Genomic DNA, 51030 nt, shown 5'->3' on the forward strand with positions numbered 1-51030 from the left:
ATAACAAACATTATCTCACAAACATAAGAGCCTTTTAACGCTTATGCAATACCCACTTTTAGTGATATTCAAAAAAATAATTAACCAAAATACTGATGATGTTGTAATTTCTTACGAATGTAACCAATCTTCTGGAGATATTTTTAATAAATTTAATGAACAATATTGCTTTTATTAACCTTAATAAATCATAAGAATACTACTGTAGATTTTAAATAAATTGTTTTTTTAATGATAATTCAAGTCTTATAAGTTCAAATTTATCTCTATCGAGAGGCTTGTTAAGAAAACGAATTACCGATGGAATATTTTCTACACGTTTAAGGTCATCAGGATGTGTAGATGAGGTAATCATTATAATGAAACAATTTCTTCGTATTATTTCTGAGAATTTTATGTATTCCTCAAGAAATTCAAAACCATTCATTCCGGGCATATTAATATCTAGAAAGATGAGTTGAGGGAGTAAATCAGGTGTAGCTTCTAATGAAAGGAGATATTTTAAGGCTTCTGGTGCTGAATCTAGCAAAACAGTTTCTTCAGCAAAATAATACTTTTCAGCCATTCGTTTAGCTATATAACGGTCAGTTGCGTTATCATCTACAACGAGAATTTTTTTAAACGGTGGTGTAGTTGTCTGTTCCATAGGTTAAGTTTATTTACTTGTTTGGAATTTTAATTGCAAAGGTGGTTCCCTGGCCAATTTCAGATTGAACTTTTATGTTTCCATTGAGCTTATTTATTGCTTCTTTTACGATGTATAATCCAAGTCCGGAACCAACAGATTCTTGAGACACTCGATAAAACATATCGAATATTTTTGAGTGTACTTCTTTATGGATGCCAATACCATTATCCTGCACAATGATACTAGTTTCGACATTTGAAGTTACTATTTTGATATTGATAAATGGATTAGAAATTTGTGCGTTTTGATACCGAATTGAATTCGAAATAAGATTATTTAGTATCGTAACTAAGCGATTTTTATCAGAATAAACGGGAGTATCGCCAATGACGTCTACTTTAAAACCTACCCTCCTATTGGTATCTCCCATGAACTTTAAATTTTGAGTTACATCATTAAGAAGTTCATTAAAGTCAATTTTTTCCTTATGAACTTCCATCCTTGAATTTCTCGAATAAACGAGAATATCAGAGATGAAACTATCTAATTTTTTAGCATTTTCTTTTAGCATCTGGAGATGTCCTAGCATTAATTCTTCGGCAGTATCATCTTGAGCAATTTCAATAAGTCCAAGCATAGAGTTTAATGGCGCACGTAAATCATGCGAAGTACTATATACAAAACGATCAAGTTCGTAATTTGCAGTTTTTAGCTCTTGATTCTCAATTTCCCTTTTCCTAAATGTTTGGTCGATATGTGCTTCACTATAATTTTTAAATTGATAAGCCCATAATCCACAAAGACCAAAAATAGTTGTAGCTAGTATTATATGAATTATAAAAGTTTGTAACGACATATAATCTAGCTGAGTAAAGTAAATTTCATTAAAACCTCTGTATTGTAAATAACCAAACAGTGCATGATGAAATATTACAACTAATGTTAAGGGAATTTGGAGTTTCCAGTTTTGATAAGTAATAAGTATTGCACTTGCTACGAATGCTGTAAAATGCATTTCGAACATACCATACATTTGATAAATGTATTGACACATAAAAATACCCAATATCGTACTGAGTACATACTGGTAAAAATCTGAATCTGGCAAAGCCAATTTTGACGAATAATAGGCAACAAGCAACAAACTGCCTACTCCTATTGCTATTTGCCAAGTATCATAATAAAAAGCAAGTAATAAACCGACAATAAAAAAACTGAAAAGAAAATAATTAATCAGGTTATCAGATTTTCTTTTTATTGCCAAAAGGAATTCTTGAATATGTATCGACTGTTCTATATCATCTATTTTCTGCTTCATACTATTTTTGCGATTTGGTAGTTCACATTTAAACATTTTAAGGCAAAGGCAAATAGGTTTAAAAAGTGTATGAAAAGGAGTTTAATCCCTTAAAATTAATATATCTTCCTCTCGTATGTCAATTTTATGTAGGTTAAAGGAAGTGATATGCTATAATGTTGATAAAAAGATTCAACTTAAGAACGGAATAAAATAACTATTTTACTTCAAGCTTTTGCAAGTGAGTTTGCTGAGAATAAGTTTATAAAGCGATGAACTACATAAACTTTAGCTAATTTATGAAAAAAAATAACAAAGTAAGATTTTGTTTGTTATAATATACTCGGAAATTATGATTAATTAACAGAGTGTATTCTACTTTAAATTTTTGATTTTTTAAAATTAATTAAGCAAATAGCACATTTACTATTTGAATTTAAATTATCCCAGAGATTCTTTATTTTACAGAAAGATAAAATAAAAACTTAAATTAATCTTATAAAAAAACTCCAGATTTCTCTGGAGTTTTTGTTTTAGTCTGTGGGAAGATTAGAAGTATTTAATCAACTTCCAGAATAACTTATATTTCTTTTGTCAACCTGTCTAATTCTTTTAATAAAGTAGGGAATCTAAATTCCCCAGCCATACTTTCAACTTTTGTAAATGCATCGTCTAAATCAATACCGATTGAAGTAATAAAAAGCGGTTTTTTACTATCGCCTCTAAATAAGCTTTTTTTATCTTTATTTAATGATGCAAAATTAGTTTTAGCCACGCCAATTATTGGAATTTTCTGATTTAATTTTTCGTACAAATGTCCTCCTAAACCATTTTTCTTATCATCATCCAGATAAATATATCCATCAACAATAATAGCATCAATATTCTCCAGATTCATCTTTTGCAAAAGACTTAAAATACAAGGTAATTCTCTTCGATAAAATTCTCCTGGAATATAATCTTCAATATTATCAATTATTTCTGAATGTACTTTATAATCTTTGCTATGATCCCATTGATTAAATTCAATACAGACGGTTTTGGCTTTACCGTCAAAATAATAAGTGTCAAATGCCAAAAGCACAAAATTTTCTATCATAATCCTATTGGTTTCATTGTATCACTCGTACTTAATGTGTACGGTAATATTGGATAAACAAAATTTAAATTGTTATTTTCCTGTCCTCTTAAAGTATAAAATTCTTTTTTCTGATTCTCATCAGCTAATGTTAATAATTCTCCATCAGATAAATATGGTAAGTTATCTTTAAAATGTACAAATGTTTTTGATTTTCTAAAAGTAATTCCAAGCCATTTATTGTCTGATTCAAATTTCTTTTTACTTAGAGTAGATTCTAGTATAATTTTATGAAGAAACTTTTCATTAGTAGCTAAAGAAAACAAGACAATAGAATTATGAGTTAGCGAAATTTCGAATTCTTCATTATTGACTTTGTCTTTAATTTTTAGTTTACGGATATTCTTTTCTATTAGTTTATCAGGATTTTCATAACATGAAAACAAACCAATAAAAGAGCCCGCTTCTAAATCTAAAGATTGGTCAGAATGATAATTCATTTTAGAATAGTTACAGTCGTAAATTTCTATAAGTGCATTATTGAAATCTACCAATTGCAAATTTTCGATAGATTGATTTTGTATTGCAATATTTAGAGACGCTATAATTTGATGATGTTCATTAGAAAAATTATGAGGCGGAATATTGTAAATACTGGTTGTTCTTACGATTGGAATATTCTGATTATCTAATATATTAACTAGATTATTCCCAATTCTGCCCTTAGTAATAGTTTCAAAATTTACCGAATTTGATAATTCCTCGAATACATTTTTTTCAATGGGCAATGTAATTTTATAAAAGCCTAAGTTGTTCATTATTTATTGCCTGATTAAAATATTGGTCTTTCGTAATCACCAGAGTTCATACTAAAATGAATTTTTCCATACTCTATTTTCTTTTCACTCATGTTTTCTTCGTAATATGAATTTCTTAGGTCAATCATTGTATCCGAAGTCATTTCTTCAAGTTTAATAAGAGTGTTGTTTTCCTTAATATACGTTTGGTCATTTACATAAACAGCTTCTAGATTTGAACAACGGGCAACATATCCCATTCTAATAGGAATTTGATCTACATTTAGAACAGAAGGCTTAATTTCATGAGTATATAATCTATTGGTTGAAAGAGGTATTAAAAAAGCCGAATTTGGATACAGAGTGACACTGAATTCCTTTTCTAAAGATGCATCAGATACAGTATTTTTTAATTTAAAATGAAGTCTTGTTAGTCCGCTTGATTTCTTGTAAAACCAATCGTATCTATTTTCCTTTGATTGTGTCAAGTGGTTAAAATTAGAATTATCATAAAAAGTACAGAAAGCAATAATACCATCTTTAGACATATCCTTGGTTTTGTCAGAATGTGCTTTTATTTTAGATTTAACCTCTTTTGCATTGATATCACTTTTTATTTTATTCTCATAAATTTGAGCTAGAACATGATTAACTTTTATTTCTTGCTCAAAAGTATATTTAATTGCCTTATTTAAAGTATTTATAATAATTTGATCCGTCTTTCTAAAATTGTCTGTTGGCCCAGTAAAATTGCTTGAACATCTTAAAAGATTAAAATGAAGTAGTTCTGAATCATCTTTTTTTTCTTTTACAATCTCAGTTAAATAAATACCTTTTCTCAATGCTTTAGAATCTTTGTTTGATTCTGTCAATTCCTGAAATAAATGCTCAGATTTGATTGCATTAAAATAATCACTGTCACCAAACATATTTTGATAATAGATTCCAGCATTACTTATAAGAAGCGGAACTTCACCGAATGTTATAAATTGTAGATTATTATCTTTATAATCCTGGTAATTTCTAGATAATTCTTTGATTAAAAGAAAATTATGGTTATTATTTTTAAGTTGCTCAATATCTCCGCAGACATAAATCATTTTGTCATCTAATGAAGTTTTAATTTCAGAAAAATCATTTACTACAGTTCCACAGAATTTTTCAATCAGGTAGTTAAGTTCAGAGCTTGCGCTTGTATTTTTTTCTAAAACAATAAGAATGTTTTTGTCTTTAGTGATTCTGTTTTCAAAAGGTAATGTCATCATAGTTTATGCGTTTTCTTCCTTAGTTTAAGTCGTATATCGGCGTTTCATGTGCTAATATATGACTAATTTTATTACATAAATAAATATTGCAGATAGTAGTTTATCTTTTTTGCATTTATAAATAGTACGAATCATTATAGATAAGAAGAATTTATTTTAACAACAAAAAACTCCAGAGAAATCTGGAGTTTTTTGTTGCAGTATCGGGAAGCATTGAAGCGACAAGTTATTATTCTATTTATACTTACTCAAATCTAGATTAAGAATATCCCCTACTCTGCTAAACTCTTCATTAATCTTTGCATTTAAGATTATTTGTTCATTTTTTATTGGATGATTAAAAATTAACTGATGTGCATGAAGCATCATTCCTTTTAGGTCATAATTCTCCAGCCATAATTTGTTTTGTTTATTACAACCATGTGGTCGGCTTCCTAAAATGGGATGAAAAATATGTTTAAAATGTTTTCGTAATTGGTGCATACGTCCAGTTTCAGGAATTGCTTCTACCAAACAATATCGTGACGTAGGTTTATTATTAAATTCTAAGGCAACTTCGGCTTTTTGCAAACGATGAAAATATGTTATTGCATTTTGTTTAATGTCATCATCATTAATTAAATCATAATCAATCGTTAGTTCCTCGGGTGACCAACCACGCAAAATTGCTAAATATTTTTTTTGGACTTCACGTGTGGCGAAACGATCATTCATAATTCTCAAAACTTCTTTGTCCAACGCAAATAACAAAACACCAGATGTTTTGCGGTCTAATCGATGAATAGGATAAACGTGTTGTCCTCCTATTTGATTTCTCAATTCCTGAATAGCATAAACTTTTGCATCACGGGCATAAAATGATTTATGAACCAGCAAACCGTTTGGTTTATTAATTGCTATAATATATTCGTCTTGGTAAAGAATTTCTAACATTCGGCAAAAGTAAAGGACATTTCGATTGAAATCTCTTTTATTACTTATTTATTTCTATACTTTTCTTTTTTTTAGATTGAAAAAGAAAAGATTACCATTACAAAAACTGTTATTAATCAATTCAATTTCCTCAAATGGTAAAAACTTAAACCTTTTATTAGAGGATTTTAAACGAAATCTAACTCTTTTGATTAGAAGTTTATTATCACTCTTCATGTTAACATCTAAAACATGGTTCTTACGAAGCTGTTTACGAACGATTTTATCTATCTTAAAAGGTAATAATTGTAATAAAAATATTTTTATATTCGTATAAAAAAAAACTATCTCTAGCACCAGAACGCTACCGATAATTATACTAAACGAAACGACCAAAAACAACTTATGAAAAAAAATATTGTATTCCTTTTGCTTCTTATTAGCACTTATAGCTTTTCTCAAAACATAAATAAAGAAAAATCGTCACAAGCAGAAATCAAAGCTTTCATTCTTACCGAAACGAAAGAAGGTGGGGAATTAGATTTTTTCACAAAAATTAAAGGAATCGAATATAATGGATCACAAGTAAAACCTGGACTTATTATGACAAATATAGAAATGGCATTATATAGATGGGGCAAAGCAAATTCTGATCTTGGAGTTGAAAATATTGAAAGTACATTATTAATATTCGAAGAATTTAAAGGCAAAGAATTAAGCCGGAGAGAAAAAGAATTAATTCCTATGGGTTATAGAAACGACTTAATTAAATAACCCGCTCTACGAAGAATTCTTGCAAAAGAACAGTTTGCTGGGGCTGCTATGCGAATGTTCCCTGACTTTGTAACCGTAATCTAAATCAAGAAGGAAAATATATGCTTTTTATTTTGCTGCATCCAATAATTTTTTTTTTGTTAATAGCAGTAGCAAAACCACAGAAATTTACATTCTCACAAGTACACCAAAATATACAACAGGTAAAAAGCCTTTTTCATGGATTGTAATGAATAATCAATATATTTGGTTTTTAGTAAAGTATAACGTTTGTTATTCTTATCAATTTAAAATCGGGTGATTTTGTATAATTTATACATACGTGCAAGTTAGTCTTCAGTTTAGTAAACGTAAAAAATATCATGAAATTATACACACATCTACTCTATTTTCTTCTACTTGCTTTAATAAGCTGTAATGAAAATAGAAGCTCAAACGCTGAAGAATCCATTGAAAAGTTAACGAATAAATTTCCGGAATTAAAAATCAATGAAAAAAAATTTGGAAGTAAATTTGAACTAATTAAAAGTATAAACATTGTAAAATCAAATTTCGAAATTCAACTTTATTCCGAACCAGATTCAATAGAAAACAAACAACAAATAATTGTACTAATCTACTCTAAAAAAGAATATGCTTCAATTCCTTTCTTCAATAATAGGTATAAGGATTATTGGGAATTTCCTTTTGATAAGCCTTTAAAAAATGTCCAAAAAATCAACTCAACTTTTAGAACAGAATTAAACAATGCTTTGCGTATTTTTCCTGATCCTAAAAACCCTAGAAAAGATAGATTTTTAAAGCATGAAGTGGTAAATGAAATGTTACGATCATTGTTAGTTTGTAAAAATTTAGAAGAAAAAGATAGCTTATTAATTTATAAAAGAATATGTCCAAATTCAGATATTCCAAATGAAATTTCTGACTCCGCTTTTGTAAGGCTACGGAAAAATTATGAAAAAATGAGAAGAGAGTGGCATCCAGAGAATTTCATAATAAATTATAATTGTTATTTCGATGAAAAAAACGGAAGAATATATCAATTAAACTATGACGAAAAAAACAAAATTTACAAAGTTAAATCCTATAGACAAGATTGGGGTTTTACTCCTTTAAGTTTATAAAAAACCCTTGCCATTTATTTTAAAAAATATGAAACATTTCTTTTTAATCCTAATAACCATTACAATTCTGTCTTGTAATGATAAGAAAGCTCCTTACACGGATGGAGAAAAAGAGCACATGGAATTACATAAAGAAATGGAGAAGGTCGATAGGGAATATCAAAAGTTTCATAGCCTTTTAGTGCAGCTTTATACTGATGGAGAAAACGATCCTAGAAAAGTGCTTTTAGAGATAGACAATTTAATTGCTCTCAATAAGAAAGAAAAAGACAAATATAAGTCTCAAATTAAGTCTAATATCAACGAAGATCTTTACAGTCTTAAAGCTGAATTATATTATAAACTTGGCAAATACAATGAATCAATTAAAGAGTTAAATAATAACGAATATAAATCTGGTGATGTAGCAGCTGCTTATGCAGCAAATTATATCAAATTAAAAGATCATAAAAAAGCAAAATCATTTATTGATAGTATAGGAATAGGTTACTATATTTATGATTATGCTCTGGCAAATTATTATGAATGTGTCGGAAATAAAACCGAAGCGTTAAAAATATATAAAAAAATACAAGAAGATAAAACAATAAAGCATTATGCTTATTACAAATTAGCAGTAAATAGGCTTGATAAACTCCAGAAAAATAATGCAAAACTTCTAGATGAAATTTATTACCCTACTCAAAACCCAAATTTTGAAATAGCAGATTCTGACAATGAGAATAGAACCAAAATTTTCAATTTAATGCAGGACCTTCCGGAAAATCAAGAATGGGCTGGAACAAGTATTATAGAATCACCACAAATTAATGATAAGAATTATTACTGGGTTAGAGTTACAAATAAAGACAAGGAAGAATTCAATTATTATATTTACCAAGAAACTTTTGAGATAAAATTTTTTAATCCTAAAACTAAAAAATTATTGTCGCTCGAAGAATGGAGAAAAGAAAATAAAAACTAATCTTCCCTACTCTCCGAAGAGTTCTTATGGAAAGCTGTTCAAATATCTCCTGACTTCACACCCATAACCTAAATCAAGATAAAAAGGATATGCTTTTTAGTAATTTTGTTTGCAAAAAATTCTGAAATAGCAATTTTATAAAAACTAATACAAACAAAAAAAGCTCCAGATTTCTCTGAAGCTTTTTCATTTTAGTAGCGGGAACAGGACTCGAACCTGTGACCTTCGGGTTATGAGCCCGACGAGCTGCCTACTGCTCTATCCCGCGTTGTTTCGGGTGCAAAGATACATAGTCTTTACGGTTAAACAATACAAAAAATGAATTATTTTTAAATAAAAACAAACACCATTCTTAACCTATTGTAATTCAGATAATTTTTAAATTTAATTTATATAACAAAGCCCGATTCTTTATTGAATCAGGCTTTGTTATTTTAAGTAACAGATAAACTCTCTTTTTTAAACTTAATATGTTAAGACAGTTATTAAGTTATAAAAACATACTTAATAAAAAACCCGAAGCAATCGTAACCGCAATGGTAACAAGTCCTGGTAGCATAAAACTATGATTCACTACATACTTCCCTATACGAGTTGTGCCTGTACGGTCAAAGTCCATGGCAGCAACTAATGTAGGATAACCTGGTAGTATAAAATCAGCATTTACAGCTGGGAACATCGCAATAAGATGCGGTTGTCCAATTCCTAAAGACAATCCTATTGGCATCATAATTCTAGTTGTAGCAGCCTGACTAAATGTTAATGCCCCCATGATTACCAATGCAAAAGTAAAAGTAAACGGATACTCTGATGTTATCTCTCTAAAGGTACTTTCTATTAAAGCTTGATTTGCTCCCATAAATGTAGCACTCATCCATACTACACCAAGCACTGATACAACTGCAGTAGCCATCGAGGTAAATAAACTCATTTTTGATACTAATGCAGGAGGTGTTTTGGTAATAATCATTATTAATGCCGAAGCCGATAATGTTATCATAATTATTAATCCCGTAAGATTAACAACACCATCTGCTCCTACTGCAAATCCTGCAGCTCCTGCTCCTACATTAGGAAGAAATTGAGGAAAAGCTCCAAAAAGAATGATGATAAATATAGCTAGACCAAAGATAAAAACTGCCGTTTTTGCTCCCGGTTTTAACTCTCTATTAGACTCTGATGTTTTATCTATACTCTCGGCAAATTCTGGATCTTTCATTTTTTCGATAAATTCAGAATCTTCACTAAGTTCCTTTCCTTTTTTCCAAACTGAAATAACACCCGCTATAATACCTATCATGCAAGCAGGAATACATACTTTCATTATATCTACAACTGCTGTAGAGTACGCTAGTATAGCCGCTAATGAAGCTGTTGCAGCACTCATCGGACTGCCCGTAAGTGCCATATGAGATGCAATAACAGATATACTCAACGGTCGTTCTGGGCGTATTCTTTTCTTAGCAGAAACTTCGGCTATAATAGGAAGTAATGAATACACAATATGTGCAGTTCCAGCAAAAAGGCACAAAAAGTAAACTGTAAATGGTGCTATAAAAGTAATATGCTTCGGATTACGTCGAATAATTTTCTCGGCAATACTTACCAAATAATCCAAACCTCCAGCTGCCTGTAATGTAGCAGCTGTGGTTACAATGGCTAAAATGATAAGAAGTACCGCTATAGGAGGATCAGCAGGTCGCATATGAAAAAACAGGACAAAAATAAGCAGTCCTATCATTCCCATAACTCCCAAACCTATCCCTTTAAGCCGTGACCCAATAAGGATCATGGCCATAAGTATAGCGAATTGTACTAATATCATGAAGTAATGAATTTAGGATTAATAAGGTTGTCTATAGAGTAAATCTCATCCCATTTTTCTTGGGTAATCAATTTTCTTTCGTTTACTACAATATCATGTATTGATTTACCTGTTTTAAGTGCTTCTTTGGCAATACTTGCCGAAGATTCATATCCCAAAATTGGATTAAGCTGTGTTACAATACCAATACTATTCATCACTAAATCTTTAGCATGTTCCGCATTTGCCGTGATTCCTACAATACATTTATCTTTTAATGTATTACAAGCTTTAGCAAGATATTCTAATGATGTAAATAAAGCAAAGCCAATTACAGGTTCCATTACGTTTAATTGTAATTGTCCTGCTTCTGCTGCCATAGTAACTGTTAAATCGGCTCCAATAACATAAAAACAAGTTTGATTTACAACTTCAGGAATAACTGGATTTACTTTTCCTGGCATAATAGAAGAACCTGGCTGAAGCGCAGGTAAGTTTATTTCGTTAAAACCACAACGAGGTCCGCTGCTTAATAAACGAAGATCATTACAAACCTTACTTAATTTTATTGCACTTCTTTTTAAAGTTCCGCTTAGCTCTACAAAAGCTCCCGGATCATAAGTAGCTTCAAATAAATCACCAGCTAGTGTAACTGGAACTCCACTTACTTCTGCAAGGTATTGTACACAAAGTTCTGGGTAGCCTTCTGGTGCATTTACTTTACTACCAATAGCAGTTGCTCCCATATTTACTTCTGTAATCAATAATTCTGATTGGCGCAAACGTTGCACATCTTCTCCTATTGTTGTTGCAAAAGCATTAAACTCCTGCCCTAAAGTCATTGGTACAGCATCTTGTAACTGCGTGCGTCCCATTTTTATGATATTAGAAAACTCTTTTCCTTTTTGAAAGAATGAATCCTGCAATTGAGTTAAAGCATCTGTGAAAGCATCTATTTTAAGATAAATTGCAATTCTAAAAGCAGATGGATAAGCATCATTTGTACTTTGTGAAAGGTTTACATCGTTATTTGGGTGAAGAAATTCATATTCTCCTTTTTTATGTCCTAAATATTCTAATCCTAAGTTAGCAATTACCTCATTAGCATTCATATTTGTAGATGTTCCAGCTCCACCCTGAATAAGGTCGCTAATAAACTGATCTGCAAACTCCCCAGCTATTAATCTATCACAAGCATAAATAATAGCTTCGGCTTTTTTAGCATCTAATACTCCAAGGTCTCTATTGGCCATTGCAGCAGCTTTTTTTACATATCCAAAAGCTTTAATAAACAAAGGCTCTGATCCGATTGGAATTCCTGTTATATCAAAATTTTCTTTGGCACGTACTGTCTGTACTCCATAATAACAATTGTTTGGTATTTCTTTTTCTCCAAGAAAATCATGTTCTGTACGAAAGTTGCTCATAATGTATTGTATTAAATTATTAAAAGGTAATTAAAAACGGAAGAAATAATCTTGCAGTTCTTTTTTGTTTTTTGATTTTGTAAGTCCAAGCATCAATAATATTCTTGCTTTTTGCGGACTAAGATTATCTGATACTACTGTACCAAGTTCATTGTCATTTGTTTCTCCATCAAGCACTACTCTACCTTCTAGACAACGACTTGCGCGACATACTGCTATATTTGCTTTAGTAGCTTTTTTAATAGCATCGGTAAAAGCTTTAGAGAAATTTCCGTTTCCAACACCCGCTATTACAATACCATTTACTTTTTGTTTTACTAAGTAATCTATATAATCCGGAGATGCATCGGCATACATATATACAATTTCTACTTTAGGTAGTTTTGTTTTTTTGTTCACCTCAAAAGGAGCTGCATTGGCAGTTTCTCTTACAGATGATTTATAATATTCTACACGACCATCATAAACTTCTCCTAGCGGTCCTGAATCTGGAGATCTAAATGCATTTACTTTGGTTGTACTTGTTTTAGTAACTTCTCTAGAATCAAATATAGATTCATTAAAAGACACTAATACTCCACGTCCTTTACTTTTAGGATCTGCAGCTACAGTAATAGCATCAAATAAATTTTTAGGTCCATCGGCGCTAATAGCCGTTGCAGGGCGCATAGAACCTGTAATTACAACAGGCAATTCATGTGGTAAAACCAAATCAAGAAAATAAGCTGTTTCTTCCTGAGTATCGGTTCCGTGAGTAATAACGATACCATCGGCTTCGTTTTTACTAACTATTTCGTTAATACGGATGGCAAGTTTTCTCCATATTTCAAGACTCATATCCTGACTACCTACAGATGATATTTGCTCTCCACTAATATCCGCAATAGCATTTACACTAGGAATGCTACCTATAAGATCAGATACAGGGATTTTACCTGCTGTATATCCTGCTCTATCCGAAGATTTTCCTTCACCTGCAATAGTTCCGCCAGTGGCAAGAATAATGATTCTGGGTTTTTGTTGTCCAAAAGCCATAGATGTTGCAATACACAACAAAAATACGAGTACTAATTTTTTCATTTTTTAAATATTTATTTGGTTAATCATATTATTAGAAATTAAATAACATTCCGAAATTGATACGAACAGCATTAGCACCTTGCGTATTTCCGTCTGCATATTGCAATTGTTTGTACCCTACTTGTGGTTCAAGAGCAATTGTCAGAAAATCAAAGAAGTCATACGATGCATTAAGCGTAAACTGATAATTTGTCATTCGGTCCCAACCAGCTAGTGTACCTGCTCCATCATAAAAATGATTATAAGAAGCCATTACCATCGAGTGAAACTTTTTATTAAAGAAACGTTCATACGAAACAAAACCTGCATGTACAGGTAATAAATCTAGTTTTCCTGAAAAATCTGCTCTGGCAAAACCATCAAGACCAGATCCTCCTACGGCTAAAAAATAATCACTAATTCCTTTACCAATTGTCCATTGCGCTTGAAGGTTATTTACTAAACCTGATTTTTTTCTAAAAAATATACTTGTCATAGCAGTAACACCACCACCGCTTTGAGAATCAAAATCAAACTCTGTTTTTCCAGCTGCTATATCCTCAGAGTCATAAGCGATACTGCGATAAAGACCTGATAATTTCATAAAACCTCCATTATCAAAAGCATATCGTATACCTGCCACAGCATCGGGAGCTCTAGAGGGAGCGTAATCTACACCGTGAGTTGGGCTTAAAGTGTAATCATACAAACGTCGTGGCTCCATATACTCTGCAGAAAGCATAAACGATGTATGACCGTTTTCTTTAAAAAGACCTGTATAACGTACCTGAATCCTACGAGAGAGTACCATACCTGTTGGGCCGTCCCAATCTAATAATGGCGCAGGCCATAATGATGAATCTCCAAAATTTGACCAAGTTTGTCCTACTGTCCAATGATCGTATTGAATATAAGCATGGCGTAGTCTAAACTGGGAGGTATTATTAGCACCTTCAAAATCAGCTTCTAACATTGACTTTAGTTCTTTACCATTATTTAATTGTATCGTACTTACAAAACGCAATTGCGACTGTCTCATATCCATACTAAAAGCAGGAATATCTAAGCCCGAAACATCATTTTTATGAATAAGAAAAGAACTATTGCCCGCAAGGCTTCCTTTAATATCATAAATTCCATTTAATTTAAGTCTTCCTATAAGTCTGGCTGTAACTTTAGGTTTTCCGTTTAAAGTATCCTTAGATTCTACTGCCATTAATTGGGCATTTACAGAATCGCATAATAATACACAAGAACAAAAAAGGACCAATAGTAAAAGTTTGTTTTGTTTCATAATTTATAAAATAAAGGGATATAATAACGGAGTACAATTACTCTCTTTTTTTGAGAATAGTGAGTATAATTACTCCATTACAGATGCATTAACAACAGTATTGGATAATTAGAAATTCTATCTAGATAAACTATTAGAAAATTGGCGTTGTGGTATTGTAGACGGGCCTAAAAAGTTTAATCCACTCTAATAGGATTAGTTTTTTTGCTATTACAAAGCTTGTATTAAAACGTAATAACGTTAGTCGGTTAAAAGGTATCTTTTTCATACAATTCCTAATGTTAGATTAAGTATACAAAATCGTTGATACAAACAAATATAAAAATAAATACTGCAAAATCTTACAAAAAATAATTTGTTTATTCTTAATAATTTACCTATTACATAATAACAAGGCTACTTATTTTTTAATAACACATTATTAATAGACTATTTACACTAAAAATTAAATAATAAGTAATATAAAGCTTTTTTAGCTTTTTTTTCAAAAAAAATATTCCAATCAATTATTTACACCCATTCCATTTAACATTTTTAATTAAAAGATTCATTCTAAAATTAAATGAATTATAGTAAATTAGGGTTCCCTTAATATTAAGTCTTAAAAAAAATCTTGCAAATAATGAAATCTACTACTTTAAAAAACAAGATGATTATCGCAGCCACTGGCCTTTTCTTATGCTTTTTCCTTGTAATACATCTGCTTGGTAATTTACAACTTTTTTTGCCCGAAGATCAGGCAAGAGAACAATTCAATTGGTACTCTAAATTACTATCAGGCAATGTGTTCATCAAAATTATTTCCTGGATTTTATATTTATCCATAATAGGACATGCAATTTATGCAATAATTGTTACCATAAAAAATAATACTGCAAATAGTCAGAACTACCATTACGACAAACGGAATTTTGCCAGTGCATGGAATAGTCGAAACATGGGCGTATTAGGTACTATCCTACTCCTGTTTCTTATTATACATTTTAAGGATTTCTGGTACGTATATAAATTCACAAACCTACCCTTAGATGCAGCTGGCAATAAAGACTTATATGAAATTGTTATACAATCGTATTCGCAACTATGGTATGTAGTACTTTATGAGATCTCATTTGTTGCATTAGGTTTTCATTTATTACATGGCTTTTTTAGTGCATCAAGAACAATGGGGCTTTATCATCCTAAATATGTAAAAGCCATAAAAATATTTGGATGGGGATATACCCTAATCATCACAGGAGGCTTCATGGCAATTCCCCTTTATATTTATTTAAAATAGTATGAAAATGAGAGATTCAAAAATACCAGATGGCCCACTGGCTGATAAGTGGAATAATTATAAAGCAAAAGCAAAACTTGTAAACCCTGCCAACAGAAAGAAACTTACTATTATTGTTGTAGGAACAGGACTTGCAGGATCTTCTTGTGCGGCATCACTTGCAGAACAAGGTTATAATATCCAATCATTCTGTTTTCAGGATTCTCCCAGAAGAGCACATTCTGTTGCTGCACAAGGAGGCGTAAATGCTGTAAAGAATTATAAAAATGATGGCGACAGCGTATACAGAATGTTTTACGATACTATAAAAGGAGGAGATTTTAGATCTCGTGAAGCCAATGTGTATCGATTAGCCGAATGTTCCGCTAGTTTAATCGATCAATCTGTGGCGCAAGGTGTACCTTTTGCAAGAGAATATGGAGGTTATCTTAACAATAGATCCTTTGGAGGTGTACAGGTTTCCAGAACCTTTTACGCCCGAGGACAAACGGGGCAACAGCTTTTGCTTGGAGCATACCAATCGCTACTTCGACAAGTAAACACGGGTAAAGTTACCATGCACACGCGTCACGAAATGCTAGAATTAGTTTTGGTAGATGGCAAAGCCAAAGGGATTATAGCTCGTAATTTAGAAACTGGAGCTATAGAACGTCATGCTGCCGATGCGGTTGTACTCGCTACAGGTGGTTATGGCAAAGTTTATTATTTGTCTACACTTGCTATGGGATGCAATAGTTCGGCAATATGGCGAGCACATAAAAAAGGAGCTTATATGGCTGGAGTAAGCTGGATTCAGTTCCACCCTACTTGTCTTCCGCAACATGGAGAAAACCAATCAAAGCTTACGCTAATGTCCGAATCCCTCCGAAATGACGGTCGTATTTGGGTACCTAAAAAAGCGGGAGATAATAGAACTCCTAATACTATTCCCGAAGAAGAAAGAGATTATTATCTCGAACGTCGTTATCCTGCCTTTGGTAATCTTGCTCCCAGAGATATTTCTTCTAGAGCAGCCAAAGAGCGAATTGATTCTGGTCATGGTGCTGGCCCAATGAAAAATGCTGTTTACCTAGATTTCTCAGATGCAATCGCTGTACAGGGCAAGAAAAACATCGAAGCCAAATACAGCAATCTTTTTGCTATGTATGAAAAAATAAACGGAATCGATGCTTATAAAGAACCTATGCTTATCTCGCCTGCAGCACATTTTACAATGGGCGGTCTTTGGGTCGATTATGAACTTATGACTACAATTCCTGGATTGTTTGCACTCGGAGAAGCTAATTTTGCAGATCATGGCGCGAATAGACTTGGTGCAAATTCTCTGCTTCAAGCTTGTGTCGATGGGTATTTTATAGCTCCTTATACAATTCCGAATTATTTATCTGGCGAACTAAATGCAGCCCGAATTAGCACGGATCATCCCGCTTTCGCGGAAGCAGAAAAAACAGTTAGAGATCAATTAAATAGGTTCTTGCAGAGCAAAGGAAATCTATCTACCGATTATTTTCATAAAACTATAGGACGATTATTGTATGAAAAATGTGGATTATCCCGAAGCAAACAAAATCTTGAAGAAGCTATTGTAGCGATAAAAGCTTTGAAAGCATCTTTTGAAAAAGATTTACTAATAACTGGTGACGATAAATTAAATAGTGAATTAGAAAAAGCGGGACGTGTAGCCGATTATATAGAACTAGCTGAGTTAATGTGTTACGATGCATTACAGAGAGAAGAGTCTTGCGGAGCACATTTTAGAGAAGAATACCAAAGCAACGAAGGAGAAGCGGTACGAAATGATGCCGATTATTGTTATGTATCGGCTTGGGAATGGAAAGGTGAATCGAATCCTCCTGAATTACACAAAGAGCCTTTAGTATTCGAATCAGTAGAACTTGCAGTACGTAGCTACAAATAATTAAAATTTAAAGAAATGAAACTATATCTTAAAATATGGCGCCAATTAAATGCCGATTCCAAAGGAGAAATGGTAGATTATGAAATAGATGGCGTTACCGAACATATGTCTTTCCTGGAAATGCTTGATCTTTTAAACGAATCACTTATCCAACAACGCGAACGTGTTATAGAATTTGACCATGATTGTAGAGAAGGGATTTGCGGGCAATGTGGTGTTATGATTAATGGTAGAGCGCATGGGCCTTTAAAGCATACTACAACTTGCCAGCTCCATATGCGAAGTTTTAAGGATGGCGACACTATATATATTGAACCTTTTAGAGCAACGGCTTTTCCTGTAGTTCGAGATTTAAAAATCAACAGAACTGCATTTGATGCTATTATTACAGCCGGAGGTTATATCGGAGCGTCAACTGGTCAGGCTCCTGAGGCTAATACCATTCCTATATCCTACGAAACAGTCGAAGCTTCCTTTGATGCTGCGGCTTGTATAGGTTGTGGTGCTTGTGTTGCGACTTGTAAGAACTCTAGTGCCGCCTTATTTGTTGGTGCCAAAATAACTCACTTAGCATTGCTTCCGCAAGGGAAAATCGAAGCATCAAAAAGAGTTTTAACAATGGTAAACCAAATGGACTCAGAAGGTTTTGGAGCTTGTTCTAACACCGAAGCATGCGAAGTAGAATGTCCGCAGGGTATTTCGGTATTATCTATTGCCAAAATGAATTATGAGTATAATAAAGCATTGGTTATGAGGAAATAATCTTAAACCAAAACACAAATTTTTCAACCATATAAGTTATTTAAGAAAATATAAGTTTATTAAATCTCTCCTATTTCAACCATAGCCCACGGTTACAACCGTGGGATTCAGATTGGGATAATATATTGCGTTCCAACGGTTGAAACCGTTGGCTATGGTTATAACATGTTGTTTATAGATGCAATCCGCTATCCAGCTATTTTTACACAACTCACTTAAATGAACTTACATTACTTATATGGTTTAAAGATATAAGCATGATTTCTTTTGAGCCAAACAAAACATAAAGTTTAGAATTTGTAAGCTTATTTATCTAATTTTGGCGACCTTAATACACGGTTTATATCATGCTTTACAAAAGAAATTTCATTTGCCTTTTATCATTACTAGCAATACTGTTCTTCTCTCCTATTTCCTATTCGCAAACAACTACCGCTACTCCTGTACCAAAACCAGAAGGGCGTGCAAAACTATTTGATGGTGCAGCCAATAACGATAGTGAGTATCTTATGGCTATCGAAAAAGCTGGTGAAGTGGTACAATCTGCATACAATGATGCAAATTTTGAAGGAAGCACTTTTCATTTGTTTGCTGAAATTGATAGAACACAACAGAAATTAGATCTTATTCTAGCCAACTTAAAAGGAGCAAATCCAAATGTACGAAACCAACAAATGTATCGTATCGTACTCGAAGAAATTCGTCAGGAACTAGAGGAACAAAATATTGCCATTAATTTACGCAACAAGAACTTTGATAAAATTAAAGGTCGATTTGCTGACTTACGTAAAGACAAAACCTTAATTACACTACTAAAAGACACCATACTTCGTAAGCAATTTAAAGATGAATTTGCAAATCTTAAAAAAAGTTATTTAAGTACAGATAGTCTTATGAACCATAATCTTGAGGTTCTTAATACCAAAAACAGGCTTACAGTACAAAGAAAAATAGCTGTTTCGAGCGCACTTCTGACAGTAGAAAAAAGACTTGAAAAATCAGGAATAAGTATTCTTGGCAGAGAATATCCGCATATATGGAATACAAGTGATTCGATTGCTAAAAAAGATATATCTCAAAATATTAAAGCCAAAGTTGCTATAGAGAATAGTGTTGTTTCGTACTATTTAAATTATAGTATTAGCGGATTGATTACTTTAGCTTTTTTCATGGGATTACTTACATGGTACATTTCTCGTAACATCAAGTACCTGAAAAACAATAATCACTTTGAAAATCTTTCGTTATTAAACTTCAAATACTTAAACAGCGGTATTATTATTCCGGTAATTGTAATTGGACTTAATATTGCTATCGTAAGTAATTTATATGCCCCTGCTTTATTTATAGAAGCATTACAACTAATACTACTTGTTATACTTACTTTTCTTTTTAAAAATCATTGGTCTAAGGAGTCAATGCGAAACTTATTTCTCTTAGTAGGATTATTTTCTGGGCTTTGTTTTCTAGACTTATTTATCGGAGTTGGCTTTTTCCAACGCTGTGCTTTTATCCTAATTAATGTCTTCGGAATACGTTATGGATTGGTTCAGCTTAAGAGTATCAAAGATCAATTATATATCAAAGGATTCTTTAAATGGGCAAGTATAATATTCATAGGATTAAACGCTTTGGCTATATTTTTTAATATTTTCGGAAGAGTTTCACTTTCTAATATGCTAAGTCTTACTGCCTTTATTGCAATTACTCAAATCATTGCGCTTAGTGTACTTTTAAAAATCATTCTTGAAATTATCCTTTTACAAATATATACTACAAGAATCAAACGCGGAATCGAAACCATTTTTGATCACGAGAGTTTATCAGATACATTAAAGAAACCTTTTATAATTGTAATTAGTTATATGTGGTTAGTTGTGATAGCGTCAAATTTAAATATTTGGGAATCATTACGCACCTCATTTAAAACAATACTTACACACCCAAATACTATTGGTAGTATAACATTTACTTTGGGTAATATTGTCTTATTTTTTATCATAATCTGGCTAGCTCACCTTCTGCAAAAATATGTTGCGTACTTTTTTGGTGAAGTTGATGATGAGAATGAAGAAAACGTAAACAAACGTCAGCATTCTAAACTATTAATCACACGTCTTGTGGTATTAATAAGTGGTTATTTATTGGCCGTTGCAGCATCGGGAATGCCGCTAGATAAACTAAGTATATTATTAGGAGCTTTAGGAGTTGGTGTTGGACTTGGTTTGCAAAACATTGTAAGCAATTTTGTATCGGGTATTATTTTGATTTTTGATAAACCAATACAAATCGGCGATGTAATCGAAATTAGTTCACAATCGGGTCGTGTTAAAGCCATGGGACTTCGTACAACCAAAATTAATGCTCCAAACGGAGCCGAAATTATAATACCAAATGGTAATTTATTATCTCAAAATATAACTAACTGGACGTATACTGATAACTTTAAACTAGTAGAGATTTCCTTTGATGTAGAAGGTGATATTGCTCCGGATGATATTAATTTAATTGTATTAGAAGCACTTCAAACTCAAACATTAATAAACAATTCCAGAACGCCACAAATTTATTACACTGCTATATCAGATGGCAATTACAAATTACTAGTGAAATTCTGGTGCAGTATTTATCGTACCGAAGAAACGATTAGTAATGCACGCCAGGTATTGTTTAGTGATTTTAAAGCCAAAGGTTTAAAATTTTCAACATAAAAACGCTAAATTAAATAATGGATTTTAAAATCAGGATTATGATTTTTCTTTCCATTTTAGCATTTGAGATTTTCGATAAGCAAGGGGAGAAATCCCCTTTATTTCTTTAAATTTTCTATTGAAATTAGAAATATTATTAAATCCACATAATTCTGAAACTTCCAGAACAGATAACTCTTGTGATCTGGATAATAACTTCCCCGCCCGCTCAATCCGTATTTCTATCAGGAACTGAAAAAATGTTTTGTTGGTCCGGACTTTAAAGTATTTGCAAAAAGCATTTTTAGTCATGTTTGATAAAGCAGCAATTTCTTCCAGCGTAATATTCTTCTGAAAATTAGTCATTACATATTCAAAAACCGTTTGCATTCGCTTTCCTTCATTATCTGTAATTTTCTTATCGTATATATAACTAGAAAGTGGTGTTTTATTCTCTTGAGATAACTTCTTAGTTATTTCCAAAAAAAGAATAAAACGATCAAACTCATTTACTTTTTTTATTTTCTTAAATGACTTCACCACTTTATTCGAAGGATTGTTTACTACAAAACCGTTCTTACTGTTTTCCCAAAATGGCTGAATATCTTTTAGTGCAGGAAGCATAAAGAAATCTTTCCCAAAAGAGTTCGCCGTAAAAAACAATGTTAGCATTACCGAAAGCTCATTCGTATTATTTTCGCTCCTAAACACATGAGGTAAATTACTACCTATAACCACAACATCACCTTTTTGATAAGGAGAAATTGTATCGCCTACAAAAATGGTTCCTTCCCCATTCTCGATATAGCTTATTTGTATTTCTTCATGTTGATGCAATTTATCATAAAAAACAAATTCTACGTCTTCTTGATAAATGAGTGAATCTTCTTTCGTTTTTGGAATCTTAAATGGAAATACTTTCATAACGGATTAATTATATGCCATAAATATAAAAAAATGTATACATATTAAGTAATATTTTTAAAAATTAGTATTAAATCGGATAATATAGTATCTTTTTATGATAACTTACCTAATTACATATTTACAGGTTATAAATATTTTTGAAAAAATTAAAATCGTAATTATGAGTATTCAATGGAAAGGCGTTATGCCAGCAGTTACAACAAAGTTTACTGCCGATGACAAGTTAGACTTCAACATGTTTGGAGTAAATGTAAGAGCTCAGCTCGATGCAGGTGTTTCAGGAATTATCCTAGGAGGAACACTTGGTGAAGCAAGCACTTTATTAGAAGATGAAAAAAAAGAATTAATCAAAGAGACTATCAGTATCGTTAACGGACAAGTTCCTGTGATTATGAATATAGCCGAGCAAACTACTCGAGCTGCTATTCAGGCTGCAAATAAGGCAGAAGAAAACGGTGCAAAAGGATTAATGTTATTGCCTCCTATGCGTTATAATGCAGCAAGTCATGAAACAGTTACTTATTTCTCTGAGGTAGCAAAAAGCACTTCGTTACCTATCATGATTTATAACAATCCTATTGATTACAAAATTGAGGTAACATTGGATATGTTCGAAGAAATTTTAAAATTTGATAATATTCAGGCAGTTAAAGAATCTACAAGAGATATATCAAATGTTACAAGAATTATAAACCGCTTTAAAGGACGTTTAAAGGTATTATCTGGTGTTGATACATTAGCATTAGAAAGTATTTTTATGGGTTCTGACGGATGGGTTTCTGGTTTAGTAGATGCATTCCCTGCAGAAACTGTAGCAATTTTTAACTTAGCAAAAGCTGGTAGAGCCGAAGAAGCATTAGCTATCTACAGATGGTTCTTGCCATTATTAGAGCTAGATATCAACCCATTATTAGTACAAAATATAAAATTAGCTGAGGTTGCTACTGGTCTGGGAACAGAGTTTGTTCGTGCGCCAAGACTACCACTTCACGGAGCAGAAAGAGAAAGAGTTTTGGGTATCATTGCAGAAGCATTGCGTACTAGACCAACGCTTCCTGAATATAGATCTGTTTTAGTATAAAATACACATTACCCGTTGGGTATAATTATTTTTTAACAAATATTTTCTTATTCAAATAAAATGATTTGTAATTATATTATGCAAATACAAATAAATAAAACTTGTAGTACAATGTATACAAAATCATTTTTTTTAAGTATACCCAACGGAGTTTACAATAACATTCTTTTTTAAGTTTAGTTAGATTTGTTTTTAGTTTGGTTTGTTTTTGAGCTGGTTATAAGAGTAGATAGCCAGCTCATAAAACATAATATTTTTTTAGCAAGTCCGGATTTAATTATAATCTTAATACATAAAAAATGATTACAGGAAAAAATTATATAGGAAGCAAGCTTAAAGGTGATGGAACAAAAACCTATAAGACAATAAATCCACAGTTAAACATAGAAAATCCCTGGACGTTTACAGAAGCTACACCAGAGGAAATCGAAGAAGCGGTTGCATTGGCAAATGATGCATTTAAAACTTACAGAAATTACCCAGCTCAGAAAAAAGCTGATTTTCTGAATGCAATTGCTGAGGAAATCCTTGCTCTTGGCGATGAATTATTAGAAGTGTATTGTACTGAATCTGGTTTTCCAAGAGGCAGAGCCGAAGGAGAAAGAGGACGTACAATTTTTCAATTACGTTCCTTTGCAAATATGCTTACAGAAGGAAGTTGGGTTGAAGCAACAATAGATACTGCAATTCCTGATAGAGTGCCTTTGCCAAAAGATGATTTGCGCAAAATGCTAGTTCCATTAGGACCAGTTGTTGTTTTTGGATCAAGTAACTTTCCGTTTGCATTTTCTACGGCAGGAGGCGATACAGCTTCGGCATTGGCAGCAGGTTGTCCAGTAATTGTAAAAAGCCACTCTATGCATATAGGAACTGGCGAAATGGTTGCGTCGGCAGTTATAAAAGCGGCTCAAAAGCACCATATGCCAGAAGGTATTTTCTCTAACCTAATTGGTAGTGGTGTAACACTTGGAGCAACTTTGGTAAAACACCCACTTGTAAAAGCGGTAGGATTTACAGGAAGTATTAATGGCGGTAGAGCTTTATTTAATTTAGCATCGCAACGTCCTGAACCTATTCCTGTATTTGCCGAAATGGGAAGTATTAATCCTGTGGTTATTTTGCCGGAAGCTTTAGAGAAAAATAGCAAAAAATGGGCTACAGCCTATGCAGGTTCTATTACATTAGGAACAGGTCAGTTTTGTACCAATCCGGGATTACTTTTAGGTGTAAAAGGAGAAAAATTAAATCAATTTATGGAGCAATTATCCGAAGAAATTGAGAAAATTGCACCTTCTTGTATGTTACATCCATCTATTAAAGATGATTTTAATAATGGCAGAGAAAAAATAAAATCTCAAAATGGCGTAAGCACGATTGCAGAATACAAAGGCGAAATATCACCTAATTACGCACCACAAACTATACTTACCGTAAATGGTAAAACATTCCTAGAGAATGCTACATTAAGCCATGAAGTATTTGGTCCATTTTCTATTGTGGTACAATGCGAAAATAATGAGGAATTAGAAAGAATTATTAATAAATTAGACGGACAGTTAACAGGTACTATACTTGCTGAATCAAAAGAAATTGCTAATTATAATACTATTATTAATGCCTTACAAAGCAGAGTTGGACGAATAATATTTAATGGTGTACCAACAGGAGTCGAAGTTTGTGCTTCGATGATACATGGTGGTCCCTACCCTGCTTCGTCGGATTCTAGATTTACAGCCGTGGGAATTCATGCAGTTAAACGTTGGGTACGACCATTTAGTTATCAAAATTGGCCAGACGAATTACTGCCTAGTGAATTACAAAACAACAATCCTCTTAAAATTACAAGAACCGTAAATGATATAATAACCCAGAAATCTATTTAGTTTATGCCAAGAAAAACTTTTTTTTGTGTCGATGCACATACTTGCGGTAACCCAGTGAGAGTGGTTGCTGGAGGTGGTCCAAATTTGGTTGGAAACAATATGAGCGAGAAACGCCAACATTTCTTAAAAGAATATGATTGGATTCGCAAAGGACTAATGTTCGAACCAAGAGGTCATGATATGATGAGCGGTAGCATACTGTATCCGCCAAGTAATCCTGAGAATGATTTTGGTATTTTATTTATCGAAACATCTGGTTGTTTGCCTATGTGTGGCCACGGAACTATTGGTACAATAACTATTGCTATCGAAGAAGGCTTGGTTACACCTAAGATTCCAGGTAAGATAAAAATGGAAGCTCCTGCAGGTTTGGTTCAAATTGAATATCAGCAAACAGGTACAAAAGTAGATTGGGTACGACTAACCAATGTAAAATCATATCTCGCTGCCGAAGGTCTTACGATAGATTGTCCTGAGCTGGGCGAAATAGTTTTTGATGTTGCTTACGGAGGAAACTACTATGCAATTGTAGATCCGCAAACCAATTTTTCGGGAGTACAGGATTTTACAGCAGGTAAAATTGTGCAATACAGTCAGGAAGTTCGCAAGCGCATTAACGAAAAATATCCTAATCTTTTTATTCACCCAGAAAATAGTACCATTCGTGATGTAAGCCATATGCTCTGGACGGGAGATCCTATTGATCCGACATCTTCAGGAAGAAATGCTGTTTTTTACGGAGATAAAGCCATAGATCGTTCTCCGTGCGGAACAGGAACTTCGGCTAGACTTGCTCAACTTCATGGCAAAGGCAAATTAAAGAAAGGTGAAGATTTTATTCACGAAAGTTTTATTGGCAGCAAATTTATAGGAAGAGTCGAAGAAGAAACTACTATTGGAGATATTAAAGCAATTGTGCCAAGTATACAAGGATGGGCAAAAGTATATGGATATAACAATATAATCATTGATGAAGATGATGATCCTTACGCATTTGGTTTTCAGGTAATTTAACAAAAATAAAATCCAAAATAAATCATTGGTTTACAGAACATAATTCTTGCCGATGATTTTATAAATTTATAAGTATAATGAAAAAAGTAAGTATTATTGGCGGAGGAATAATCGGACTATGTTCAGCGTATTATTTAGCAAAAGAAGGGTACGAAGTTGCTGTTTTCGATAAATCGGATATGACAGATGGATGTTCCTATGGAAATGCAGGAATGATTGTTCCCTCGCATATTATTCCGTTGGCACAACCAGGAATGATTACACAAGGAATAAAGTGGATGTTTGATAGTCAAAGTCCGTTTTATGTAAAGCCTAGATTAAGCATGGATTTGGCAAACTGGGGAATACAGTTCTACAAACATGCTAATAAGCAACATGTAGAAAAAGCAATGCCGGCGCTTTGTAGTTTATCACTATTTAGTAAAGAATTATACCAAGATTTTATCAAAGAAAGCAATTCTTTCTTTTATGAAAAAAAGGGACTTTTAATGCTTTATAAAACAGAGAAAACTGCCGAAGAAATACATCATGAAGGAAAGTTAGCCGAATGTTTTGGTTTAGAAGTTGATTACCTTTCTAAAGAAGGTGTGACAAAATTAGAAACAGGTACTAGTACTGATGTAATTGGTGGTGTACATTACAAAAGTGATGCCCATATATATCCTCAAAAATTCATGCAATTTATAAAAGCTGAATTAAATAGACTGAATGTAAAAATCCATAACCGAACTACTGTAGAAGATTTTATAATAAAAAACAATACGGTAACCGAAATACTTACTGACATGGGGCCTTTTATGACCGATGAAGTTGTTTTGGCTTGCGGATCATGGAGTCCTAAAATTGCTAAAAAGCTAAATCGTTCAATCTCAATATTACCAGGAAAAGGATATAGTTTTACTCTAAAAGATGTAAACATAAAACCATCTATTCCTGCAATTTTGTGCGAAGGAAAAGTTGCTGTTACACCTATGAACAATGATATCCGTTTTGGAGGTACTATGGAGATTACACATACAAACGATATTAAAATAAACAAAAACAGAGTTCAGGGAATTGTTAATAGTATTAATGAATTTTATCCTGATTTAAAAATTGAAATGCCAAAAGAGGAAGAAACTTGGTACGGATTTAGACCTTGTACTCCATCTGGAATGCCAATAATTACTAGAGACAAAAGAATAAAAAACTTAACTTTGGCAACCGGACATGCCATGATGGGATTAAGTCTGGCGCCAGCAACTGGTAAAATTGTTTCAGAAATTATTTCTGGAAAAAATACCTCAGTCAATACACAAATGTTTCAATTATAAAATTATGAGATACGAATCGATTCCTTCTTCTTTATTTATCGAAAACAGAAACCGTTTTTCGACCAAAATGAACCCAAATAGCATTGCTGTTTTAGTTTCTAATGATGTTATGCCAAATAATGCTGATGATGTTATAGGGTTTGCACAAAATAATGATTTGTTTTACTTATCAGGAATTGATCAGGACGAAACTATTTTGGTTCTTTTTCCCGATGCTTATAAAGAAGAAAATCGAACTATTTTATTTGTAAAAGAAGTAAGTGAACATACTAAACTTTGGGATGGTGATTTCTTGACCAAAGAAGAAGTTACAGCAATTTCGGGTGTAAAAAATGTAAAGTGGGTTCATGAATTTGAAAAGACATTACAACTTTTTGCTTTTGAAGCTGATGCTTTTTATTTAGGGCATAATGAGCATATTAAAAGAGTAACATCTGAAATGACTACTCGCCAAGACCGAATGATACAATGGTGTAAAGAGAAATATCCGTTACATCAATACGATAGAGTTGCCAAAATAACTCGTGAGTTACGACCAATAAAATCTGAAGAAGAAGTTGCGCTTATAAAAAAGGCAGTAGGTATTAGCATTAAAGGCTTTAAAGGGCTTCTTAGCGCAGTTAAACCAAACATAAATGAGTATGAGCTAGAGGCAGAACTTATTTATGAAGTAATAAAAAATGGAGCTACACGTCATGCTTTTAAGCCGATTATCGCTGCTGGAAAAAATGCTTGTGCTTTACATTACAATTCTAATGATGCAAAATGCAATGATGGCGACATGATTCTGGTAGATTTTGGTGTTTGTTATGCCAATTATAATTCTGACACCACAAGATGTGTTCCTGCAAACGGTGTTTTTTCTCCTCGTCAGAGAGAAGTTTATTCATCTGTTTTACACTGTTTAAAAGAAGGTTCTAAATTATTAAAACCGGGTATTAAACATAGCGACTATGAGAAACAAATGGCTGCATTAATCGAAAAAGAATTAATAAAACTAGGTTTAATTACCAACGAAGATATCGCAAATCAGAATCCTGATTATCCTGCTTACAAAAAATATTTTATGCACGGAACAGCACATCATCTAGGGCTAGATGTTCATGATTTAGGATTATATTCTCGTACCTTAGAAAAAGGAATGGTGCTTACCTGCGAGCCAGGAATTTATATATTAGAAGAAGGAATCGGTTGCCGATTAGAAAATGATTACCTTCTTACAGCTGATGGAAACATCAATCTATCAGAAGCTTTACCAATAGAGATTGAAGATATAGAAACACTTATTAAAAATAAATAGTCTTATACCCTCCTTTAAGATTATTAGTTTAAACAGTTACAAGAGCAATTTTGTAGCTGTTTTTTTTTTATCCTGCAAGGTCTTTTTCAGGCCTTGTAAAGAGGATAAGGAACTTTAGTTTTGTACAAAACAATCCCAAACTTGTTTTAATTTAAGCCTATATTATACCCCACTATATTATAGCCCACGGTTTCAACCGTGGGATACAAATCACGATAATGCATTGCGTTCCAACGTTTAAAACCGTAGGCAATGTTTTTTTTTGAATTTATTCTAAATATTTCTTGTTTATAAATCAAGATAATACTTTACAAAAAATTAAATTTTACAAAACTTAACTTAAATTCAGCTTATTTTTTTGCCAAAAAAAGCACCAATTTTCACAAATTATTTTATATATTTTTTAAATTGTATTCAAAATAAACATCCTCAATATATGCAATTTACCCTCTGTTTATACCTCATCATTTTAGCAGATTTTATCGATAAATATTTCTACTAAAAAAGACTAAAATTCATTTAGGTAAATAAATACTTTCAAATCGGCAAAACACCCAATTTCCTATATAAATTATACTCAAAACAAGATAACATAATCTGATTTTATGATAATATATTGGCATAAAAAAAGCTATAAATGCAAAATATTTGCACTTATTAATAATAAAACCAGTATATGAAATTCAAATTAAATTTTAGAAAAATTGCAATACTCTTTTTTGTATTTGCAACACAACTAATTCTTGCGCAAGAAAGATTAGTTACAGGAATTGTTACCGATGATGCAGGAATACCCTTACCAGGTGTGAGTGTATTAGTTAAAGGATCTAAACTAGGAACGCAAACCGACTTTGATGGAGCATATTCTATCAATGCTGCTCCTAACCAGATTCTTTCTTTTAGTTATATCGGAATGAAGACTCAAGAATTACCTGCAACTACAAACAAAGTAAATCTTAAAATGTCTGGTGGTTCTACAGCTCTTAACGAAATTGTAGTAACTGCATTGGGTGTAAAAAGAGAGAAAAAATCTCTTGGTTATGCAACTCAGGAAGTAAAAGGCGAAGACTTAAACAAAATAAATAATGGTAACGTGGCAAACTCTATTTCAGGTAAAGTTGCTGGTGTTGACATTAGAAGAAACAACAACATTGGTGGATCTACAAATGTTATTATTCGTGGAACATCTTCTTTAACAAATGATAATCAAGCATTATGGGTTGTAGATGGAGTTCCTTTGGATAATGGTAACACCAATACTGATCAACAAAAAACTGGAGGAAATAAAGGAGGTTATGATTACGGAAATGCAGCCTCAGATATTAACCCGGATGATATCGAGTCTATAAACGTTTTAAAAGGATCTGCGGCATCTGCGCTTTATGGTTCAAGAGCTGCTAATGGAGTTATTCTAGTAACATTAAAAAAAGGAAGTAAATCTAAAGGAGGGTTAGGTATTTCTTTCAATTCAGGTGTAACTATTGGGTCTGTAGATAAAAAGACATTGCCGCAATACCAAAATCAATATGGTAGTGGTTATGGTGATTTTTATGGTACTATAGATTTAGGAAGTGGTACACATCCTTATGCAGCAACTGACGATGCTTCTTGGGGGCCTAAATTTGATCCTAGTTTATTGGTTTACAACTGGAACTCTTTTTACCCAGAATTACCTACTTACGGAATTGCAACTCCATGGGCTCCTGTAAAAAAGAATCCTAACGATTTTTACCAAAACAGTCTAACTTATACAAATAACATTGCCGTTTCTGCAGGTAATGATAGCGGAGATTTTAGATTTGGTTACACAAATTATAACCAAGTACAAGGTGTTTTGCCAAACAGTAACAACAGAAAAGATAACTTCAATTTCTCAGGAAGTTATAAACTTAGCAATAAAACCAAGATATCTGCTTCTGCAAATTACTTAAAATCATATGCTAAAGGAATGAATGAAACTGGATATGGTGATGGTGGAAACAATTACTTAAGCAGTGTAAGACAATGGTATAATATGAGTGCTGATTTCCAGGATTTAGAAGATGCTTATAATACAACAGGAAGAAATACAACTTGGAGTGTTGGTGGGCCAACCGACTTAGCTATTCAATTTCATGATAATCCATATTTTCAACGTTATAACAACTATAACTCGTTAAACAGAGATCGTTTCTTTGGTAATTTCGCTTTAAGTACAGATGTTACTAGTTGGTTAAATATTGTTGGAAAAGGATCTGTAGATTTTTATCAACAATTACAAGAAGAACGTATTGCAGTGGGGTCTAAAAGAGTTCCTAACACATTAGGTCAATATTCAAGATATGACAAAACATTCCGTGAGATCAATTTAGATTTAATCTTAAATTTTAAAACAAATATTACAGATAACATTAAATTTTACGGGTTAGTTGGAGCAAATTCAAGACGTTCTTCAAATGGTCATACTTATGCTGCAACTAATGGAGGTTTAATTGTACCTGGTAAATATATGTTGAGCAACACTGTAAATCCAATTAATTATCCAGATGAGTTCTTAGAAACTAAAGGGACTAATAGCGTGTATGCTAATGCAACTTTCAACTTTGACGAAACATACTTTATAGAAGGTTCTTACAGGGTAGATCAATCATCTACATTACCTAAAGATAACAATACATATACTTACCCTTCTCTTACAGGAACTTACATCTTTAGCAACCATCTTAAAACTGATTGGTTATCATTTGGTAAAGTACGTTTAAACTATGCTGAGACTGGAAATGATGCTGAATTTGCTGTAATCCAATCTACATACCCTAAGAATAGTAATTTTGGACCAGGCGGAATACGTTTTTCTACTGAAAACAATAAAGCTAACTCTAACCTAAAAAGTGAGCTTACCAAAGGTGTTGAAGCTGGTATCGAGCTTAAATTCTTAAAAAACAGAATAGGTTTAGATTTTTCTTACTACAAAACTAATACTACTAATCAGATTTTATCAATCGAGACACCTGTACAAACTGGTTATTCTAGATCTTGGATAAATGGAGGTGATGTACAAAATAAAGGTTTTGAACTTTCATTGAATGTTATTCCTTTTAAAACTGAAAACTTCTCTTGGGAAGCAAGAATTAACTGGGCATCTAATAGAAATGAAGTAATTAGTCTTGATGGTGCCGATAGAATGTCTATTGGATCATTTCAAGGTGTAGGATATATTGCTGAGGTTGGAAAACCAATCGGACAACTAATCGGAACTGGATTTAAATATTTAGATGGACAAAGAGTTGTAAAAGCTAACGGAAAATATGAGACTGTAGGTGGAGCAACAATTGGTGATGTAAATCCAGATTGGACTGGAGGTTTTAATAACGTGTTCACTTATAAAAATTTATCATTCAACTTCTTGATCGATGTTAAAAAAGGTGGTGATGTATACTCTTTAGATCAACAATATGGTAATACAACAGGTATTTACCAAAGTACTGTAGGAAATAACCATTTAGGAAATCCTGTAAGAAATGCTATTGCAGATGGTGGAGGAATTATTCTTGGTGGTGTAAAGGCAGATGGTTCGCCAAATAATACAGTTGTCTTGGCTGATTATGCTACTTACAACTCAATGCCACAGGAAGCATACGTTTATGATGCCTCTTATGTAAAATTACGTGAAGTTGGTTTCAGCTATAGATTCCCAACAAAATACTTAAAGAATACATTTATCAACAGTCTAGTTTTTGCTGTAAATGGTAGCAACCTATGGATCATAAGCAAAAATCTTCCTTATGCTGATCCAGAAGCTGGAATGTCATCTGGAAACTTACAAGGTTTTCAAACTGGTGTATTACCAACATCAAAAGAGTATAACTTTAATATGAAAGTTCAATTCTAAAAAATATAAAAATGAAAAAATTAAATATAATATTCTTTGCAAGTGCATTATTGCTTTCAGCAGTTTCTTGTGACGATATCGATAGCTTAAACGAAAATACTAAAGCGTATACTACTGTCTTACCGAGTAGCTTAATGACAAGTTCTCAAGTAAATTATTCTTATTTCTTGACAAATGCTTCAGTAAATGACAACAACTTTAGAGGATATGCTCAACACTGGACAACATCTACTTATACTGATGAGGTTAATTACAATCAGGTAAAAAGAAATTTAGGAAACTCACATAACATAGTTCTTTATAGAGATGTTTTGCAGGATTTTGTAGTAGCACAAAGAAAAACAAAAGATGAACAAGCTTTAGGACCGATAGAAGTTGCTGTTAAAAAGAATAAAATAGCAGTTCTTGAAATTCAAATTATAATGGCTTACCAAACATTAGTAGATTTATTCGGGAACATTGTTTACACAGAAGCCTTGAATATTGAAAGTTACCCAACTCCTAGGTATGATGATGCAAAAACTATTTATTTAGATTTAGCTGCAAGACTAGATATTGCAATTGCTGATCTGGATGATGCTTACGGTAGTTTTGGAAACGCTGATCTTATTTATAAAGGAAATGTTGGTAAATGGAAAAAATTAGCTAATAGCGTTAAACTAAAAATGGGAATGCATCTTGCTGATGTTGATCCTGCTAAAGCTAAGACTATGGTAGAAAGTGCATTTACTTCAGGTGTAATAATGGATAATGCTCAAAATGCTTTATTCCAATACTATTCAACTACAATAGATGAAAACCCTTTATATAATAGCTTGGTAAATGAAAGCCAAATTATGCCAACAGAATTTTTTGTAAACGAGTTAAATGGAAAATTAGATCCTAGAAGAGATATCTTTTTTAACCCAGCTTCAAAAATTGCAGGCGAATACAAAGGAGCACCTTATGCACAACAAGTTTCTTATAAAAACTTCAGTAATGTTGGTTTAAAAATAAAAGAAAGAACAAATCCTGGTGTAATTTTCGATCATACCGAAACAAGTTTCTTACTTGCTGATGCAGCATCAAGAGGTTTTAATGTAGGTGGTACAGCTGCTGATTATTATGAAGAAGGGATTCGTTCTAGTATGAAATACTGGGGAGTTTCTACTGCAGATGCTGATACTTATTTAGCAAGAACTGATGTTGCTTATGCGACAGCTTTTGGAACTGATAAACAAAAAATTGCATACCAACTTTGGATTGCTTACTACAACCGTGGGTTTGAAGCTTGGACAGAATACAGAAGGTTAGACTTCCCTATTCTAGTAGCTCCAACAACTGCTGTTAGTGAAGCTGAAGCAAAAGTTCCGGTAAGAAACATATATTCTCTTTTTGATTCTACATTAAACAGAGATAACTATAATGCAGCTGCAACAGCAATTGGCGGCGACAAAATGACTACTAAATTATTCTGGGATAAATTTTAATTTTGAGTTAGTAACATATTAAGAAATTCCATGAATTGAAACAGGCACTTTACAGTGCCTGTTTTTTTTTGTGCCTAATTTAATTATAAGGATTTATTATAAAGTAGCTGAATACAAACATTTCAACATATAGTCCAGAAGCTTGGAGCAATATCCTTAAGTTAATGACATTTACTGATTCATGCATCATCTTACAGGATTGCATACAATGATAACTATTATCAAAACCAATATTCGCAATATGAGAAATACTTACAATTTTATAAGAATAAAAATACATAATGTAATTTTAAAGTTAATTTATAGATAATTTTATATCATAAACGAGTAAAATAGTACTACTCCATAATTCAATATAAAAATATCTTTGGTTTCATACTAACAAATTCCTAAGATTATGAAAACAAAATTATTTTTATTTATGGCGTTCATTTTCGTTTTAAAGATGAGTGCGCAAGGATTACCTTGTCGGACTACCGAAGAAAATGAAAAAATCTACAAGCTGAATCCTCATGCTTTAAAAGAGAAAAGAGACTTTGACACTTTTAGCAAAAAATTCAGCACAGAGAGAAAATCTAAAACAGCCAAAAGTTTAGAAACCACTTATGTAATTCCAGTTGTGTTCCATATATATGGAGATGTGCAAAGTGGAAAAACAGTTACTTACCAAAAAATTGTAAATCATCTAAAAGAACTTAATGATGATTTTAATGGTCGTAATGCAGATTACGCTACAGTAGATCCATTTTTTCAGGCAAGAAGAGGAACTTTAAAAATTGAATTTAAACTTGCTAAAATTGACCCAAATGGCGGTTGCTCTTCTGGAGTTGTATTTCATCCTGTAAAAAATGGTTATGGTAATGGTGGCGGATACGATGATCAAATTGCAGCAGATGCATGGGACAATAAAAAGTATATGAATGTTTATATTCAGAACGATTTATATGCCGACGGAACGCTTAATAACTCAGGAGTTGCTTGGTACCCAAGTTCGGATATGACAGCTAATAATACAGCAAGAGTTGTGTTTAATGGAGCTTATTTATATGACAACTCTTATAGTAAAGAATTTTCGGCTACATTAACACATGAGTTTGGTCACTTCCTGAATTTAATACACACTTTCGAAGGAGGATGTACAGGTTCTGATGAGGTAGATGATACTCCTCTAGAAGATGGTAAACATACTTTGTCTTGTACACAAGGAACAAATTGTAATGGCGATAGAGTAAACAATGAAAATTACATGGGATACAACGGTGCTCAAGGTTGTTATAAAATGTATACTCAAGGACAAATAGACAGAATGCTTGCTGCTTTACAACATCCTGCCAGAAAAACACTTTGGCAAGAAAGTAACTTAATTGCTACAGGAGTAAATACTACAGGAGGATTATTGGCTTCAAGCACAAACTTCTTTAAAGAAGCAATTATTAACGATGGTTCATTTGATACAGGTACGGTAGTAACTCTTACAGGAACTGAGACATTTTCTCTAGCTTCTGGAACATTAACTTCTGGAACACATTTTACTCATACTTTTCCAGCAGGAATTACACCTGTTATTACTGTAAATTCTAATTCTCAATTAACTATTACACTTACAGGAAAAGCAACAAGCCATTTAAAAACTAATAATGCAAAAGGAACAATAACATTCCTACCAGCAGCTTTCTCAGGCGGAGCAACAACGCTTACTTGTACTGCTTTGTATTATGACTTTAAATTTGTTGATCCATACGGAATATACTTTGTAGATATGCCAGATGCTACAGCAAATGCAACTCTTACATGGAAAGCGTTTGATATAGAAAAAGGAGACGATCCATCGTTTGGAGCATGGAGATATGCAGCCAACGCACTAAAAATTGAAACTTATACAAAAAAACTAGTGTGCGAAACTGGAACCAGAAATATCTCATTACTTCCTGCAAATACACAAATAAGTGCTTCTAGTAATTTTAAAGCTCCGGGAGCATATCCTGATCAATTAGATTTACGCACATCAACTTACAAAGCTTGGGATGGAAAAACTGGATATGTAGGTTTTGATTATCTTATCGATGGTTTAACATGTTATGGTTGGTTTAAAGTAAATGTAGACGCTGACGGAAACGGATATACAATTTCTGAATATGCATATAATACACAACCTGGTTCGCCTATCACTACAGGAGTAACTGCAAAAGTTGGCGTAACCTTATCTCCAAGTACATTATATGAGTCTGATAATAATGATGGTGCAATTACAACAAATGCAGTAATTACATTATCTACAAATAATGGAACATTTACTAAAAGCTCAGGAGCATTAACTGTAGGGACAGATTATACTATTACAGGAATACCAGCTGGGTTAACTGCAACGCTTACTTTAGAAAACAATTCAAAAGCTGTACTTGCTTTAACAGGAAAAGCAACCTCTCACTTACCAAGTAATAATTCTTCGATAATAGTAACATTTAAAGATGCAGCTATTACTGGTGGAATTACAACACTAGATAATCCAACAAAAACAATAAAAGTAGAATTTGAAGCTCCTTTTGGAATCTATTATGTAGACAATCCCGACTATAGTGCTTCATCTGCATCAAACTGGAAATGGTTTAGCTTAGCTATAGGAGATAATACCGAATATGGTGCGTGGCAATTTGCGGCTAATGCATTAAAAATAGAAACTTATGGCAAAAGATTAGTTTGCGAGCCTGGAACAAGAAACATTACTAAAGTTCCTGCAGGTGGCACAATAGGCGCGTCAAGCAACTTTACAGCTCCGGGATCATATCCCAACCAATTAGATTTACGTACTGCAACATATAATGTTTGGGATAACCAAACAGGTTATGTAGGTTTTGAATACACAAACAGAGGAAGAATTTGTTACGGATGGATGAAAGTAAAAGTAGATGCAACCGGAAACGGATATACTGTTACTAATTTTGCTTACAATACAAAACCAAACGAGTCTATAACAACCCCAACTATTAATGCGCCTAGTAATCTGGTAGCAACAGCAAATGTAACTGCGCTTACCGTTGCATTAACATGGGTAGATAACTCTGATAACGAAACAGGATTTACATTAGAAAGAGCTGAAGGAGCTGGTGCTTATAGTGTTATTAAAACTTTTGCTCCAAATATAACTTCTTACACAGATACAGGATTAACAAAAGGAAGTGCTTATTCATACAAAATGAAAGCAAACATGAATGCAACAAGTTCCGATTACTCGAATGTTGCAACTGTAACGATCGAAGATGCAAATCCAAATCCTACATTGCCTAAGCCAATAATTAACGAAGGTGATACAGGAATTTATGCTAATGGGTTTTATGTTACATGGCCATTAATCAATGGTGCTACAAGCTATGACATCCAAGTGTATGATGAAACAAACGGATGGACAGACAAAGGAACATCTACTGTACATTATTTATACATTAATAAACAAGGAAGCCAAACAAATTATAGAGTAAGAATGAGAGCGGTAAATGCAACCGGAACAAGCGATTGGAGTCTTCCTAGAGACTTTACACTTCCTGGAGCATTACTTGCACCAACAAATCTTACTGCAACAGCAAATGCTACTACTCTAGAAGTTGAATTAGCATGGGATGATAACTCAGGTATCGAAACAGGATTCTCTATAGAAAGAGCTTTAGGTAACGGAGCATATAGCGTAATTGCTACTCTTGGTGCCGATGAAACTTCATATACAGATACAGGATTAATAGCAGGAAATAGTTACTCTTATAAAGTAAGAACAAACCAAGATGCTACATATTCTTCTTATTCTAATATAGCAACTGTAACCATCGATAATGCAAACCCAGCTTTACCAATTCCGGTGTTTTATGATCCGTCAAACGGAACGTATGCAGATGGTTTTTATGCAACATGGGCTTTAATAAATGGTGTAACAAGTTATGAGTTACAATTATACAATCAGGTAACAGGATGGGAAGCATTCGGAACATCAACAGCGCATTTTATCTATTTCCCTAAGCAAGGCGCAGAAAGAAATTACAGAATTAGAATTAGAGCCGTAAACGCAAATGGAGAAAGCGATTGGAGTGCGCCACTAGATGTTACACTTCCTCCTACACTTGGCGTTAATGAATTCGATAATGATAAGTCATTTACAATTTCTCCAAACCCAGCGTCGGATGTGATTAATTTCACATTCAAGAATATAGAATCTACAAATCTGGTAATTACAATTTATAACAATGCAGGAGCGTTAATAGATACCGTTCGTAACACAACAAGTTATCATGTTAACCATTTACCAACAGGTATATACTATGTAGTAATTACAGATGGAACGCTTAAACAAAGCAAAAAACTGGTAATTAAATAAACGATACTTAATTTTTTTAGAATAATACTCATAAAACTAAACCGCCTAAAGATATCTTTCGGCGGTTTTTCTTTTTTGAAATTTTTTAAAAATGTGATAGATAATTGCTCCAGCGGAGCATAATGTTTATAGTTTTTTTTTAGAATTTAAGGATTAAGCTACAGCGTAGCGACATCTTTGATTTCTATTCAGATTGCTATACATGTCACCCCAATGGGGTTTTACAAAATGACTTATGAATTTCTATAAATATAGCGTCCCTCTGGGACTTAATTAGCAACTATAACGCAGGCGGTCTTTCTTTTTATAACTTTGTGAGACTAATTTCAGAATATAACATGAGAAAACAATATAACTTACGCCCGAGCAAAGATGGTTTAAAGGCTTGGGATGTACATCGATTAATAGAACTATCAAAAAACTTCCCAGTTAAACGTGTTTTGCTAAGCGAAATTAATGAAGTAAACGAAACATACTGGTTTCAAGATCCGAGTCAATTACCCACCTGTTCAGCAATACTAGAGCATATAAAACTAATGGATAAAGCAAGCCTAGATTATCCAATTATCCTATGTGCCAACGGACGTTTGATGGACGGAATGCATCGCGTAATGAAAGCACTGCAACAAGGTCATACCGATATTAAAGTAGTGCAGTTTGATGTCACACCCGAACCCGACTTTATAGGTATTCCGACAGATGAGCTACCTTATTAAAAAATTAAAACCTTAGTTCCTTTGCCTTATTTAATCATTAATAATAAAAGTTAAAGCAAGGAGCTATTTCCTGCTATACACTATATCTTTTATGGCAAACCCCGCCATAAAAGGATGCCGTTTCTATCAGGGCTAAAAGAAAAAACAACACCTGAATAATTTATTAAATAAAACAAACAACAACTCTTTTTTATAGATAATTTCGTAAACAAACTAAAAATAATATTCTAAATATGAAATACATATTAACCTTATTAATCACACTACTTTCATATAATATGCATTCGCAAAATATTTTTGGAGAAAAATGGAATATAAGCGAAATTATTGGTCAAGATACCAAGTATACACAAGAATATACATTATCCAAGATTGACCAAAGCGATAATAATTATGTTATGCAAGGCACTAAAATATCTTTTGATAAGGATAATACATTTAACTGCCTTTATTCAGCCAGATGCGGAAATGATTGTTTTCCTTCTTCAGTCGGTACATACAAAATAATCGATAACAAACACATCAATTTATTTGTAAAAGAATTTAGACAAACAGGCTTTTGTGAACATAAAAAAATTGCATTAAATCTTAATTTAGGACAGTATTATATATCACAAAAATCAGATACAATAATAAAACTCATTAAGAGCGACGGAAATATATTTCAGGATAATCTAAACGAAAAATACTCTTTAATGATTGATGATTACATCAAAGAAATAAAACACAGAACTGCAGATTTGCTTAATTTTAAAACAAACCTAACCGATGATTCCTTGATAGTAAATGCATATATAAAGAATAAAACGAAAATTAAAAATTATAAGATTCTCTATAGCAAAAAACAAAACGCTATTTTTCTAGTAAACTTAATTAAAAACGAAGACGTTAAGAATGATTATTTTTATATAATACATACTTTTGAAAAAAATTATGAATACCAAGTTGGCTATTATAAACTCAAAAAGAAGTAATAACACTAACATGTTTTTAGTATGATAATTATACCTACAAGGTCAAAAAAAGACCTTGCAGGATAATAAATCTGCAAAAAATCGCTTAAATCTGCGTTATCTGCGTGAAACTTTAAACTTTGAAAGCTTTAAAGAATATTAGTGAGATAATTAATACCTACAAGGTCAAAAAAAAACCTTGCAGGATAATAAATCTGCAAAAATTCGCTTAAATCTGCGTTATCTGCGTGAAACTTTAAACTTTAAACTTTAAAAAGGTTAATATCCAAAAGGATTATCAACACTATTCATTGGTTCAGTAAACCATTTAGGTCCATTGGCAGTCATGTAAAAATGATCTTCATGGCGAATACCAAATTTCCCCGGAATACAAATCATTGGTTCATTACTTACAACCATTCCTTCTTCAAGTTTAATTTCGCTTCCTCTTACCAAATATGGATATTCATGAATGTCCAAACCAGTTCCATGTCCTACACGATGAGGTAATCCTGGCAAGCTATAATCAGAGCTTAATCCCGCTTCCGCTAAAGTTTTTCTGGCAGCATCATCTACAGAACCACAAGTAGCTCCTATCTGAGCAGCAACAAAAGCAGCATGTTGAGTAGCTTTTTCAAGATTCCAAATAATTTTGTATTCTTCAGATGCGGTTCCATAAGCATACGATCTTGTAATATCCGAAAGATATCCTTCAAGTCTGCAACCTGTATCAATAATAACCGCTCCATTATCTTTTAAGTCCTGAGGAACAGATACACCGTGAGGATATTGTGTGTCATCGGCAAACAATACAATACAAAAATACGATCCCGAAGGAATCCCTGCTTTTATATGAGCAGCATTAATAAAACTAGTAACCTCATTAGCACTTATTCCTGGTCTCAATATCTTAGCAGCTGCACGTTGTACAACCATAGTAATATCTTTAGCTCTTTGGATAATAGCAATCTCATTTGCTGATTTTTGCATTCTGCAACCCGAAGTAATTGGTAAAGCATTTATAACCGTATAAGATTGATTAGTTTTAGTTACACCATCAACCAAGAAATACGGAGATGATTCATCTAAAGCAATAGTTTCATCAACTATGTTTTTGCTTTTTAATAATTCACCCATCAAAGCATACGGAGATTCATGTTCTTCCCAGCAATTGATTTTCCCGTTTATTTCCATATACTTTTTAAAAGTACCTTCTTCAAACTTAGGAACAATATAATCTAACGTTCCATCATCGTATAATAAAGCACCAACCATTCTTTCAGATGGATTCCATTTTGTACCAGTAAAATAATAAAGGTTCGTTCCAGCGTTAACATATGTCGCCTTTACCTTTACCTCTTTCATAATAACAACTGCTTTTTTAATTCTATTTAAATATTCCTCTGCTTGAATTGGTTTTACATCCAAAGTCATATTTTCAATTTTTTCTAACTCAATAGCTGCGTTCGAGCCTCCTATTCCAATTGCCATTTATTATATTTTAAATTGTTTAATTAATTTATCTAAAACCGTTAAGGTTATTAATTATATGCAGCAGGAAAACTACCTGCAAGGTTTACACAAAGTTCGTAAAGTTTTTAAAATCTTTCTAATATTTAACCGCAAAGGGAGCAAAGATTTACGCAAAGCTCGCAAAGTTTATCCCCAATCTTGTCATCCTGAGCGGAGTCGAAGGATCGTAAGAAACTCCATTATCTTTATCGAGCTACTCGCGGAGACCCTTCGTTCCTCAGGGTGACAAGATTGTGGTAATTCGTAGCGAAAAATTTAACCGCAAAGATTTACGCAAAGCTCACAGAGTTTATCCCCAATCTTGTCATCCTGAGCGAAGTCGAAGGATCACAAGAAACTCAATAATCTTTATCGAGCTACTCGCGGAGACCCTTCGTTCCTCAGGGTGACAAGATTGTGGTTTAAAGCCGAAAATTAAAGGTGACAAGATTGAGCTTATTCGCACTATTTATCAGAACCTTAGCACCTCAGAACCTTTGCCTCTTTGAACCTCTGAACCTTAAAAAACCTATCTCAAAATAAACCCATTCTTCATAGGATCTTTTGGATCTATGATAAAAGTATTAATACCGGTTACAAAAGCAGTTCCTTCTACTTGCGGAATCACAGCCATAAACGGACCAAAATCTTTTTCCTTCACAAGCGAACCGTTAAAAGTACTTCCTGTAATACTTTCTATTGTAATAGATTCATTCGGTTTTATAGCATTTCTGGCATGCTCAATAGCAATTCTGCCCGATACACCCGAACCAGTCGGAGAACGATCTACTTCGCCATCGGCAAAAACACAAACATTCCTGCTATGATTAGCAATTTCCTGAGGTTCATCTATAAAAATTGTTCCGTAAAGAAAACTCAAATCATCTTCAAAAGGATGTAAAATTTCTTTATCTGCATCCATTACAGCATGCTTTATATCTACTCCACTTTGTATAATGGTACGATAATCTTCTTCGGTTAAACCAAAATTCAAATGCGTATTTTTTCTTAAATCGACATAAGCATAAAAAGCGCCGCCATAAGCCAAATCATAAACAACATTTCCTATACCAGGAACATCTACAATACGATCTAGTCCTACAACAAAACTAGGCACACAATGAAAACGTACTCCTGTTACTTCTCCCTTTTTAATGGTAACATAAGAGAATATTCTGCCGCAAGGAGCATCAATTTTTAGTTCATTTTCGCCTTCTATTACAGTAATCCAATTCATTTTCGCAGCAAGCGTACTTATAGCAATAATTGCATGACCGCACATACTGCTATATCCCTCGTTGTGCATAAACAAAATTCCAAAATCGGCATCATCATCATTTGGCGGAAGCAAAATACAACCATACATATCAGCATGACCACGAGGCTCAAACATCAATGAAGTTCTTAAATAATCGTAATTTTCTTTAATATCACGACGATATTCTAACACACTGTTTCCTTTAAGTTCAGGAAAACCCGAAACAATAACACGCAATGGTTCGCCACCAGTATGCATATCAATCGTTTTTATTTGTAATGCATTCGATGCTATTTTATAATCTGTATTAGCACAAATATTGCTATATGTTTTAGACATTTATTGATGATTTTAAATTAAACTCTTTATAAAAATATGCTGCTGCAACAAGATCTTCTAAAGCATGACCAACAGATTTAAAGAAAGTAATTTCAGTATCAGATGTTCTGCCAGTTTTTTTATTGCTGCATAATTCAAACAAATCAGCTTTAATAGATTCTCTTGTAATAATCCCGTTAGTTAGCGGAATCAAAATATCGCCACTTTCTTTTAATCCACCTTGATATGTATCAAGAAACACGCTCGATTTTAGAATTGCTTCATCATCGGCTTCACGCATATCTTTTTTATATGCACCAACCAAATCCAGATGTTGTCCTGCTTTAAGCCATTTGCCAAACACAAGCGGAACAGGCGATAATGTAGCCGACGAGATTATATCAACTTGAGATATCACTTCTTCGATTGTAGAAACTGCTATACAAGTAAAAGGAGAATTTTTTAATGCATCGCAAACCATTTGTGCTTTTTCTATCGTTCTTCCCCATACATATACTTGTTTAATAGGGCGAACACTTGCATGCGCCTGAATTAGATTAATTGCCAATGCACCAGTTCCTATCATAAGCATAGATGAAGCATCTTTGCGAGAAAGATAACTACTTGCCAATGCCGATGTTGCTGCAGTTCTTTTGCCTGTTAAAGATTTTGCATCAAGAATAGCTTTGATATTCCCTTTATGTCCGTCTAGATAAATGTAAGTTCCTTGTATAGAAGGCAAATCATATTTACCATTGTTAGGGCTTACTGTAACGATTTTTACTCCTAAATCTTTCCCAGGTTGGAATGCGGGCATTAATAATAATGTTGAATCTTTGTTTTCTTCAGGATTAGAAAAATCATGATGATGCCGAAGTGGTACTTCTATTTTCTCAGTCGAAAATCCCTCGCGAAGTCCTTCTATTAATTTTTTAAAATCACAATTTTCTTCAATAAAATTGTCTGAAATAAGTTGAATAGGTTCCATATTTAAAGTTGAAATTTCACTAAAAATAGTAGATTATTTTTTCCAAATCCAATTTTGCAAAGAAGTAGTTAACATAAGGCAACTTAAGGTTAATATAGTATAAATTGATTAGTTTTGAAGACTATATTTTTATAAAAAAATCAATTTAAAAATAATGAAAAAGTTAAAACACATTTTATTACTTCTGGTTGTTTCCTTTACTTCATACTTGAGTTTTGCTCAAACTGAAACTGCCGTTAAAACCAATTTAGAAAATAAACTATCACAATTATTTCCCGGTGTTGAGATTACCAAAATGAAGGATTTAGAAGGATTTACAGAATCGTATCAATTGGTACTTAATGAACCTTTGGATCATAAAAATCCTAAGAAAGGAACTTTTAAACATTACATCTATTTATCGCATTTAGGTTTTAATAGTCCAATGGTTATCGAAACCGAAGGATATGCAGCTAGATATACTAAAACCGAATTAAGTTCTTTATTAAATGCGAATCAGGTTATTGTAGAATATCGTTTTTACGGAAAATCCAGACCAAACCCAGTTCCTTGGGAATATCTTACAAATGATCAGGCTATTGCCGATTATCATAATATAGTTACTAAACTAAAACAATTATATACAGGAAAATGGATCTCGACAGGAATTAGCAAAGGCGGAGAAACTACCTTAATATATAAGTCGAAATACCCAAAAGATGTAGATGTAGCTGTTCCTTATGTAGCACCATTAATTAATACACAGGAAGACCCAAGAATACAACAACATCTTGCAAGCGTAGGTACAGCAGAATGTCGTGAGAAAATAACTGAATTTCAGCGTGCATTACTCGAAAACAGAACTGCTCTTCTTAACGAAATAAAACTATATGCAAAGGAAAAAGAAATGACCTTTACAGAAGTTTCGATAGATGAGGCTTTAGAATACGCTGCTCTGGAATTTCCTTTTTCTTTCTGGCAATGGGGAGGAAAATGTGAAGATATTCCGAGTAAAAATGCGCCATCAAAAGAATTATTTGATTACATGAATAAAATCGTCGGAATTAGTTTTTACTGCGATAAAACCTTCTACGATTTATTGCCGTCATATTACCAACACATGAACGAATTAGGTTATTATGGTTTTGATTTCGGACCAGTAAAAGATTTATTGACTGCAGTAAAAAGCACTTCAAATAATCGATTTGCACCAAAAGATGTTCAGATAACTTATAACCCAAAATACATCCAGAAAGTTAGAGAATACGTAGAAAATAAAGGATCAAAAATACTTTATATATATGGAGGTTATGATACTTGGGGAGCTTGTGCTCCTACTCCAAACCCTAGTCTTGATGCACTAAAAATGGTTAATCCGGGAGGAAGCCATGCGACAAGAATAAAAAACTTCTCGAAAGAAGATCAGGAGAAAATAATGAAGACTTTAGATAAGTGGTTAGCTAAATAGAGGTATAAAAAAAGAGAAATGATTTTACCGCAAAGAGCACCAAGATTTACGCAAAGTTCGCAAAGCTTTGTGAACTCTGCGATTTTTCCTTGCGGTCTTTGCGGTAAAATTTTATTTTTAATGTAATCAAAATTCATTTATCTGTTACATTTTCTTCTGTAAAGCCTAAATATCTAAAATACAAAACCAAGATTAAGACGAATATTTTGAGGTGTTCCAGTAAATAACGATGTTGTACCATACGCTCCTGGAAAATACAATTTGTCTGTGATATTATTGGCTGTTACACCAACAATATAATTCTTGTATCTATAATTTGCCGACATATCTATATAAGAATAAGCAGGTAATAAAAGAGAATCATCTCGGTAACTACCTCCCAAAGTATTTCCTTGAAATCTAATTCCTGCACCAAGTTTCAGATTTTTTAAGATAGTCTCTGTAAAATTATATTCCACCCAAACATTACCTACATATTTAGGAGCATTTAATGGTCTGTCACCCACATTTCCGATGGATGTTTTAGAAAGATATTTCACTTCATTATAAGAATAACTTCCTATAACCGACCAGTTTTGCGTTATAATACCTTGTACAGAAACTTCGATTCCTTTACTATTTAAACCCGGAATTGCAATTCTTCTTTTCTTATTTGGATCACTCGGATCGGCTACAAGAATATTCACATAATCAATATCATATAATGCCAATGTAGTACTTAGTCTATTCGAGAAAAAGTCACCTTTATACCCTACTTCATATTGTTTTCCTTTTTTTGGAGGAAATGGTCCGCCTGCACCAACATTATTATTATTTTGTGGCTCAAATGATTCTGTGTAAGAAGCATAAAGAGCTATGTTCTTTTTAAGTTCATAAACCAATCCTACACGCGGAATCCATGCATTAGCATCCGAAGTTATTTCTACTCCCGTAGCATCAAGTTCGTCTACAGGTTTCTGTTTATATCGATATTCATTATACCGCACTGCCAAGTTTAATTTCCATTTTTCTCCTATCGAAATTTGATCTTGAATAAAACCTGCATAATTATTAGTAACCTTCGTATTATTATCCATTCCCTCATCTCCCAATGGTACATTTGGATCATTAATAACAATCGCGTCTTGCGAATAATCAGGATTATCAATACTTAACGACGGATATACTTTGCTAACATATAGGTTTTTCAAAACACGATCCTGAATAATATCAGCACCAACAATCAGTTCATGCGAAATAAACTTAGACGTTTTAAAATTGTATTTTAAAAACGCCGTATTAGCGATCCATTGCGTATTAAATTTCCATGTAGTTCCTTCTCTCGGAATACTGTCTTGTGTAGCATTTAGTGGTCCAAATCCATAAACGTCTAGCATATCTAGATTTCTTCTTACATAACGGCTCATTAATGCAAAACTAAGTTTATCATTAAATTTATGCTTAAAAGTTAACGAAGCCGATGAGTTTTTATCTTTCCCAAACGACGGACTTCCCTGAGTGGTAAAATTTGGATCTACATTGTCAAAATCATAACTTCCATCGGCTTTTTTCTTGATATAAGTACCTCTGTCATATTGAAAACGTGAATTCATCGTTAGATACGTATAATCAACATTTAATGATGTATTCTCCGAGAAATCATATTGTAAAGTAGGTGTAATAAGAAGGTTTTTCATGTACTGAAAGTTCCTATAACTATCACTGTTCTCACCTCCTACAACCAATCTGTATTTTAGTTTTTTATCTTTTGTTAATGGCCCAGTTGCATCGGCAAATCCCGTAAATAAATTCCAACTTCCGGTGGTAAAATTAACCTCGTATCTTGCTTTATCAAGTGGCTGTTTTGTTGTTAAATTAATAACTCCTCCTGGGTTTCCTACGGCATACATTACCGAGGCAGGCCCTCGCATTATCTCTACCTGATCAAGATTATATAGCAATACCTTCTGGCTATAATGATATAAAGTACCTTTCATTCCGTTGGTCAATAAATAAGCATCCCCATAATTATTAAAACCTCTCATAGAAAAAGAACTATAAGGTGTTGTATTGGCAACTCCTACCATATTTCTTGAAACTTCATTAAGATTTAATCCACCTTGATCTTTCCAAATATCCTTGGAGATTACCTGAATAGATTGTGGTATATCAATAAGTTTTGTAGCTGTACGCGTTGCAATAGAAGAGATTGTGTCGTTATACCTTTTTTCCTTTTTTCCGTAAATGGTAATATTGTCTAGTTCTTCCGTTTTGGCGTTGTCTTTTGGAGTTTTATGCTGAGCAAAGACAACTTGCCCAATTATTAAAAGGGCAAAAAGTGATTTTTTCATTTAGATTTGTATAAATTTTAATTAATAACAAGTATTCCATTGGCAAAAAGCCATGAAAATTTATTTCAACACTGATTGAAAATTGAAATTAGATTTTATACAAAATAAGCTGGAGGACGAAACGTTGTTATAGAAACCGAGATTGGTTTCTTTGTAAAATGAAAGAAAGAAGCTAAATGATTTTCTTTATAATTGCTATTAAAGATATCATCGCTACTAAAATTTTGAATGTAAACAAGTTCTTGCTTTTCTTTTAGATGGTTCTGCATCTCTTTTTCATTAGCATCAAGCTTTAATAAATTCTTTTTAAGCTGACATCTTCCGTTACAAGAATTGAATTCTACTTTTCTCTGAACACAAATAGTTTTAGCAATTTTGTCTTGGTTTATTTTAAACATTGCATAAACCACTACATTCCCAAAAGAAGGAAACATAAGTATAGATGAAAGTAATATGATGAAAAACTGCTTCAGACTTGTTTATTTTCAGCAAAAGTAACTCATATAACCCAAAAATCAATTATGTCCAAAATTTTTCTTGTAACCATCAAAGATGTTTTTAATACAATATCGAGATAAATTCCTGTATCTAATAGCGGAGTAAACTAAAATAATCATACTTTTTTTAATAAAATTCGATTAAAAATATTTAAATTTATGTACTAAAATCTTAATCTATGAAAAACTACGTACTACTTTTCGTTTCTGTTTTAACACTATCATTTAACTCATGTACAACGATGAAAGACACCACAAAAACTGCTGATCTTTACAATACATCTTGGGAACTAGAATATATTTCTGGACCACGTATAGCGTTTGAAGGTTTATATCCTGATAAAAAACCGTTCATTAAATTTGATGAAGCAACTAAACAAGTATCTGGAAATGCAGGATGTAATGGATATAGTGCTCCATATACATTAAAAGGAAAAACACTAACGTTTGGCGAACAAGGCCCAACTACTATGATGTTTTGTGAAGGTGGCGGAGAGCAAACTTTCTTGCAAATGATTAAAAAAATAAATGCTTACTCTATTGATAAAGACGGGAAACTTAATTTATTACTAAATGATGTCCCAATGATGAGATTTAAAAAAGTAACTAAATAGTTTTTTTAAAGGTTCTGAGGTGCTAAGGCTCTAAGAGTCTAAGTTCTTTATCTGTAAAATAACTCCAATATTGTATCATTTACAGAAATGACAATATTGGAGAATATTTGCAGTTTTTTTAGCTATTGAGAGTATATACTATCCTGAAATTTTAGTACTCAAACTGAATACTATTTCTCCATTATTCTCTGGCGATGTTTAATTCCCCAATCTGCGATTACTTTAGTCACATCTTTTAGCGTTGCGCCGTATTCGGTAATTTCATATTCTACCATTATAGGCTGAGTGCTTAAGACAGTTCTGGTTACAAGAAGATTTGCTTCTAACTCTTTCAAATCTCTGCTAAGCATCTTACCTGATATTCCTGTAATCTCTTTTAGCAAGTCTGAGTAGCGCATTTTTTTACTACATAAACAAGCAATAATAGATATTTTCCATTTGCCGTTTAGTATATCTACTACATCTTGAATGGCCATTACTGTGCCATGACACTGTTTTAATCTAATATCATTTTCTGTTTCCATACCATGTTACTTGGTTACTCATTTGTCACTATTACTTTCCGTTACAAAGTTACCAAAAGTAACAAGCTTTTATATACATTTGTATATACAAATTAAAAACAGTAATAAAAATGAATTTAATAGACACATTAAAGTGGCGATATGCTACTAAAAAGATGAACGGTAATAAAGTACCGCAAGAAAAATTAGATTATATACTTGAAGCTGCAAGACTTGCTCCTTCTTCTTCTGGATTACAACCTTATAAAATTTTTGTAATTAGTAATCCTGAGTTATTAGAAAAAATTAAAGCTATTGCCTGGAACCAAAGTCAGGTTACAGATTGTTCTCATTTATTAGTTTTTGCCGCTTGGGATGGTTATTCTCTAGATAGAATTACAGCAGTATTTGATAAAACTCTTGCAGAAAGAGGATTGCCAGCTGACACAATGGATGATTACAAGAAAACACTTTGGGGACTTTACGAACCTCTTTCTACAGAATGGCATGCAAATCATGCAGCGCGTCAGGCTTATATCTCTATGGGAGTGGCAATTGTAGCTGCCGCAGAACAAAAAGTAGATGCTACACCAATGGAAGGTTTTGTTCCTGCAGAAATGGATAAACTTTTAGGTTTAGAAGAGCAAGGTTTAAAAAGCGTATTAATGTTACCTCTTGGTTACAGAGATGAAGCTAACGACTGGTTGGTGAACATGAAAAAAGTTAGAACTCCAAAAGAAGAATTTATCACAGAAATTAAATAAAAAAAGGTGCTGAGATTCAGATTATCAAAGGCTCTAAGGTCTGTATGCAATATTGACTAGCTTTTATTTTCAATAAAGATATCTTAAAATCTAGATTAGATAATTATCCGTAAAATTCATAAAGGCTTAAATAGATTCAAAACTTTGTGAATCTATTTAAGCCTTTAAATCTGTGGCAGAATAAAAATTAAACACAAAGTTTTCATCCTTTGAACCTTTGCTACTCTGAACCTTTGTACCTCAAAAAAAACTTATTTTTTTATCTCTTGAAATATAAATTCTGCATCGGTATAACTTACAGGAATGTCTGGAGCAAAACAAGGCAAACCAAGATATGTGGTTATGACACCCTTTCCTAAAATTAATTTATTGTCTTTTTTTAATAACGAAATCGGAACTCTTTTTAAGTCGCCTCCATAAGTTCTGCAATAAAATTCCCCAAGATAAACATCCTTTTTGATGTTACCTTTTATACTTCCAGAATCTTTCGTTGTTTCTCCGTACTTTATTTCATATTGACCATAAAATCGGTCTTTATTAATCACAATTGATAAAACAGCAGTGTCTTTATTGGTACTTATTGCTTGATAAACAACTTGCTTTTCTATAACTTTCTTTTCTTTTTGGTTACAACCAATTAACAATAAAACTATCCCAAATAAAGCAATTGATTGGGCTACTACATACCTTTTTATCTTTTTCAAATACATATTTTGATTATTTCGTTCCCTCAAAAATAAGAAATAGTTAATAAGTTCAGTTATTTATTTTTAAAATTATAAACATCTTGAAAATCATAAAGCTATATAAACATTAACGTTTTTTATGGAGAGTAAAGAC

At 32.7% G+C, this 51030-nt stretch carries 38 protein-coding genes and 1 tRNA gene; 20 read left to right on the plus strand and 19 right to left on the minus strand.

All coding sequences use genetic code 11. From position 1 onward, the window contains the following. Positions 1-211 precede the first annotated feature (211 nt). From IW20_RS23220 to IW20_RS23245, 6 genes are all read right to left on the minus strand, one after another. The gene (locus IW20_RS23220; protein WP_035628255.1) at positions 212-646 is read right to left on the minus strand and encodes a response regulator; all 435 of its coding nucleotides are present in this window, start codon (positions 644-646) and stop codon (positions 212-214) included. A 13-nt stretch (positions 647-659) separates the two neighbouring features. Next, positions 660-1946 carry a sensor histidine kinase gene (locus tag IW20_RS23225; protein WP_035628320.1) on the minus strand — a complete coding sequence of 429 codons (1287 nt, stop codon included), beginning with the start codon at positions 1944-1946 and terminating at the stop codon, positions 660-662. Between the two features lie 559 nt (positions 1947-2505). Further along, positions 2506-3024, minus strand: a complete 519-nt coding sequence (locus IW20_RS23230; protein WP_081912556.1) for an endonuclease V — start codon at positions 3022-3024, stop codon at positions 2506-2508. Further along, a complete protein-coding gene (locus IW20_RS23235) occupies positions 3021-3821 on the minus strand; it encodes an alpha-ketoglutarate-dependent dioxygenase AlkB (RefSeq protein ID WP_035628257.1) in 801 nt (266 codons plus the stop codon). Before IW20_RS23235 ends, IW20_RS23230 begins: the two co-directional genes overlap by 4 nt. 14 nt (positions 3822-3835) lie before the next feature. Then, positions 3836-5065, minus strand: coding sequence for a hypothetical protein (locus IW20_RS23240; protein ID WP_035628258.1), 1230 nt, complete (start codon positions 5063-5065; stop codon positions 3836-3838). A 234-nt stretch (positions 5066-5299) separates the two neighbouring features. Further along, positions 5300-5998 (minus strand): pseudouridine synthase, encoded by a 699-nt coding sequence (locus IW20_RS23245; RefSeq protein ID WP_035628260.1) that lies wholly within the window; start codon positions 5996-5998, stop codon positions 5300-5302. A 384-nt stretch (positions 5999-6382) separates the two neighbouring features. Between IW20_RS23245 and IW20_RS23255 the strand changes: the two genes are divergently transcribed. The 3 genes from IW20_RS23255 to IW20_RS23265 all read left to right on the plus strand — a co-directional run bounded on the left by IW20_RS23255 (position 6383) and on the right by IW20_RS23265 (position 8839). After that, positions 6383-6751 carry a hypothetical protein gene (locus tag IW20_RS23255; RefSeq protein WP_035628264.1) on the plus strand — a complete coding sequence of 123 codons (369 nt, stop codon included), beginning with the start codon at positions 6383-6385 and terminating at the stop codon, positions 6749-6751. Positions 6752-7113: 362 nt separating this feature from the next. Then, entirely contained in the window at positions 7114-7875 is a 762-nt protein-coding gene (locus IW20_RS23260; protein WP_035628266.1) for a hypothetical protein, read from the plus strand. A gap of 28 nt (positions 7876-7903) precedes the next feature. Next, positions 7904-8839: a tetratricopeptide repeat protein gene (locus IW20_RS23265; RefSeq protein WP_035628268.1), complete on the plus strand. Its 936-nt coding sequence runs from the start codon at positions 7904-7906 to the stop codon at positions 8837-8839. Positions 8840-9034: 195 nt separating this feature from the next. Here IW20_RS23265 and IW20_RS23270 read toward each other — a convergent pair. The 5 genes from IW20_RS23270 to IW20_RS23290 all read right to left on the minus strand — a co-directional run bounded on the left by IW20_RS23270 (position 9035) and on the right by IW20_RS23290 (position 14423). Then, positions 9035-9107: transfer RNA gene (locus IW20_RS23270), tRNA-Met, on the minus strand. 222 nt (positions 9108-9329) lie between these two features. Continuing rightward, a complete protein-coding gene (locus IW20_RS23275) occupies positions 9330-10664 on the minus strand; it encodes an anaerobic C4-dicarboxylate transporter family protein (protein WP_035628270.1) in 1335 nt (444 codons plus the stop codon). Next, positions 10661-12070, minus strand: coding sequence for an aspartate ammonia-lyase (gene aspA / locus IW20_RS23280; RefSeq protein ID WP_035628272.1), 1410 nt, complete (start codon positions 12068-12070; stop codon positions 10661-10663). Before aspA ends, IW20_RS23275 begins: the two co-directional genes overlap by 4 nt. Before the next feature lie 30 nt (positions 12071-12100). Then, complete coding sequence (locus IW20_RS23285) at positions 12101-13150, minus strand: type II asparaginase (RefSeq protein ID WP_035628274.1); 1050 nt, start codon at positions 13148-13150, stop codon at positions 12101-12103. Positions 13151-13181: 31 nt separating this feature from the next. Next, on the minus strand, positions 13182-14423 hold the full coding sequence (locus IW20_RS23290; protein WP_035628276.1) for a DcaP family trimeric outer membrane transporter: 1242 nt from the start codon (positions 14421-14423) through the stop codon (positions 13182-13184). Between the two features lie 622 nt (positions 14424-15045). On the opposite strand from IW20_RS23290, the gene IW20_RS23295 reads away from it, so the two are divergent. The 4 genes from IW20_RS23295 (at position 15046) to IW20_RS23310 (ending at position 21093) form a co-directional block, all read left to right on the plus strand. After that, positions 15046-15702 (plus strand): succinate dehydrogenase cytochrome b subunit, encoded by a 657-nt coding sequence (locus IW20_RS23295; RefSeq protein WP_035628279.1) that lies wholly within the window; start codon positions 15046-15048, stop codon positions 15700-15702. Between the two features lie 7 nt (positions 15703-15709). Continuing rightward, the gene (locus tag IW20_RS23300; RefSeq protein ID WP_394363659.1) at positions 15710-17620 is read left to right on the plus strand and encodes a fumarate reductase/succinate dehydrogenase flavoprotein subunit; all 1911 of its coding nucleotides are present in this window, start codon (positions 15710-15712) and stop codon (positions 17618-17620) included. A 15-nt stretch (positions 17621-17635) separates the two neighbouring features. Then, positions 17636-18382 carry a succinate dehydrogenase/fumarate reductase iron-sulfur subunit gene (locus IW20_RS23305; RefSeq protein ID WP_035628283.1) on the plus strand — a complete coding sequence of 249 codons (747 nt, stop codon included), beginning with the start codon at positions 17636-17638 and terminating at the stop codon, positions 18380-18382. A gap of 347 nt (positions 18383-18729) precedes the next feature. Beyond that, complete coding sequence (locus tag IW20_RS23310) at positions 18730-21093, plus strand: mechanosensitive ion channel family protein (protein ID WP_035628285.1); 2364 nt, start codon at positions 18730-18732, stop codon at positions 21091-21093. Between the two features lie 36 nt (positions 21094-21129). Here IW20_RS23310 and IW20_RS23315 read toward each other — a convergent pair whose 3' ends face one another. Next, positions 21130-21996, minus strand: coding sequence for an AraC family transcriptional regulator (locus IW20_RS23315; protein ID WP_035628287.1), 867 nt, complete (start codon positions 21994-21996; stop codon positions 21130-21132). A gap of 163 nt (positions 21997-22159) precedes the next feature. Between IW20_RS23315 and IW20_RS23320 the strand changes: the two genes are divergently transcribed. From IW20_RS23320 to IW20_RS23365, 10 genes are all read left to right on the plus strand, one after another. After that, positions 22160-23080, plus strand: coding sequence for a dihydrodipicolinate synthase family protein (locus IW20_RS23320; protein ID WP_035628324.1), 921 nt, complete (start codon positions 22160-22162; stop codon positions 23078-23080). Between the two features lie 299 nt (positions 23081-23379). Then, complete coding sequence (locus IW20_RS23325; protein WP_035628289.1) at positions 23380-24963, plus strand: aldehyde dehydrogenase (NADP(+)); 1584 nt, start codon at positions 23380-23382, stop codon at positions 24961-24963. 3 nt (positions 24964-24966) lie between these two features. Continuing rightward, positions 24967-25977, plus strand: coding sequence for a 4-hydroxyproline epimerase (locus IW20_RS23330; RefSeq protein ID WP_035628292.1), 1011 nt, complete (start codon positions 24967-24969; stop codon positions 25975-25977). A 77-nt stretch (positions 25978-26054) separates the two neighbouring features. Further along, on the plus strand, positions 26055-27290 hold the full coding sequence (locus tag IW20_RS23335) for an NAD(P)/FAD-dependent oxidoreductase (RefSeq protein ID WP_035628294.1): 1236 nt from the start codon (positions 26055-26057) through the stop codon (positions 27288-27290). 4 nt (positions 27291-27294) lie between these two features. After that, positions 27295-28590, plus strand: a complete 1296-nt coding sequence (locus tag IW20_RS23340) for an aminopeptidase P family protein (RefSeq protein ID WP_035628296.1) — start codon at positions 27295-27297, stop codon at positions 28588-28590. Positions 28591-29266: 676 nt separating this feature from the next. Further along, positions 29267-32461, plus strand: coding sequence for a SusC/RagA family TonB-linked outer membrane protein (locus tag IW20_RS23345; RefSeq protein WP_035628298.1), 3195 nt, complete (start codon positions 29267-29269; stop codon positions 32459-32461). A gap of 11 nt (positions 32462-32472) precedes the next feature. Then, positions 32473-33930: a SusD/RagB family nutrient-binding outer membrane lipoprotein gene (locus IW20_RS23350; RefSeq protein ID WP_035628300.1), complete on the plus strand. Its 1458-nt coding sequence runs from the start codon at positions 32473-32475 to the stop codon at positions 33928-33930. A 397-nt stretch (positions 33931-34327) separates the two neighbouring features. Then, positions 34328-38290 carry a M43 family zinc metalloprotease gene (locus tag IW20_RS25660; protein ID WP_051886147.1) on the plus strand — a complete coding sequence of 1321 codons (3963 nt, stop codon included), beginning with the start codon at positions 34328-34330 and terminating at the stop codon, positions 38288-38290. A gap of 338 nt (positions 38291-38628) precedes the next feature. Beyond that, positions 38629-39006 carry a hypothetical protein gene (locus IW20_RS23360; RefSeq protein WP_035628301.1) on the plus strand — a complete coding sequence of 126 codons (378 nt, stop codon included), beginning with the start codon at positions 38629-38631 and terminating at the stop codon, positions 39004-39006. Positions 39007-39239: 233 nt separating this feature from the next. After that, the gene (locus IW20_RS23365; RefSeq protein ID WP_123869479.1) at positions 39240-39980 is read left to right on the plus strand and encodes a hypothetical protein; all 741 of its coding nucleotides are present in this window, start codon (positions 39240-39242) and stop codon (positions 39978-39980) included. Positions 39981-40238: 258 nt separating this feature from the next. Here the strand turns inward: IW20_RS23365 and IW20_RS23370 are convergent, their stop codons facing one another. From IW20_RS23370 to lhpI, 3 genes are all read right to left on the minus strand, one after another. Then, on the minus strand, positions 40239-41450 hold the full coding sequence (locus IW20_RS23370; RefSeq protein WP_035628305.1) for a M24 family metallopeptidase: 1212 nt from the start codon (positions 41448-41450) through the stop codon (positions 40239-40241). A gap of 550 nt (positions 41451-42000) precedes the next feature. Further along, positions 42001-43068, minus strand: a complete 1068-nt coding sequence (locus tag IW20_RS23375; protein WP_035628306.1) for a proline racemase family protein — start codon at positions 43066-43068, stop codon at positions 42001-42003. Then, positions 43061-44035 (minus strand): bifunctional Delta(1)-pyrroline-2-carboxylate/Delta(1)-piperideine-2-carboxylate reductase, encoded by a 975-nt coding sequence (lhpI, locus tag IW20_RS23380; RefSeq protein WP_035628308.1) that lies wholly within the window; start codon positions 44033-44035, stop codon positions 43061-43063. Before lhpI ends, IW20_RS23375 begins: the two co-directional genes overlap by 8 nt. A 154-nt stretch (positions 44036-44189) precedes the next feature. Here lhpI and IW20_RS23385 point away from each other — a divergent pair, with 154 nt between their 5' ends. Next, positions 44190-45482, plus strand: a complete 1293-nt coding sequence (locus tag IW20_RS23385; RefSeq protein WP_035628309.1) for a S28 family serine protease — start codon at positions 44190-44192, stop codon at positions 45480-45482. Positions 45483-45655: 173 nt separating this feature from the next. Here IW20_RS23385 and IW20_RS23390 read toward each other — a convergent pair whose 3' ends face one another. Then, positions 45656-47812, minus strand: coding sequence for a TonB-dependent siderophore receptor (locus IW20_RS23390; RefSeq protein WP_051886149.1), 2157 nt, complete (start codon positions 47810-47812; stop codon positions 45656-45658). 95 nt (positions 47813-47907) lie between these two features. Next, positions 47908-48246 (minus strand): hypothetical protein, encoded by a 339-nt coding sequence (locus IW20_RS23395; protein ID WP_240478530.1) that lies wholly within the window; start codon positions 48244-48246, stop codon positions 47908-47910. A 242-nt stretch (positions 48247-48488) separates the two neighbouring features. Between IW20_RS23395 and IW20_RS23400 the strand changes: the two genes are divergently transcribed. Then, entirely contained in the window at positions 48489-48923 is a 435-nt protein-coding gene (locus IW20_RS23400; protein WP_035628313.1) for an META domain-containing protein, read from the plus strand. A gap of 170 nt (positions 48924-49093) precedes the next feature. Here IW20_RS23400 and IW20_RS23405 read toward each other — a convergent pair whose 3' ends face one another. Then, a complete protein-coding gene (locus IW20_RS23405; protein ID WP_035628316.1) occupies positions 49094-49447 on the minus strand; it encodes a winged helix-turn-helix transcriptional regulator in 354 nt (117 codons plus the stop codon). 110 nt (positions 49448-49557) lie between these two features. On the opposite strand from IW20_RS23405, the gene IW20_RS23410 reads away from it, so the two are divergent. Beyond that, positions 49558-50190, plus strand: a complete 633-nt coding sequence (locus IW20_RS23410; RefSeq protein WP_035628318.1) for an NAD(P)H-dependent oxidoreductase — start codon at positions 49558-49560, stop codon at positions 50188-50190. A 251-nt stretch (positions 50191-50441) separates the two neighbouring features. Here the strand turns inward: IW20_RS23410 and IW20_RS23415 are convergent, their stop codons facing one another. Continuing rightward, entirely contained in the window at positions 50442-50894 is a 453-nt protein-coding gene (locus tag IW20_RS23415) for a hypothetical protein (RefSeq protein WP_240478531.1), read from the minus strand. Between the last annotated feature and the right edge of the window lie 136 nt (positions 50895-51030).

This window comes from Flavobacterium hydatis, from assembly GCF_000737695.1.
GTDB classification, from domain to species: Bacteria; Bacteroidota; Bacteroidia; order Flavobacteriales; family Flavobacteriaceae; genus Flavobacterium; species Flavobacterium hydatis.

Coding starts and splice junctions, on each gene's coding strand:
- IW20_RS23220 (WP_035628255.1), bottom strand. CDS start 646: ATGGAACAGACAACTACACCACCGTTTAAAAAAATTCTCGTTGTAGAT.
- IW20_RS23225 (WP_035628320.1), bottom strand. CDS start 1,946: ATGAAGCAGAAAATAGATGATATAGAACAGTCGATACATATTCAAGAA.
- IW20_RS23230 (WP_081912556.1), bottom strand. CDS start 3,024: ATGATAGAAAATTTTGTGCTTTTGGCATTTGACACTTATTATTTTGAC.
- IW20_RS23235 (WP_035628257.1), bottom strand. CDS start 3,821: ATGAACAACTTAGGCTTTTATAAAATTACATTGCCCATTGAAAAAAAT.
- IW20_RS23240 (WP_035628258.1), bottom strand. CDS start 5,065: ATGATGACATTACCTTTTGAAAACAGAATCACTAAAGACAAAAACATT.
- IW20_RS23245 (WP_035628260.1), bottom strand. CDS start 5,998: ATGTTAGAAATTCTTTACCAAGACGAATATATTATAGCAATTAATAAA.
- IW20_RS23255 (WP_035628264.1), top strand. CDS start 6,383: ATGAAAAAAAATATTGTATTCCTTTTGCTTCTTATTAGCACTTATAGC.
- IW20_RS23260 (WP_035628266.1), top strand. CDS start 7,114: ATGAAATTATACACACATCTACTCTATTTTCTTCTACTTGCTTTAATA.
- IW20_RS23265 (WP_035628268.1), top strand. CDS start 7,904: ATGAAACATTTCTTTTTAATCCTAATAACCATTACAATTCTGTCTTGT.
- IW20_RS23275 (WP_035628270.1), bottom strand. CDS start 10,664: ATGATATTAGTACAATTCGCTATACTTATGGCCATGATCCTTATTGGG.
- aspA (WP_035628272.1), bottom strand. CDS start 12,070: ATGAGCAACTTTCGTACAGAACATGATTTTCTTGGAGAAAAAGAAATA.
- IW20_RS23285 (WP_035628274.1), bottom strand. CDS start 13,150: ATGAAAAAATTAGTACTCGTATTTTTGTTGTGTATTGCAACATCTATG.
- IW20_RS23290 (WP_035628276.1), bottom strand. CDS start 14,423: ATGAAACAAAACAAACTTTTACTATTGGTCCTTTTTTGTTCTTGTGTA.
- IW20_RS23295 (WP_035628279.1), top strand. CDS start 15,046: ATGAAATCTACTACTTTAAAAAACAAGATGATTATCGCAGCCACTGGC.
- IW20_RS23300 (WP_394363659.1), top strand. CDS start 15,710: ATGAGAGATTCAAAAATACCAGATGGCCCACTGGCTGATAAGTGGAAT.
- IW20_RS23305 (WP_035628283.1), top strand. CDS start 17,636: ATGAAACTATATCTTAAAATATGGCGCCAATTAAATGCCGATTCCAAA.
- IW20_RS23310 (WP_035628285.1), top strand. CDS start 18,730: ATGCTTTACAAAAGAAATTTCATTTGCCTTTTATCATTACTAGCAATA.
- IW20_RS23315 (WP_035628287.1), bottom strand. CDS start 21,996: ATGAAAGTATTTCCATTTAAGATTCCAAAAACGAAAGAAGATTCACTC.
- IW20_RS23320 (WP_035628324.1), top strand. CDS start 22,160: ATGAGTATTCAATGGAAAGGCGTTATGCCAGCAGTTACAACAAAGTTT.
- IW20_RS23325 (WP_035628289.1), top strand. CDS start 23,380: ATGATTACAGGAAAAAATTATATAGGAAGCAAGCTTAAAGGTGATGGA.
- IW20_RS23330 (WP_035628292.1), top strand. CDS start 24,967: ATGCCAAGAAAAACTTTTTTTTGTGTCGATGCACATACTTGCGGTAAC.
- IW20_RS23335 (WP_035628294.1), top strand. CDS start 26,055: ATGAAAAAAGTAAGTATTATTGGCGGAGGAATAATCGGACTATGTTCA.
- IW20_RS23340 (WP_035628296.1), top strand. CDS start 27,295: ATGAGATACGAATCGATTCCTTCTTCTTTATTTATCGAAAACAGAAAC.
- IW20_RS23345 (WP_035628298.1), top strand. CDS start 29,267: ATGAAATTCAAATTAAATTTTAGAAAAATTGCAATACTCTTTTTTGTA.
- IW20_RS23350 (WP_035628300.1), top strand. CDS start 32,473: ATGAAAAAATTAAATATAATATTCTTTGCAAGTGCATTATTGCTTTCA.
- IW20_RS25660 (WP_051886147.1), top strand. CDS start 34,328: ATGAAAACAAAATTATTTTTATTTATGGCGTTCATTTTCGTTTTAAAG.
- IW20_RS23360 (WP_035628301.1), top strand. CDS start 38,629: ATGAGAAAACAATATAACTTACGCCCGAGCAAAGATGGTTTAAAGGCT.
- IW20_RS23365 (WP_123869479.1), top strand. CDS start 39,240: ATGAAATACATATTAACCTTATTAATCACACTACTTTCATATAATATG.
- IW20_RS23370 (WP_035628305.1), bottom strand. CDS start 41,450: ATGGCAATTGGAATAGGAGGCTCGAACGCAGCTATTGAGTTAGAAAAA.
- IW20_RS23375 (WP_035628306.1), bottom strand. CDS start 43,068: ATGTCTAAAACATATAGCAATATTTGTGCTAATACAGATTATAAAATA.
- lhpI (WP_035628308.1), bottom strand. CDS start 44,035: ATGGAACCTATTCAACTTATTTCAGACAATTTTATTGAAGAAAATTGT.
- IW20_RS23385 (WP_035628309.1), top strand. CDS start 44,190: ATGAAAAAGTTAAAACACATTTTATTACTTCTGGTTGTTTCCTTTACT.
- IW20_RS23390 (WP_051886149.1), bottom strand. CDS start 47,812: ATGAAAAAATCACTTTTTGCCCTTTTAATAATTGGGCAAGTTGTCTTT.
- IW20_RS23395 (WP_240478530.1), bottom strand. CDS start 48,246: ATGTTTCCTTCTTTTGGGAATGTAGTGGTTTATGCAATGTTTAAAATA.
- IW20_RS23400 (WP_035628313.1), top strand. CDS start 48,489: ATGAAAAACTACGTACTACTTTTCGTTTCTGTTTTAACACTATCATTT.
- IW20_RS23405 (WP_035628316.1), bottom strand. CDS start 49,447: ATGGAAACAGAAAATGATATTAGATTAAAACAGTGTCATGGCACAGTA.
- IW20_RS23410 (WP_035628318.1), top strand. CDS start 49,558: ATGAATTTAATAGACACATTAAAGTGGCGATATGCTACTAAAAAGATG.